General features: G+C 55.4%; 57 protein-coding genes and 1 pseudogene (2 of these 58 only partly in view). 28 read left to right on the plus strand and 30 right to left on the minus strand.

Annotated features, from left to right (window positions below; all coding sequences use genetic code 11):
• Together ACWHYZ_RS03370 and ACWHYZ_RS03375 are read left to right on the plus strand one after the other, a co-directional pair.
• Nucleotides 1-45 carry the 3' end of a hypothetical protein gene (locus ACWHYZ_RS03370; RefSeq protein WP_447985880.1) on the plus strand. It extends 291 nt beyond the left edge of the window, so only the last 45 of its 336 coding nucleotides appear in the window; the start codon falls outside the window, past its left edge; the stop codon is at nt 43-45.
• Between the two features lie 3 nt (nt 46-48).
• The gene (locus ACWHYZ_RS03375) at nt 49-516 is read left to right on the plus strand and encodes a phage holin family protein (RefSeq protein ID WP_447985881.1); all 468 of its coding nucleotides are present in this window, start codon (nt 49-51) and stop codon (nt 514-516) included.
• Between the two features lie 360 nt (nt 517-876).
• Here the strand turns inward: ACWHYZ_RS03375 and ACWHYZ_RS03380 are convergent, their stop codons facing one another.
• Both ACWHYZ_RS03380 and ACWHYZ_RS03385 read right to left on the minus strand, forming a co-directional pair.
• Nucleotides 877-1413, minus strand: coding sequence for a hemerythrin domain-containing protein (locus ACWHYZ_RS03380; RefSeq protein ID WP_447985882.1), 537 nt, complete (start codon nt 1411-1413; stop codon nt 877-879).
• Between the two features lie 151 nt (nt 1414-1564).
• On the minus strand, nt 1565-3178 hold the full coding sequence (locus tag ACWHYZ_RS03385) for a DUF748 domain-containing protein (protein ID WP_447985883.1): 1614 nt from the start codon (nt 3176-3178) through the stop codon (nt 1565-1567).
• Nucleotides 3179-3702: 524 nt separating this feature from the next.
• On the opposite strand from ACWHYZ_RS03385, the gene ACWHYZ_RS03390 reads away from it, so the two are divergent.
• Nucleotides 3703-3909 carry an acyl carrier protein gene (locus ACWHYZ_RS03390; protein WP_447985884.1) on the plus strand — a complete coding sequence of 69 codons (207 nt, stop codon included), beginning with the start codon at nt 3703-3705 and terminating at the stop codon, nt 3907-3909.
• Between the two features lie 434 nt (nt 3910-4343).
• Complete coding sequence (locus ACWHYZ_RS03395; protein ID WP_447985885.1) at nt 4344-5312, plus strand: YihY/virulence factor BrkB family protein; 969 nt, start codon at nt 4344-4346, stop codon at nt 5310-5312.
• Between the two features lie 347 nt (nt 5313-5659).
• Here ACWHYZ_RS03395 and ACWHYZ_RS03400 read toward each other — a convergent pair whose 3' ends face one another.
• Nucleotides 5660-5956 (minus strand): response regulator transcription factor, encoded by a 297-nt coding sequence (locus tag ACWHYZ_RS03400; RefSeq protein WP_447985886.1) that lies wholly within the window; start codon nt 5954-5956, stop codon nt 5660-5662.
• Between the two features lie 317 nt (nt 5957-6273).
• Between ACWHYZ_RS03400 and ACWHYZ_RS03405 the strand changes: the two genes are divergently transcribed.
• Both ACWHYZ_RS03405 and ACWHYZ_RS03410 read left to right on the plus strand, forming a co-directional pair.
• Nucleotides 6274-6450 carry a hypothetical protein gene (locus tag ACWHYZ_RS03405; RefSeq protein ID WP_447985887.1) on the plus strand — a complete coding sequence of 59 codons (177 nt, stop codon included), beginning with the start codon at nt 6274-6276 and terminating at the stop codon, nt 6448-6450.
• A 515-nt stretch (nt 6451-6965) separates the two neighbouring features.
• Nucleotides 6966-7310 (plus strand): DUF6717 family protein, encoded by a 345-nt coding sequence (locus ACWHYZ_RS03410; RefSeq protein ID WP_447985888.1) that lies wholly within the window; start codon nt 6966-6968, stop codon nt 7308-7310.
• Here the strand turns inward: ACWHYZ_RS03410 and ACWHYZ_RS03415 are convergent.
• Together ACWHYZ_RS03415 and ACWHYZ_RS03420 are read right to left on the minus strand one after the other, a co-directional pair.
• Complete coding sequence (locus ACWHYZ_RS03415) at nt 7255-8196, minus strand: FAD-dependent oxidoreductase (RefSeq protein WP_447985889.1); 942 nt, start codon at nt 8194-8196, stop codon at nt 7255-7257. The genes ACWHYZ_RS03410 and ACWHYZ_RS03415 overlap by 56 nt on opposite strands.
• Nucleotides 8197-8236: 40 nt before the next feature.
• Nucleotides 8237-8719: an FAD-dependent oxidoreductase gene (locus ACWHYZ_RS03420; RefSeq protein ID WP_447985890.1), complete on the minus strand. Its 483-nt coding sequence runs from the start codon at nt 8717-8719 to the stop codon at nt 8237-8239.
• Nucleotides 8720-9202: 483 nt separating this feature from the next.
• Here ACWHYZ_RS03420 and ACWHYZ_RS03425 point away from each other — a divergent pair, with 483 nt between their 5' ends.
• Nucleotides 9203-9541 (plus strand): hypothetical protein, encoded by a 339-nt coding sequence (locus ACWHYZ_RS03425; RefSeq protein ID WP_447985891.1) that lies wholly within the window; start codon nt 9203-9205, stop codon nt 9539-9541.
• A 287-nt stretch (nt 9542-9828) separates the two neighbouring features.
• On the plus strand, nt 9829-10503 hold the full coding sequence (locus tag ACWHYZ_RS03430) for an alpha/beta fold hydrolase (RefSeq protein WP_447985892.1): 675 nt from the start codon (nt 9829-9831) through the stop codon (nt 10501-10503).
• Nucleotides 10504-10736: 233 nt separating this feature from the next.
• Here ACWHYZ_RS03430 and ACWHYZ_RS03435 read toward each other — a convergent pair whose 3' ends face one another.
• Nucleotides 10737-11174, minus strand: coding sequence for a DUF4383 domain-containing protein (locus tag ACWHYZ_RS03435; protein ID WP_447985893.1), 438 nt, complete (start codon nt 11172-11174; stop codon nt 10737-10739).
• A gap of 653 nt (nt 11175-11827) precedes the next feature.
• Here ACWHYZ_RS03435 and ACWHYZ_RS03440 point away from each other — a divergent pair.
• From ACWHYZ_RS03440 to ACWHYZ_RS03450, 3 genes are all read left to right on the plus strand, one after another.
• The gene (locus tag ACWHYZ_RS03440) at nt 11828-12361 is read left to right on the plus strand and encodes a DUF4142 domain-containing protein (protein ID WP_447985894.1); all 534 of its coding nucleotides are present in this window, start codon (nt 11828-11830) and stop codon (nt 12359-12361) included.
• A gap of 640 nt (nt 12362-13001) precedes the next feature.
• The gene (locus ACWHYZ_RS03445; protein ID WP_447985895.1) at nt 13002-13262 is read left to right on the plus strand and encodes a hypothetical protein; all 261 of its coding nucleotides are present in this window, start codon (nt 13002-13004) and stop codon (nt 13260-13262) included.
• A 500-nt stretch (nt 13263-13762) separates the two neighbouring features.
• Nucleotides 13763-14491 carry a hypothetical protein gene (locus ACWHYZ_RS03450; RefSeq protein ID WP_447985896.1) on the plus strand — a complete coding sequence of 243 codons (729 nt, stop codon included), beginning with the start codon at nt 13763-13765 and terminating at the stop codon, nt 14489-14491.
• A gap of 475 nt (nt 14492-14966) precedes the next feature.
• Here ACWHYZ_RS03450 and ACWHYZ_RS03455 read toward each other — a convergent pair whose 3' ends face one another.
• Nucleotides 14967-15434: a response regulator gene (locus ACWHYZ_RS03455; protein WP_447985897.1), complete on the minus strand. Its 468-nt coding sequence runs from the start codon at nt 15432-15434 to the stop codon at nt 14967-14969.
• Between the two features lie 241 nt (nt 15435-15675).
• Here ACWHYZ_RS03455 and ACWHYZ_RS03460 point away from each other — a divergent pair, with 241 nt between their 5' ends.
• The 3 genes from ACWHYZ_RS03460 (at nt 15676) to ACWHYZ_RS03470 (ending at nt 18557) form a co-directional block, all read left to right on the plus strand.
• Nucleotides 15676-15993 carry a hypothetical protein gene (locus ACWHYZ_RS03460; RefSeq protein WP_447985898.1) on the plus strand — a complete coding sequence of 106 codons (318 nt, stop codon included), beginning with the start codon at nt 15676-15678 and terminating at the stop codon, nt 15991-15993.
• 489 nt (nt 15994-16482) lie between these two features.
• Complete coding sequence (locus tag ACWHYZ_RS03465; RefSeq protein WP_447985899.1) at nt 16483-17940, plus strand: ATPase domain-containing protein; 1458 nt, start codon at nt 16483-16485, stop codon at nt 17938-17940.
• Nucleotides 17941-17945: 5 nt separating this feature from the next.
• Nucleotides 17946-18557: a hypothetical protein gene (locus tag ACWHYZ_RS03470; protein ID WP_447985900.1), complete on the plus strand. Its 612-nt coding sequence runs from the start codon at nt 17946-17948 to the stop codon at nt 18555-18557.
• Nucleotides 18558-18901: 344 nt separating this feature from the next.
• On the opposite strand, the gene ACWHYZ_RS03475 is transcribed toward ACWHYZ_RS03470, so the two are convergent.
• The 3 genes from ACWHYZ_RS03475 to ACWHYZ_RS03485 all read right to left on the minus strand — a co-directional run bounded on the left by ACWHYZ_RS03475 (nt 18902) and on the right by ACWHYZ_RS03485 (nt 20904).
• Nucleotides 18902-19870 carry a hypothetical protein gene (locus ACWHYZ_RS03475; RefSeq protein ID WP_447985901.1) on the minus strand — a complete coding sequence of 323 codons (969 nt, stop codon included), beginning with the start codon at nt 19868-19870 and terminating at the stop codon, nt 18902-18904.
• Nucleotides 19871-20121: 251 nt separating this feature from the next.
• Nucleotides 20122-20622 (minus strand): CoA-binding protein, encoded by a 501-nt coding sequence (locus ACWHYZ_RS03480; protein ID WP_447985902.1) that lies wholly within the window; start codon nt 20620-20622, stop codon nt 20122-20124.
• A 90-nt stretch (nt 20623-20712) separates the two neighbouring features.
• On the minus strand, nt 20713-20904 hold the full coding sequence (locus ACWHYZ_RS03485; protein ID WP_447985903.1) for a hypothetical protein: 192 nt from the start codon (nt 20902-20904) through the stop codon (nt 20713-20715).
• Nucleotides 20905-21261: 357 nt separating this feature from the next.
• Between ACWHYZ_RS03485 and ACWHYZ_RS03490 the strand changes: the two genes are divergently transcribed.
• Together ACWHYZ_RS03490 and ACWHYZ_RS03495 are read left to right on the plus strand one after the other, a co-directional pair.
• Nucleotides 21262-21624, plus strand: coding sequence for a DUF1499 domain-containing protein (locus tag ACWHYZ_RS03490; RefSeq protein WP_447985904.1), 363 nt, complete (start codon nt 21262-21264; stop codon nt 21622-21624).
• A gap of 213 nt (nt 21625-21837) precedes the next feature.
• Nucleotides 21838-22320 (plus strand): hypothetical protein, encoded by a 483-nt coding sequence (locus ACWHYZ_RS03495; protein WP_447985905.1) that lies wholly within the window; start codon nt 21838-21840, stop codon nt 22318-22320.
• 84 nt (nt 22321-22404) lie between these two features.
• Here the strand turns inward: ACWHYZ_RS03495 and ACWHYZ_RS03500 are convergent, their stop codons facing one another.
• The 6 genes from ACWHYZ_RS03500 to ACWHYZ_RS03525 form a co-directional block, all read right to left on the minus strand.
• Nucleotides 22405-22662, minus strand: coding sequence for a hypothetical protein (locus tag ACWHYZ_RS03500; protein ID WP_447985906.1), 258 nt, complete (start codon nt 22660-22662; stop codon nt 22405-22407).
• Nucleotides 22663-23320: 658 nt separating this feature from the next.
• Nucleotides 23321-25204 carry a potassium transporter Kup gene (locus ACWHYZ_RS03505; RefSeq protein ID WP_447985907.1) on the minus strand — a complete coding sequence of 628 codons (1884 nt, stop codon included), beginning with the start codon at nt 25202-25204 and terminating at the stop codon, nt 23321-23323.
• 401 nt (nt 25205-25605) lie between these two features.
• Nucleotides 25606-26691: an AI-2E family transporter gene (locus ACWHYZ_RS03510; protein ID WP_447985908.1), complete on the minus strand. Its 1086-nt coding sequence runs from the start codon at nt 26689-26691 to the stop codon at nt 25606-25608.
• A 13-nt stretch (nt 26692-26704) separates the two neighbouring features.
• A complete protein-coding gene (locus tag ACWHYZ_RS03515; protein WP_447985909.1) occupies nt 26705-26953 on the minus strand; it encodes an RNA recognition motif domain-containing protein in 249 nt (82 codons plus the stop codon).
• Between the two features lie 217 nt (nt 26954-27170).
• Entirely contained in the window at nt 27171-27461 is a 291-nt protein-coding gene (locus ACWHYZ_RS03520; protein WP_447985910.1) for a DUF5681 domain-containing protein, read from the minus strand.
• A gap of 28 nt (nt 27462-27489) precedes the next feature.
• Nucleotides 27490-27615 carry a hypothetical protein gene (locus ACWHYZ_RS03525; protein ID WP_447985911.1) on the minus strand — a complete coding sequence of 42 codons (126 nt, stop codon included), beginning with the start codon at nt 27613-27615 and terminating at the stop codon, nt 27490-27492.
• A gap of 289 nt (nt 27616-27904) precedes the next feature.
• On the opposite strand from ACWHYZ_RS03525, the gene ACWHYZ_RS03530 reads away from it, so the two are divergent.
• The gene (locus tag ACWHYZ_RS03530) at nt 27905-28288 is read left to right on the plus strand and encodes a response regulator (RefSeq protein ID WP_447985912.1); all 384 of its coding nucleotides are present in this window, start codon (nt 27905-27907) and stop codon (nt 28286-28288) included.
• Nucleotides 28289-28329: 41 nt separating this feature from the next.
• Nucleotides 28330-29472, plus strand: coding sequence for a PAS domain-containing sensor histidine kinase (locus ACWHYZ_RS03535; protein ID WP_447985913.1), 1143 nt, complete (start codon nt 28330-28332; stop codon nt 29470-29472).
• A gap of 88 nt (nt 29473-29560) precedes the next feature.
• Here the strand turns inward: ACWHYZ_RS03535 and ACWHYZ_RS03540 are convergent, their stop codons facing one another.
• Nucleotides 29561-29941, minus strand: coding sequence for a DUF5681 domain-containing protein (locus ACWHYZ_RS03540; protein WP_447985914.1), 381 nt, complete (start codon nt 29939-29941; stop codon nt 29561-29563).
• A 762-nt stretch (nt 29942-30703) separates the two neighbouring features.
• Here ACWHYZ_RS03540 and ACWHYZ_RS03545 point away from each other — a divergent pair.
• Both ACWHYZ_RS03545 and ACWHYZ_RS03550 read left to right on the plus strand, forming a co-directional pair.
• Nucleotides 30704-31624: a hypothetical protein gene (locus ACWHYZ_RS03545; RefSeq protein WP_447985915.1), complete on the plus strand. Its 921-nt coding sequence runs from the start codon at nt 30704-30706 to the stop codon at nt 31622-31624.
• A 343-nt stretch (nt 31625-31967) separates the two neighbouring features.
• A complete protein-coding gene (locus ACWHYZ_RS03550; RefSeq protein ID WP_447985916.1) occupies nt 31968-32294 on the plus strand; it encodes a hypothetical protein in 327 nt (108 codons plus the stop codon).
• Between the two features lie 563 nt (nt 32295-32857).
• On the opposite strand, the gene ACWHYZ_RS03555 is transcribed toward ACWHYZ_RS03550, so the two are convergent.
• The 4 genes from ACWHYZ_RS03555 to ACWHYZ_RS03570 form a co-directional block, all read right to left on the minus strand.
• On the minus strand, nt 32858-33211 hold the full coding sequence (locus ACWHYZ_RS03555; protein WP_447985917.1) for a response regulator: 354 nt from the start codon (nt 33209-33211) through the stop codon (nt 32858-32860).
• 255 nt (nt 33212-33466) lie between these two features.
• The gene (locus ACWHYZ_RS03560; protein ID WP_447985918.1) at nt 33467-34090 is read right to left on the minus strand and encodes a response regulator; all 624 of its coding nucleotides are present in this window, start codon (nt 34088-34090) and stop codon (nt 33467-33469) included.
• Nucleotides 34091-34412: 322 nt separating this feature from the next.
• The gene (locus tag ACWHYZ_RS03565) at nt 34413-35129 is read right to left on the minus strand and encodes an MEDS domain-containing protein (RefSeq protein WP_447985919.1); all 717 of its coding nucleotides are present in this window, start codon (nt 35127-35129) and stop codon (nt 34413-34415) included.
• A gap of 581 nt (nt 35130-35710) precedes the next feature.
• Nucleotides 35711-36772: an SGNH/GDSL hydrolase family protein gene (locus ACWHYZ_RS03570; protein WP_447985920.1), complete on the minus strand. Its 1062-nt coding sequence runs from the start codon at nt 36770-36772 to the stop codon at nt 35711-35713.
• A gap of 740 nt (nt 36773-37512) precedes the next feature.
• On the opposite strand from ACWHYZ_RS03570, the gene ACWHYZ_RS03575 reads away from it, so the two are divergent.
• The 3 genes from ACWHYZ_RS03575 (at nt 37513) to ACWHYZ_RS03585 (ending at nt 38874) form a co-directional block, all read left to right on the plus strand.
• Nucleotides 37513-37965: an SRPBCC family protein gene (locus ACWHYZ_RS03575; RefSeq protein ID WP_447985921.1), complete on the plus strand. Its 453-nt coding sequence runs from the start codon at nt 37513-37515 to the stop codon at nt 37963-37965.
• Between the two features lie 328 nt (nt 37966-38293).
• The gene (locus ACWHYZ_RS03580; protein ID WP_447985922.1) at nt 38294-38440 is read left to right on the plus strand and encodes a hypothetical protein; all 147 of its coding nucleotides are present in this window, start codon (nt 38294-38296) and stop codon (nt 38438-38440) included.
• 254 nt (nt 38441-38694) lie between these two features.
• The gene (locus ACWHYZ_RS03585; RefSeq protein WP_447985923.1) at nt 38695-38874 is read left to right on the plus strand and encodes a hypothetical protein; all 180 of its coding nucleotides are present in this window, start codon (nt 38695-38697) and stop codon (nt 38872-38874) included.
• Between the two features lie 57 nt (nt 38875-38931).
• Here ACWHYZ_RS03585 and ACWHYZ_RS03590 read toward each other — a convergent pair whose 3' ends face one another.
• The gene (locus ACWHYZ_RS03590) at nt 38932-40437 is read right to left on the minus strand and encodes a response regulator (protein ID WP_447985924.1); all 1506 of its coding nucleotides are present in this window, start codon (nt 40435-40437) and stop codon (nt 38932-38934) included.
• Nucleotides 40371-41216, minus strand: coding sequence for a cache domain-containing protein (locus ACWHYZ_RS03595; protein WP_447985925.1), 846 nt, complete (start codon nt 41214-41216; stop codon nt 40371-40373). The genes ACWHYZ_RS03590 and ACWHYZ_RS03595 overlap by 67 nt, the downstream gene beginning before the upstream one ends.
• Nucleotides 41217-41713: 497 nt before the next feature.
• Between ACWHYZ_RS03595 and ACWHYZ_RS03600 the strand changes: the two genes are divergently transcribed.
• The 5 genes and pseudogenes from ACWHYZ_RS03600 to ACWHYZ_RS03620 all read left to right on the plus strand — a co-directional run.
• Nucleotides 41714-43699: an ATP-binding response regulator gene (locus tag ACWHYZ_RS03600; protein ID WP_447985926.1), complete on the plus strand. Its 1986-nt coding sequence runs from the start codon at nt 41714-41716 to the stop codon at nt 43697-43699.
• 579 nt (nt 43700-44278) lie between these two features.
• Nucleotides 44279-44494: a response regulator gene (locus ACWHYZ_RS03605; protein ID WP_447985927.1), complete on the plus strand. Its 216-nt coding sequence runs from the start codon at nt 44279-44281 to the stop codon at nt 44492-44494.
• Nucleotides 44495-45725: 1231 nt separating this feature from the next.
• Nucleotides 45726-46550, plus strand: coding sequence for a PEP-CTERM sorting domain-containing protein (locus ACWHYZ_RS03610; protein ID WP_447985928.1), 825 nt, complete (start codon nt 45726-45728; stop codon nt 46548-46550).
• 409 nt (nt 46551-46959) lie between these two features.
• Entirely contained in the window at nt 46960-47157 is a 198-nt protein-coding gene (locus ACWHYZ_RS03615; protein WP_447985929.1) for a TOBE domain-containing protein, read from the plus strand.
• 246 nt (nt 47158-47403) lie between these two features.
• A pseudogene (locus ACWHYZ_RS03620) lies at nt 47404-47708 on the plus strand (BPTD_3080 family restriction endonuclease); the annotation flags it as partial.
• Nucleotides 47709-47898: 190 nt separating this feature from the next.
• Here the strand turns inward: ACWHYZ_RS03620 and ACWHYZ_RS03625 are convergent.
• The 7 genes from ACWHYZ_RS03625 to galK form a co-directional block, all read right to left on the minus strand.
• Complete coding sequence (locus tag ACWHYZ_RS03625; RefSeq protein ID WP_447985930.1) at nt 47899-49770, minus strand: ABC transporter ATP-binding protein; 1872 nt, start codon at nt 49768-49770, stop codon at nt 47899-47901.
• 751 nt (nt 49771-50521) lie between these two features.
• On the minus strand, nt 50522-50638 hold the full coding sequence (locus tag ACWHYZ_RS03630; protein WP_447985931.1) for an LPXTG cell wall anchor domain-containing protein: 117 nt from the start codon (nt 50636-50638) through the stop codon (nt 50522-50524).
• 15 nt (nt 50639-50653) lie between these two features.
• Complete coding sequence (gene galE, locus ACWHYZ_RS03635) at nt 50654-51658, minus strand: UDP-glucose 4-epimerase GalE (RefSeq protein WP_447985932.1); 1005 nt, start codon at nt 51656-51658, stop codon at nt 50654-50656.
• Nucleotides 51659-51668: 10 nt separating this feature from the next.
• On the minus strand, nt 51669-53930 hold the full coding sequence (locus ACWHYZ_RS03640; RefSeq protein ID WP_447985933.1) for a family 1 glycosylhydrolase: 2262 nt from the start codon (nt 53928-53930) through the stop codon (nt 51669-51671).
• The gene (gene glf, locus ACWHYZ_RS03645) at nt 53908-55104 is read right to left on the minus strand and encodes a UDP-galactopyranose mutase (protein ID WP_447985934.1); all 1197 of its coding nucleotides are present in this window, start codon (nt 55102-55104) and stop codon (nt 53908-53910) included. The genes ACWHYZ_RS03640 and glf overlap by 23 nt, the downstream gene beginning before the upstream one ends.
• Nucleotides 55105-55106: 2 nt before the next feature.
• Entirely contained in the window at nt 55107-56252 is a 1146-nt protein-coding gene (locus ACWHYZ_RS03650) for a glycosyltransferase family 1 protein (RefSeq protein ID WP_447985935.1), read from the minus strand.
• Nucleotides 56249-56660, minus strand: the final stretch of a protein-coding gene (galK, locus tag ACWHYZ_RS03655; RefSeq protein WP_447985936.1) for a galactokinase. Its footprint extends 740 nt past the window's final position; only the last 412 of its 1152 coding nucleotides appear in the window; its start codon lies off the right edge, out of view; it ends in the stop codon at nt 56249-56251. The genes ACWHYZ_RS03650 and galK overlap by 4 nt, the downstream gene beginning before the upstream one ends.

Consider the following 56660-nt stretch of genomic DNA (forward strand, 5'->3'; position numbering starts at 1 on the left):
GGGGCAGGACTCGGGTATCTCTTGTCCCGTCTTCACAGGAAGTAAACCATGCACGATTCGACGACTCGTTCGACTCAGACCAGTCTGGCACGATTAGCGGTAGGATTGCTGTCGGACCTAAAGAGGCTGGCCGTGCAGGAATTCCGATTGGCATCGGATGAATATAAAGAGGAACTCGGGAAAGCCAAGACGGCCGGGACGTCACTCGGCGTCGGCCTCGGGTTGGTGGCGATCGGTGGCCTGTTGCTCATCTTAATGCTCGTGCACCTACTCGCAGCCCTGGGGTTGCCCTTGTGGGCCAGCTTTGGGTTGGTTGGTGCCCTTCTCGTGGGGTCTGCTGTCTATCTGCTGAAGCAAGCGATTACAACCGCCCGCGAGATTCATCTGGTCCCGGTGCGATCCATCCAGACGGTGAAGGAGGACCTGGCATGGATGAAGAAAGAAGTGACCTCAGCCAGGAAATCTCTGGCACTCTCACTCGACCGGGCCAAGGAAGGTTCCGGTGGGTCGTCGTGACTCTCGGCCAGGGGCCACTGGTCCCTTCGCCGGATGCCAGCCGCGGGAAGCCGGATGTCTAGATTAGGAGAGAAGGAGTGAAAGCGCCCGTTTCGCCTACCGAGCCGCACAGAGATCCTTGATACGCCCGCCGACGGATCCTTCGATGACATTGTGAGAATTGTACGGGATATCTGCGAGAGCCAATTGCAAAACTCGGGGAACGCCCGACACTATTCAGTCTCAGTACCTTGGTTTCCTCAGAGGTTCTGTATTTTGGCAAGGCCTTCCGGCACCGCCGGAAATGCGACCCTTTACACCGCAAGGACTACTTTGATGAGTTGACAGCAGAGAATAACTCGGCACCGTGCCTTGGTACACTCACCGTCGCCTCGTTAAGAACGCGAATAGTCCTACCCCGATGATGACAAGGCCAATCACGATAAGCCCTGATGGCGGGCGCACCCGGGCCATGAGTTGCATGCGACGGAGATCCATCCGCCTTGCTAACTCACCGAGAGAGAGTTGCTTCTCTGCGAGAGGAAAGATTCGCTCCTCCCGTTCAGCGTGCCGTAGTACCGCTTCTTCCAAGGCTTCAAGCCGTGTGCGAAAACCCGTTTCCAGTACACCGGTTTGTTGCAGTTCGTTCAGACGATGCTTGATGCCGTCATGCTCGCGCATCGCCTCCTCCACGAATCGGGAACCTTCGTCTCCGCCGGCGCCCTTGAGGGCTGGATAGAACAGTTCTTCTTCCAACGTGGCATGAATGAGCAGGTTATCGGCAAGTTCCTGCAGGAGAAGGCGTTGCGCCACGGCGGAATCCGCCGCCAGGCATTTCTTGAAGAGACCTTTAACATACAGGTGATCTGATGCCAGCATGTCTAGTGGATTGCTCAGTTTCTGTCTCAGCGTCGCCATACCTACCCCCTTACACTGCTATGGTAATCCGGTTCCGTCACTTCAATACCCTACGTCGGGCTGACGATACTCAACCCGGCTGTAACACAACATCGGTGAGCTTTTCATCAGTAACGTCTGACTCGCCTCTTAGGGATTACCGATTCTATGGTCACTCAATCGTTAACTGGGCCGTGTTCCCGGGCCGGACCGGGCGCTCGAAGCGGGGAATAATGATCTGAAAGAACGCGTTTTGGACCAACCGCATCGCAGCCTGCCAGGCGTCGAGCTGTGCGTTCTGTATTGTGCCTGTCACTTGCACCTTGGTGGCGGCCTCCTCAGTCTCAGTGTTCTGAAGAAGCTCCGTCGCACCCCCGACCACCGCCTCGTAGGCTTTGTGGATCACGCCCTTCCCGCGTTCCTGATCGGTGTCGTACACGTCGAGGTCCCGAATAATCGGCTTCACATAGCCCGCAATCTTCCCGTGCTGCACCTTGAGCTGCGAGTACACGGAGAAGTCACCGCCAGCGACATCGATCTTCCCATGGGCCATGAGGAGATCATTGAGCATCTTCACTTGCGACCGTACCAGACGCACACTGAGGTCAAAGTCGGGGTCCTTGGGGTCGGGTCGAAACAAGCCTCGGATGTTGAGGTCGCCAGTAGCCATGAAGCGGCCCTGCGCCGTCAGTTCGGCAGCCTTGTCCTTCAGGCGCGTGCTGAAGTTGCTCAGATCGGCCGACAGATCGGTCACGAAGACCCGATACGGCGGATCGACGCCCGCATGGACGACGCCCAGTTCGCACTTGGTGAGCTTCGTGCGATCAATCCGAATCTCCGCCGCCGGTTCCTGAGCGGCCTCGACGGCCTTCTGCCCGCCTTTCTTGGCCGCCTCCTTTTCGGGCTTCGGGGCGGCAGGCTCGTACACATAGTTGGCGACCAGGTTCTCAAGAGCCAGGTCTCGTAGTGCATACTGTTTGCGCCACGGTGCGTATTCGACGTGTCCGTCGAGGGTTAGGATGCCGCCATGTAGCTTGGTGTGATAGCGGTCGGCCACCGGGGCAAGGGGTTCTAAATCAACATGTCCGAGGTGGACATCCACGGCCCCGGCGGCATGTGGTTTCGCCAAGACGTCTACCGCGCCATCCACCTTCAACTCACCCCCGTGTGGTAGGTGCGCACGCAGCGTCACTGGTGCAGGGTAGTCGCCCTGCTGGGCTTTGGTGTTGTCGAGTGGCCCGACGTCGAGCCGCACGTCGTCTAACTCCAAGACCGGTTGGCCCTGGGACTCAAAATAGGCGACCCTGCCGTTTCGGACAGCGAGCGTCAGCCCGACCCGCGGCAACGCGACGACCTTGTCTTGCCACACCTCCAGCTCGTCAGCGGTTGGTGCGTGCTCGCGCACATTTTCCTGCACCGGACCACTTTGTGGCCTGGTCACCTGGATAGTTGGCCCGTCCACGAGGAGATCACCCATCACTCGCGCCCGGAGTAAGCTACTCCACCGCACCCCCGCTGTGGCCCGCTGGACGGTTATGATCGGTGGGTCGGGATGGCCTTTTTGGGCCACCAGCACATCATGCAGGTCCATAGAGAGACGCAGTGGATGCAGTGTTAATCCTTTGATCTGGATGACGTAGTCGGTAGCCCGGCGATTCGCTTCTTGCTCGACGTAGGCTCTGAGGCGATCTTCGAGCAGCGAGGCGGCGATGAGGGCGGTCACGACAAGGATGGCGATGAGTCCCAGGAGTACCCACAGCGTCTTTTTGAGTACATGTCTCGCCATAATGCTCCTGGGCACCAGAGGCAACTGCTCGGCAGACCCAACGGGATTCAGGGAAGCCGTTACGCGGCAAGGGCATTCTCGTTAGAGATAGCCATATCGTTGGCTAGGCCCATGTTTGTTCTGCTCCAGACAGCACAATCGTATTTCAGGGGCCGAACTACTGACTGTCACAAACAAACATCTCCTATGGAATGCTAAGTATATAGCAAAATGCAGACCGTCGGGAACGATCGTGATGCTTGAAAACGCCGCATCTTTTGCACGGGCAGCGAGGCGAAGCGTTCTAGCAAAGACAAATGGTGCCGGATCACGATAACAGCAGAGAGAGGGCGCATCTCATTGCCCGCTAATCCGTTGTAGGTACCGAATAAAAGGAGACTTGCCTACGTGTTATAGACGGAGACGGAGTACTCTTACATAGCCAGCCGGACGCATGGTGCCTTCTCCTTGGAGACCGGGATCTCCATATAGAGCTTCTCGAGGAGAAGGGTCTCAGTGGCTGAATAGATGCGCGCCAAGTTGACTTGGTCCAAAGTGGCCTTCTGGACTCACTCGGGTTCGTAGAAGTGAGGGCTCAATTGGAAGAGACGTTTGGCATCACCATTCCAATGGAAAAACTACACATCGACAACTTTCGATCAATTGCGGCAATCGCCGACTTTGTTATCGCCCAACAGAGAAGTCAGGCCTCGAAGGAAGGAATTAAATCCCCGACCCGCAAAGAGGAGTGAGGGATGGCTGTAGGAAAGTTATCGAGATGATGGGTAAGAAATAAAAAAGCCGACCTCATGCGAAGATCGGCTTTTCTTGGCCTCACCAGTTGGTAGGTGGAGACCACTCAGCGCCAAGGAGTAATGCCACAGTACGCCAGGAGAGCGGAGGGAGCAAGCCCCAAGATGTTGGACTGCCCTAAGGGGGCGTTCGTATAACTAGCGGTTCTGCGGAGAGCGTTCATGGGCGCGTCATAGTTCCGGCGTGCCCTGCGAGCTCCCCTTACTGTATGTGCAAACGCAATGTATAGCGTATGGCGTATGGCGCGACGCCTGTCTCTATGCTGGCCGCTGGCGTAAGCCTGTGCGTCGCTTAGCGCGATTCGGAGGGGGGGTTCGGGATGGGGCTGGCGGCCTGCCTCTTGCACTCCCAGTGCTAGGAACGGAGGAACGCCATGAACCCTGAACTCGCAAAAATTATTGGTGCGAAGAATACCAAGGCTACGGTATCACAGACGGCCAATGCGGGGTCCGCAGACGCGATTAAGTGGAACGATGTGAAGAAATGGTGGGCCCTCCTCAAAGAAGCAGCCCAGAAATGGAGTGCCGATAAGGCACCACGGCTCGGCGCTGCCCTGTCGTACTATACGGTGTTTTCGCTGGTCCCCCTGTTAGTCCTGTCGATTGCGATCGCCGGACTCGTGTTCGGAAAGGACGCCGCGCAACAGGCCATGATGGAGCAAATTGAGAGCCTCGTGGGACCCCAAAGCGCGGCGGCCATTCAACAGATGCTAGACATCGCTCAGAAGCCATCCAGCGGAGTGGTCGCGACTCTCGTCGCCATCGCCACCTTGCTGCTCGGCGCGTCGGGTGTCTTCGCCCAGCTTCAAGACGCCCTGAATACGGTGTGGGGCGTTGAGCCGAAAACGAGCCGGGGCATCTGGGGCACGATCAAAGATCGATTCTTTTCATTGGTGGCCGTGCTGGGCACGGGGTTTTTGCTCTTAGTGTCCTTGGTCCTGAGCGCCGTGCTTGCCGCTATGGGAAAGATGTTCGCGAGCTGGCTGCCCGGACAAGAAGCGGTGCTCCATGTGGCGGACTTGGGCCTTTCGTTCGGCGTGATTACGTTGCTGTTCGCGATGATGTTTAAGCTCCTTCCAGACGCCAAGGTCGCGTGGCGTGACGTCTGGATTGGAGCGGGGCTCACGAGCCTGCTGTTCACGGTCGGAAAGTTTCTGATTGGGCTCTATCTCGGAAAAGCCGATGTTGGATCCGCCTATGGGGCGGCGGGATCTTTGGTCATCCTGCTGGTGTGGATGTATTACTCGAGCCAGATCCTCCTCTTTGGGGCGGAATTCACGTCGGTCTATGCCAACCGTTATGGATCGCATATTGTCGCTGGGACCAACTCTGCGGCCGCCTGAGGTGATTCGAACGCGGTGTACAACGACGGAAGGAGTGGGCAGGCGCCTTTTTTCTGATGAGGCGGCCAGACAGTTGTCCTGGCGCCTGCTACGACCCACACGGGCTATCGCTGACGTTCTATTGACACCCGGACGCCCGATGGAGATTGGAAGATTGTCTCATGCGAGCCGACTTCGTCGGGATGTGACAGTGAGGCGCCGTCATCATGCGCTCTTGTTTTCGGCACGGCGCGAAAAGCAGTCCCATGCCTGTTGGCGACTTAATAATGGGCGGGGGCCCCAATGCGCAGTGCTTGAATGATATGGTCCAACAACTCCTCTCGCTCAATCGGCTTGTGCAGTATGGCCTAAGCACCATTGGCCTTGGCGGACCTCACCATATCGCCATCGTGCTGCCCGGTCAGCAGAATGATGGGCACCCGAGGAGACGCTTCCTTCGCCACTTTTAGGAACGTGATCCCATCCATCCCTGGCATCCGCCAGTCAGCAATGATCAAATGATACCCGTCGGCTCGGACTAGCCGCAGCGCCTCATGTCCCGAAAAAGAGGTATCAATGACTCCCTCCGGCACCTTCCGACTCAAGAACCCTTCCATAGCCTGCAGAAAGGCTTCATCATCATCAACAATCAGCATTTTTGGCATACTGCAGCGTAACCGATACTAGCGGCTTCGGGGTAGACGATAGTTTTAACGGCGGCCTTCAGTAAGAAGGGATGTGACGCACTCCGTACGTCTTACATTCGTCATCGGCCTCAGGCAAAGCTGCAAAGGATCATGTGCGCTCGATGTGCTTTGACACGGGAATATATGATGCTACTGATTAGACAGTATGTCTCTAAAGTCATCTCTTCCCGGGTACAAATCTTACGCACACCGTCAATTCAGCACCTTAGCGCGGTGGCACAATGGCCCATGGCTTGCTTCTCCCTCTCTGGAGCCTTTAATCAACGAGGTGTCGGATGAAAGTCAAAGAAGTCGGAATTTCAGTCTCCCCCCTCGCAACGGTCACAGTTTGGGAATGCGAGCAATGCCATCGTCGGTGGTCTGATACCGGCCGACAGGCGTGCCCGTATTGCACGGGCTGGGAGGCAGAGCATCGCTGGGACGATGTGAATGAGTCCTGGAAGGGGAAATAGTGTGTAGTTAGAAGCACGGTGGTTCCCCCAACACTACGATCGACCTGTATAGAGATTAAGGCGGAGGCTTACGCATCTATGATACGTAAACGAGCACAACAATCTGTGAGTCAGGAAGCAGAGCTGGAAGACCGACGTGACCTCCTGCGGAAGGCTCGCCTGGGCGACAGGCACGCACAAAGTCAACTCATGGCTCTGTATGGGGTTCGGCTGTACTCTGAAAGTGAACGAAAAAAAACAAGAGTTGAGGCATCGTCTGGAGCAGGGAAAACAAAAAGTCGGGCCCATCAGAGGCGTCACGTATCGCGATGACGGAAGAATGATGATGGGATCCCGACAGATGTTGCTACATGGAGCTGTCCCGATCAAACCGTAGACTGCAACTTGAAAACTGGCCTATCCATGGTCCCGCGGTTGGTGGAGTGATAGCCCAACCCATGAGTTCTCCCGCCTGCCGGATGTTCATTTGCGTCTTGATGCTCATGCTCCTAAGTTGTAGTAGAAGTGGGGAAGAAGTGCCCAACGACATTTATGTCATCATGCCCTATCGCCATGCCGCCACGTGGGTATTCGACGATCCGACTGTTGGACTGCAGGCTGAGCCCTTTGTCTCGGGCATACCGGAGATGATCAATGTCCTGATTCAAAGCATACCGAAAGCCGAGAAGGGTTTCCGATTGTTGTTTTCGGCACGGGCCTTTCCGGGTCATCAGGTGGAGTTAACACGCTTGCGAACAGAAGATGGCGGCATGTGGTATGAGTGGTCCGTCGCTCATCTAGAAGGGTGGCTCTGTCCCGCCCTCTTCAAATATTTCCCTGAGGCGCCCGAGAAACTTTACGCGCGGGCCGAACCGCTCTAAACAGTCCTCCAGTCGTTCCTCCTACGGGTAACCGGAGACCGTTTAGGGACTTGCCGCTCCTCGCGGTGAGAAGAACCGAGGCGGCTCTTTGACCGGATACGACGGCGCCCTCCATGGTTTGGAGGTACGGCTGCTTGGTGTAATCACCAGCGAGGGTAAGACCCGGGATGGATGTCCGTTGCCGTGGGCGCTTGTGTTCGGTCCCCGGTTCAAAGGAGTAGAAATCAGCCGGATGCCGGATGACCCGGTAGTCCCGCAGGCAGCTCTTGAGGTCGAGGCCGAGACGGGCGCCCTCTTGTTGTGTGAGGTGTAGTAGGTGCTCATCAGAAGACCCCATGAGTTCGTCCGGGGCAGCCAAAATGGTGGAGAGCCGTCCAGGGACATGCCGAAAGGTCGTCCGCGACTGCTCCGAAAAGGTGGCGAGCGCGGTCCCGGGGCCAAAGGTCGTTCGGTCCTGCGCGGTTGCAGGTCGGTCCAGCTCACATTGCACCGTGAGGGCCGGCATGGAGGGCAAGGCGAAGAAGTGCGCCAAGTCGGGATAGGCCGCGAACTCCCGTTTGAGGATCTTCTGCGGGACGGTTAGAGAGGTCGCCAGGACCACCTCCTCGGCCGCCAGTCGTTCTCCCGACGCCAGTTCCACGCCACAGACCCGATCATTCTCAACTCGCAAACGGGATACCTCTGCCGTGGTCCGTACGCGGCCACCGCGTTGCTCAATGGCCTGCGCTAATGGCTGGCACATGACCTCTGTCATCCCCCCTAAAAAGCCGCCAACACGGAATTGCAACAGCCGACCAAGGAATGGGCCGAGATGCCCAAAGAAGGCATACGCCGAATACCGATCAGGCGGAAGGAAAAAGAGACCCGCCGTCAAAGCCGTGAGCACGGTGTCGATCAGGCGCTCCGGTACCCCATAGGCGCGTGCATTACTCGGTCACGGTGGTCTCGTCAAGTTGCAGCGGCCTCCGAAAATAGTCCTGCAGGCCAGCCGCGACGAAACGCGCGAACCGGAGTTTACTGAGCGGTGGTATCAAGTCGTTGTTTCCCGAGATCCCAGCGAGGGTCCGAAACGGCTTATGAAGCGGCGCGGCGCCAAAGAGCGCATGCGGCCCACCGTCCGGCACGCGAATCTCCAATTCGTCTTCCCAGAGCACGATGGCATTGAGGTCTATCCCGGCCCGTTGGAGGACGGCTGGCAAGGCACGGTAAAACCCTAAGACGCGATGGAGACCGGATTCCACCCACATGCCATCCTCGCGCCATGAGGCGGTACGGCCCCCGACGACGTCTTTTGCCTCCAGGAGCAAGGGGCGCCAGCCGCGTTCGACCAGCTCAAATCCGCAGGTCAAGCCGGCTAAGCCTGTTCCGACGATGATGCAATCCCAGCTCGGCCTTTCAAGAGGTCTCAATTGTCATCTCGGATCGAACTGGTTAGGGTGTGGATAACGCTAAGCCCAATCTCTGATACACCTGCTTTAACGCGATGCTGGATCCCGCATGGGACGCACCCTGATCTGGACATTATCTTGAACCCGGCCTGGCGTGTATCGGCGCATAGTGGGACGGCGGTCAGGAACGGGAGGACAGGACCGTGATCGTTAACGGTACATCTTATTCCTGTACAGGAGGGTATGTGTGACCCCCTTGCCCGATCAATTACACGGCGGTTTCCACGCCTCTGGAGGAATCTCTTGTGCGCCTGTCCGTGCTACGAAACCCCCACATAAGCAGAAGTGACGGACATGCGGTATAGGCGCGGACTGATGCCCCGATCGGCGCCCAATTGGTACATTCAGTCAGTCGTCACGCCGCTGCTCAGAAGAGCCAGAATGAGACCCTATGGTAAAAGGGGGCGTGGTGCACAAAAACTTTAGCCTGTACAGGAGGTCGTCGTGAACGTCATCGCTCTAGCATCCTCGATCCTCTTTGTCGCTGTTTCCATCAGTACATCCGGCATCAGTTGGGCTGATAGAGTTGACGATAGTGCTCTGACCAAACAGCGAGAGGAGACTCCGAGCACAAGTACGGACAAGCATCCTACGGGCCAAGAGCAGCGACTGCCTGAACCTAAAGACTGCAAAGACATTGAAGCCGGGACAGGTTTTGGGGGTAACACGACACAACAAGCTGCCGAACGGGATTGCGAACGGTCCCGAGCCCTTGGAAGCGGAACAGGAGTAAGTTCAGGAACCGGCAGTGGAAAAATGGGATCAGGACAAGGGCCACGATGATGTTGGCCGTCACACTGTAGGTCATCCCATGCGATCCAGACGGAGCAATGATTCTAGCTCACGAATCGATACTGCAAGCTAGGACCGGAGTAAACAGGGGTATACACACTCGGTGGCTAGCGTATGGCCTCCTCATAGCAGGCATCCTGACATGGCGGGCGGCAGTACTCTCTCGTGAGCGGCGGAATCTCTTGCGCCGGCGAGAGCTCCATCCGTTGCATGACCTGTGGGTGAATGTGAACGGGCATCGTCTGTACGCCCGTATCTCGAAATTGGACAGCCGGCGGATGTCTGCACCAGTAGTGCTTGTTCATGGTTGGGGAGTGTCAGGTTCCTATTTTATCCCACTGGCTGAACGTCTCGCCGGATCCTTTGATGTCTATCTTCCAGACCTTCCCGGCCATGGAATGAGCGAAACACCTCCCAAGCCACTCGATGTAGATGATCTTGCTGGGGAACTGATCGATTGGATGGATGCTATCGGCATTGCACGCGCCTCACTTGTGGGACATTCCATGGGGTGTCAGCTCGCGGTTCAGATCGCGATTCGGCAGCCGGCGCGAGTGGATGGACTGATCCTTATTGGGATTACTCCAGATCCTGGTGCACGTGGGACCCTGCAACAGGTGCGCAGGTTTGTTATCGGGGGCGCATACGAGCGTTTCTCACTCAACTACCACTTGGTGAAGGACTATGTTCGGATGGGCGCACGACTCATGCCCGAGTTCCGGTCCATGGTGAATGATCCGATAGAACAGAAATTGAGAGCGGTCACAGTGCCTACGATGTTGATACGTGGTTCCAAGGATCCGATGGTTCCCCAAGGCTGGTTTGATAAAGTTACAGAGCTGGTTGATCCGAGCCGGGTTGCAGTCATCCCAGGGTGGGGCCATGCCGTTCAATACAGTGCACCTGCTCTCGTCAGTGAAAGAATTCAAGAGTTCCTCCGTGCAGCCGTTTGACGATGGGGGCGCCCGAAAACCGGTTCGCTTCCAGCGAAGGAAATCTTACGAAACCCTCGGCGAACGCGTGGCACGATTCACCGAGAGAGAGTTGCTTCTCTGCAACCGCCCGACATTCCCCCGGATTCATTGTTTGAACCCGCGTGGTACGTCTACGAATAGCATCAGCAGTGTTGATCGGTCCCATCGGTGCGCTGTTCATCAGTACTTCTGACTGTACGACAACAATTTCTTCAGGATGCGCGTCGGGTCATCCGCTCAATAGGCAGCCCCTCGGATCGCACAAAGCCAAAATACGCGGCTGCAGCTGCGCTAACGGCATGGAGCCAAATATCATGACCGAAAATAGGAATGAGTCCAAAGGTCGTGTTCAACCCAGGAATGAACCCCATGATCGTCAATGCGCCATAAAACATCGCCAGTCCACGCGCGAAAGCTACTGAGCCCGACATGCTCCGATATGCGCTGACCCCCCATAGCCCCACACCAAGATGCACCAGATTGTGCATGATATTGATCGGGAAAAGTCCAAAGAGATATCCATATCCGGTATCAAGATTTATGTGTGGACTGTCCGGCGACGGTGGGCTGACCAGCCCGGGAAAGAAGCCCAATAGTCCAACAAGCAGGTAAAGCAGACCCATCACCATCGCGAACTGTTTCGTGGTCATAACTCTCTCCTTCTTAATCAGAATGATAAATCATGTGGTGACATCCGGTATGAGGATCCGGCTCTCGATAGAGCGACGGTGAGGGACACTCTTGGTTTCCCGTCGTAAGGCTTGATCCGTGATGGCCAAGGCGCAAACGGTGCAGCGCCAGAAGCACCCTGTATGTATGAGGCTCGTGCGATAGCATTCTGGGCACATGCGAATAGCCTAACGCTTATATAGATCGTGGGCCATCAGCCGTGGATGGAATTAGCCGTGAACGAATCTCGGGAAGCGACATCAGAGGTGAGCCTACGGCTCAGCCAACCGGACAGCGGCCGGAAGAAACGAGCACAGTGTGCTGCGACTCACGTATACATAGATAAGCCCTATCACCTCTAACTCGTCAGTGATGAGGCATTTGACAGACAGAAGCACTGGAAGCCTCTGCTTATTCATTCCCGAAGCCGCCATGCCGTTGCCAATGATCTCTCGCCCGTGGTCCCGATAGAGTATGCCGAGGCAAGGACGGGAACGGTCATGACAATTGCGATGGGGCCGGCGGGACAACGGTCAGCGGGTCGGAGCTGTTATGTAGCCGTTGTCTGATAGTGATTGAGCTACTGGGTTCGGTAACATTCGGGTGTCACCTGAATGTATGTATGGAGGACGCTATGGGACGGTACCGGTCGTTAATAATATTGCTGCTGTTCGGAGCCGTGCCCTTGATGGCCTCCTGTGCGGCCATGTCAGAACACAAGGCGGCCGGTAACCCTGATGCGATGTTTATGTTATCAACGGCTCGCGCTTCCAACGCCGAGATTCAGTTGAGTGACCTCGCGGCTCAACGCTCACAAGACCCGGCTATCAAATCGTTGGCGCGCCAATTCTCCGAAGACCACAACCGCATGAACAGGGAACTGGCACAATTGGCCTCTCGCCAGGAACTAAGCCTCCCGACCGATCCTGATGAGCTCCACAAGAAGACCGCCGCTCACCTGTCACAATTGAGTGGACAGGAGTTCGATAAAGAGTACATTACCGAGATGGTCGCCGATCATGCCATGATGCTGGCGAAGTTTCAGAATAAGGCAAAACTCGCTACAGACCGCCAGATACGGCAATGGGCAGCGAGCCAGGTCCCACTGTTTCGAGATCACTATGAAGCTGCACAGTCCATCAATTCAAAGGTGCTGGCATCCCGATAACGAGGTATGCACTCGTATTGGATATGCGACCCCAGGCCGTGCTGCATCCCGAAATGAAATGCACCGTCATCATCCGCACTTATTCTTGGCGCGGCTCTACGAACACCAACATGCCATCCCCTGCGGACGGCCCTCAGTGAATACAGCCGGAGGCGGGATACGCCTGTGGCCGGTCTTTAGAACCCGGTGTCGAAGCGGCATTCTCCCATGATAAAAGCCGCACGACACGTCAATTGGCTTCAGAGTGACCGATGAGCGAAGGGTACTGTGGGATCGAATAATCCTCCTCCCGTTTCGGTGGCGTCACAAAGGCGATTCGGATCACGATCTGCTTAGGTATGGCTTCCTGTCCCTTGCATCGGGCGGCTATATCCCCGATCGAGTAAGGCTCTCGCTGCGCGGACGGCTACTCCCTCATTCTTCGAATGCATCAGCTCCACGAGGCGTTCAATCGCCTCCCGGCCGTGATCTCCACCAAGGGCCTGGATTTCTGCGACCACCTTCGGCCGAGCGCCTGGATTTCCGCTTTGACCGAGTTTCCAGGCGGACGGGAGGTTCGGGATCCTCCTTCTTTTCGTTTCTCCTCACGAGTTCAGAGGTCGCGGGTCATTGTCCACAAATGTCTTGGGTATGATGAAACATGGGCATCGTGCCCATTCATCGAATTGATGCCGATGACGTAATTACCTATCTGGACGACGGATTCCGTCGACAGGCGGAAGAAGCGGGAGTACCGAATTTGCCTGCTCAAACCCTGGGAGACAATCTTTTCCATTTTATGGCTGGGGAACCTACACGCACCTGGTACCACTGGCTGCTGGTCAGGGTTCGGCAATTGGGCCCGATCCGGTTTCCATTTCGATGCGATACGCGCTTTTACGTCGAGAGCTTGAGATGGTGATGCATCGTCTGGAGCAGCATGGCGTGGAATTCGAGTCCCGGCCCGTACTCGAGGTGCCAACACCGTTCACGCCCTTATTGGATCCTCGCGTGGCTCGCAGTCCTCAAGTCGTGACGATGTGTTCTTGGTGTAAGCGGAGCCAGACGCTCATCGGATGGCTGGACATCCGAAGAAGTCGCACAGACGCTACAGGCCCTTACGAGTCCGTTGCTACCCAACATAAAGTACGATTGTGTCCCGATGATGAAAACCGGTTTAGAACTATTGTGAGGGTAGGAATAAGGGAACATAACCGAGGTGCCACGTCATCCTTGCAATGCAGCCGGTACTCTCGCTGACCTTCAAGAACATCATCGGCCCTATTCCGAATCACCTGATTTGGAGAACGCGTGTGCACCTTTCATTCCAATGGCGGCCGCGCTCCGTCACGTTACCTCCTAAAAGACTAGCCCGATGTTCTTCTTCGCCGGTACCCTCACGCCTTATCAAGGAGGGATTCTATGAAAACTGCTCTTGTTCTCATCTTGACGCTCGCTACGAGCCCGGCCTTCGCGCTTCCATGGGTCGGCTCGTGGCAGGTCACCATCCAAGACCCGAACGCCAGCTATTGTGCGGGAACGACCGGGTCACGGGATTTCGCTATTTGTGGGGTCACAAGACAATTTTCAGATCGACCACGAAACGCCGTACCGGAGCCTCCCTCCTCATCCCCGTTGGAGACGGAGACGCCGCACGCCTATATGGCGAATACGGCCGCTGTACGGGGCACGTATCTATCCGGGGGAATCACATTCAGTCGTGACTTCATGCTTGAAACGCCGGGATTGCTAACGATCACCGGCACGCTGACCGGTTCCGATTTTCTCTTCAAGGGTCCACTTAGTTCTGCGTTCCTCCGCTATGAGGTGACGGCGACGGTAGATGGCACCATCCTCCTGGAACAGGGCGGCAGGTGGAGAGGGACTCAGACCCAGCATATCTACGCCGAGACGCTTCAAAATTCAATGGGCTTAGGCGCTGGAATTCACACCGTGACCGGCTCTGTTACTGCCAGCATGGTGACGACCTGGGTAGCCGGGGAGTGGGGAGGGGCGGCCTATGACTGGGGACTGTCCTTTGCCACACTGCCAAGCGGTGCCTCAAGGCCGATGGTGTCAAACCCGGAGCCGGCAACCATGACACTGCTCATAACGGGACTGTTTGGCTACTGGTTGGTGAGGCGCCAATAGGGGAGGCGGACGATTCTCTGGCCCCGGGCTTTGATCGACGTCAAAAACACCATAGGCTGAAGCGTGCCTACCGCTGCATGAGAGCGTTCTCTCTGGTACAGTCGGCGCCTCGCTTCACCAACACTACTGTGACCTTCGTCGCAAGGGGAATCGCTTGTTTGTCGATCAGCTCCATACCTGGCATCGGGGCGCCCGTATCCTCGGTCCACTCGGCTGCTCAGCTTGCCACGCTTTAATTCTTGAGTGCATCAGCCCGACGTGGAAGGTTCTAATTTCTGCCACCACCTCTGGCGGAATTGCCGCACACCATGGATACGCCTGCGCTTTTGAGTTTAGGGGCGCTGTACGACACGTTCTCGGCCCCAACATTCGCTGGAAGCCATAGTAGGGGTTTGTACCAAGGCTGGCATGACGAATTGATGAGGAACCACAGCATCACAGCCACCATGCTAGGCGCTTTATGTCCCCCGGGTTGTCATCGATTGTTCCTTGATTGTCGTGTTTCTCTGTTATGGTCTTTTTTCGCTTCACGAATAGAATTGTTGAAAATACCATTGGCACTTCTGCGACGCTCTATTGTCGGCGCTGCTTTTGTCAGAGCACGTTCAATGACACTCATCAATGCCCGTGGTGCAATTGGCTTGTGTAAAACGGCATAGGCCCCCACCCGGATTGCCCTGTCTTCCAATTCACGATCGCCATGGGCTGAAATGAGCAGGAATGGCGCCCGTGAGTGTAGGCAGTAAGTCGCCACCAGTAAACCAAGACCATCTAGCCCGGGCAACTTAAAATCAGAGAGAATCACATCGTAGGCCATTTCCGAAAGGCACAGTAACGCACGCTGTGCAGAGAATACGGTGTCGATAGCGATGTCTGGTCGTTGCAAGGCCAGCAGCGATTCATAAGCGAGCGCAGTCCTTCGGTCATCCTCGACAAGCAGCATCCTATACATGTAAGGATTGTACGACCGAGCGATAAAACCGCGCTGTCGGACACCAAAACGCAGTGTTGTCAGAGGCCTAGGCGCTCGATCGCCTGTGAGCGCGGAGTCTTACCTCAGTGGGCCACTACACGATCTTCCTACGTCACCCGTGGTTTGTGGAGTAGAGACCGTGGTAAACGGAGAGGAGCATACAAAAGGACCGGTGAAGGTCCTCACACACATAAACAGAAGGAGGGTGTTAATGGGAAGGTCTATACGAAGTGGCATCGTAGTGCTCGTAATCGGGCTTAGTGGCGCAATCGCCGGCTATGCGGCGGATCAATCCAATAAAAACGACACGCCAATGCAGAACAAAATGCAAAAGAACGAGCCAAGCACACAGACACCAGCTCAGCAAAAGGGACGCGAAGCGGACCTTGGTAGCACGCGTCCCACGCCGGACGATGGCATGAAAAGTAAAGCCACTCGGAAGGGGGACAAGGGACAAACGGATCCCTTGGAACAGGGAGGACGTAGTCCGTCAACGAGCCGAGACAGCTCAGCGGGAGCGGGCCAGTAGGCACACATGCCCGATGCTCTAACGACGGATAGAAGTAGTCACGGACGCATGGGTGTCTGTGGTGAGGCTATCCAACTCTCTGAACGACTTGGAGACATAGAACGACGAGCCAGATTACCACCAATACGAGGGGTAATACCCCTCGTATTGCCGAACACGGGCCATGAAGACAAGGTAGTCAGCAGACCGAGGATAGCTGCAATCAGTCCGGCCATTGGGATGATCCAAAACAAGTCGTCTTGCTGCAATTGAAAAAGCGGCATTCTTGGCCTGCCCCAGCCCCGTAATGATGGTTCCAAAGGCGCCAGCGAAAAACGCTGATGTATGGATCCGTCTACAGTCACATCACTACCGTAGATAGACGCCATAATCAGTCGGTTCGATCGTTTATACTGAATAAGTTTGGGCACGCCTTCGACAGCTTGTCTCCGTATGATCTTTGTAATATATTGCGCCGGCTAACAGGCGATTCGTCGGGAGCATGGAAGAATGAATGACAATATCTGTTCAACCGGTGTCAGCGAATTGGATAGCTTCCTCCATGGCGGTCTCCCTCGTAAACGTCTGTACCTGGTGCACGGGGAACCCGGTGCTGGCAAAACCACCCTGGCGTTACAGTTCCTCATGGAGGGTGTCCGCCTGCAGGAACGCTGTCTGTACATTGCGCTATCTGAAACCAAAGACGAATTAACAGAAGTGATGAATTCTCACGGCTGGACAATGGAGCGTATTGCCGTCTTGGACCTCGCGGATGTCCGGGATCTTGTCGCCCCGGAGGAACAGAGCACCATCTTTCATCCAAGTGAAGTTGATCTACAAGCCACCACCAAGGTGATCTTAAAAGAAGTCCAACGGCTCAAGCCCCAGCGCATCGTCCTCGATTCTCTCACCGAGATGCGGCTGCTGTCTGAATCGCCCTTGCGGTTTCGGCGCCAAATGTTAGCCCTTAAACAGCTTTTTGCGGGTATAGGCTGCACCAGTCTCGTTCTCGATGAGATGAAAGGAGCGGCACCCGACGTGCAAGTCGAGAGTATCGCACACGGTGTGATTCGTTTGGACGCGCTGCCGGATAGTTACGGCAAAACACGCCGGCAACTGCGAGTGACCAAGATGCGTGGAATTGATTTTCGTCAGGGGAGCCATGACTATGTCATCGCGAAAGGCGGCCTCAATCTTTTTCCACGCCTCGTGGCCGCGGAACATCACCGTGATTACAACCGGGAGCTCATTGCGACCGGCATGGCTGATCTCGATCGTCTGCTCGGTGGCGGCCTACAGCGCGGGACGAGCACACTGGTGGCAGGTCCAGCCGGTGCGGGAAAGACCACGCTGTGCTTTCAATTGGCCTCGGCCTTGGCACAACAAGGGCGTCGCGTCGTCGGGTATATCTTTGATGAGAACGTCGATGTCCTGTTAGCACGAGGCGGCACCCTCGGACATGCCATCCAGGAGTACCACGGGTCGGGGCGGCTTCGTCTCGAGCAAATCGATCCCGCCGAGATTTCTCCTGGTGAATTCGCCGCGCGGATTCGCCGGGCGGTGGAAAAAGACGGGGCGACGGTTATCATACTCGACAGTTTAAACGGCTATCTCAAAGCTATGCCGGATGAAGATCATCTCGCGCTTCAGCTTCACGAGTTACGCACGTATCTGGGTCAACAAGGCATCATTACCCTTCTTGTTCTGTCCCAATCAGGGGGCGTCGGACACGTCACTTCCCCGGTGGACGTGAGTTACCTGGCGGATGGGGTCATTGTGCTCCGGTTTTATGAAACGAGTGGCGAAATAAAAAAAGCTATTTCCATGTTAAAAAAACGCACAGGAGCACACGACACGACGATTCGGGATTTTCAGATTGATAGCGATGGCATTAAGATCGGGCCGCCGTTAAGCCACATACAAGGTGTGTTGACAGACACCCCCACGCAACCGTCTGAATCACCGTAGAAGCCGTGGACGAGATTATCGTAGACCCAGAGCATCTGCGGGTCCTCATCCTCGCGCCGACCGGCCAGGATGCGCCACTCATTCAACGCGTGCTCAGCGAGGCCGGCATTTCAAGTGTGACGTGTCGGAGTCTGCCTCACGTGACTGACGCGTTGCGGACCGGTGCAGGCGCGGTGCTCCTCGCTCAGGAGGCGCTACAGCCCAAGGAACTCCAGGCATTCGTCGCTGCCCTTGAAGTACAACCCGCTTGGTCTGACCTTCCGATTACGGTATTGACCCTCTGTGGCTCAACTCAGTGGGCCCTTCAGAAGGTATCGGAGCAGTTTGCAAAAGTCGGCAACCTGACTGTCCTCGAGCGTCCGTTGCAGGCAGTGACCTTGACCAGTGTACTGCGCGTGGCCCTCCGCTCCCGCGCGCGCCAATACCAAGTGCGAGACTTAGTGGAGCGTCTCACCGCTTCACGAATCGAATTGCAGGAGAAAATATGCGATTTGGAGCAGTTTCAAGATGTCGTCGTCGGCCGCGAATTGAAGATGATCGAATTGGAGAAACAGCTTGAAGAATTGAAACACCGTCAGACGGCTCACAAAGACGGCCCTCCCGATGTTCAGCGATAATGAGCGACATTACGATTGTGCTATGTCCATGGCGTGTCCCCCGTGGTTCTATACACCGCTTCCGAAGAAAGAATCCAACCGAACCGCGACATTCTCATTCTTGGAATTTATAGTGCGACGAGTTGCTCGATAGACTGTGCGCCGTGATGCTCAGCAAGGATTCTGATCTCTGCTGTCGCCTTCGGGCGTCCACCGGGATTGCCGCTTTGACGGCCAACGGCTACTTTTGATGGACCGAGGAGTAGGGGTCTATGGTGGAGACGTTGATTAGGTTGATTCTTTCGTACCTCCGCCCCCCTTGTTTTAGAACAAGGCTATTCCCCCCCTCGAACAGGGGGCGCAACTTATCGTCTAAGATCATTCAACACACCGCTTTGCTTCATACGCCAAAGGGATAGCGCCATGAGGCCACTGCCAAGTATTAACCAGGCGGACGGTTCGGCGACTTGGGCGGCGACAAATCCATGTTGGCCTGTTGCGTCGCTGTAAATTCCCACGATCTCTCCTTTGTCATTGATACCTAGTGCTTCCGTAACACGGACGCCAGGGAAAGGCACATCGATGGGCGTGAAAAGTCCGCTTGTATTCACATAGCCGTGAGTGCCGCGCATGTCGGAGTATTCGCCCACAAAGTCTCCCTGAAGATTGATACTGCGAACATACGTCGCGTTCGCGCCTTGAAATGGAACATCGATACTTCTAAAGCGACCTTCCGAGAAAAGAAAACCATGAGTCCCATTAGGATCAAAATATGTCCCTACAATGTCCCCCCGACCGTTTATGCCCTCAGGGATTGTCTCTCTAGCACCAACAAACGGAACATCCAAAGGCACGAAACTGGTTCCATTCCCCACAAAGCCATGCTGGGGAAGGAAGTATATCCCTACTATTTCACCAAAGTCGTTGATGCCATTGGCCGCGGTGCTAGCTCGTCCCGCAAAGAGAGGAACAATGGATGTAAAACCGGAGGTGGTCAGTGCGAAGCCAGTCCATGCTCGATCTGCGCCTGAATACATGCCAACAACCTCACCGCGGTTATTTATGTCGTTGGCGCTGGCGTATTGTGTGCCGGGCCGCACGTCAATTGTGCGGAACATTCCTTGGGTTGCTATGTAGGCATGCGATGCGAGTCCATTGGCGACATAGTAGGTGCCCACGATTTCGCCATTATTGTTAATGCCAGCGGCATAAGTGCCAATGGCTCCGGGGACGTTAAGTGATGTGAACGTATACTGCGTGGCGTATCCACTGGAAGGAGGAGACCACAAGGCTAAAAGAAGTGTGAACAGCACGAACACTCTGGATTCTGGCATCTATCGTGTCCCCCTCATTTAAGTATTCAAGGACAGCGACGTTACGGCGCTCGATGTAAGGTTTCTTGCTTTTGCAAAGCATGGGCCATTCCGTTTGGTTAAGGCCTTGAGTGCAAAAGTAACAATACCAATACAAGGAATCATAGGAGCGAGGTCAGAACAGGTAAACAGCGAAGATAACTCAGTCAGGACTATGCGGATCACCTCCCCCTGAGAACTCGGTATTTCAGGTGAGGAGGTCGGGCGTGGGGTTACTGCTGATCCGTTCGCCTGGCTTCACGAACATGACTCTGATCTGCGCAATATCTACGGTGATCCACCATGAGGCAGCGGTCCTGGACGACCTTGATGCCAGCACGGGCGAGCGTTTCTGCAACCTCGTCATTCCTTATTCCCGATTGAAACCAGACGACTCTAGGCCTTTTGGCAAGCATGTCGTCGAGATGGGACGGGATGTCCTCTGAGCGACGGAACACGTCAACTAAATCTAACTCCCCGGGTATGTCCATGAGCCGGCTACAGACCTTCTGGCCCAGGATCTCCTCTACGTGCAGATCGTACACCGGCACCGGAATCACTTGTAGCCCAGCCGACGCCAGATACTCCGGTACATAGAATGCCGGTCGAGGCCTGTGTTGTTCGCTTCGGATGCCGAGCACTGCTATTCGTTTGGTAGCCGCGAGCACTTGTCTCACCCCCTCCAAATCTTCGATGAGATTGTTCCTCCAGCCACAGTCTTCAGTTTCCGACATATTGAGTTTCCCCCCAGCGAACGGCCAATTCCATACCTGCGCCGAACTGCAGCGACCATTGCGCGTGTGGCACTGTTGCAGAAACCGCTGTCATGGTGACTTCTTTGCAGCACCTCCCTGACTTTCATCCAGAACGCCCTGCTCCTTTGCTTCCTCGATAGGGAACTTCTCGCATGGCTTATGCGCCCCATGGCCGCCTCGGCTTACTTCATCCCGATAGCGTTCCTCTTCCATTGCTCGCTGCCGGTTAGCTTCGTCTAAATCGGTATGATCGTCCACCATCTCTACATCTCCTTTGATAACTCCCCTTGATTTCGATGGTCCCCGCCCATGCCATCATTCATCATACTTATAGATGGGCTTTGAAAGCTGTAGGCATGCAGGTGACATCTCCGATGTAACGCGACTCTCACAGTCAAGGGCAAGCATGGCTGATGTTTTGTTATAGCTGTTAGGTCATACGATACTAAAAAAGGAGGGGCCCAGATTTTTCTCACATAACTTGGCCTATCTGCCCTGCTTGTATTTGTAAATATTCGCCGGTGTCTTGGCTTGGTCAACGGGTGCCGCCCATTCACGACATCACGACGGACGGTGACAATCCTCCTCATTTCGTTGACATTCTGTCAGTGAGAAAATATGCCTCCATTCTGCCGACTATGGTGGTTCGGAGATTGCCGCGCAGCAATACGCAGCCTATCAGACATTCAACCGGTTACGCTGGGTCTGCCGCGTCAGCAGGCGTTCACACACGCGCTCAGGGCAGTCGATGCGGAAGGACGGATTGAAGCAACCGATACCACGCGGTGGTTCGGGTTCAAAGGCGATATTGTCATTCGAATCGAGCGCGAAGCGATGAAAGCCGGGTCGATGTTCGATCTGTCTCGCGGCTTGGGAAAAGTGATGTGGGCACAACTGCCAAACGCATCCGCGCCTATGGACGGAGGTTACAAGGAGCCGGATCGGCATTCTGACCTTGACCACCCAGCAGAGCCTACATAAGTAAGCCGCAGAACGGCATGGTTATGTGCTGGGCTAGAGGGTGCTGTAGTAGTACCGTTGAGAGTTCCATGGATCATGCTGAGAGGGATGATCGCGTGAGCAAAACTAAAGGCGATCGCCACCACGTGGAAGAAAGGAAACCGTATGAGGCCTGCAAGATATGCATCCTACCAACCGGGAGCAACTTTCGTCCTGATGTTTTTAGGAAGTACCATGGGCTGCGCCACTCAAGGAGACCTTGCGGCGGTACAACAAGACGTTCGCAATGGTCTTGCGTCGGTGCGGGGCCAGGAGCAAACTCTCGCCGAACTGCGGCGAGAACTAAAAAGTCTCGAGCAAGGCAAATATCAAGCACTTCACGATGGGCAGATGCGGCTGACCCAAACCGTAAGAGAGATCCAGCAACAGCTTGAGGTCCTGACGCTCTCACAGTCGCGTGTGAAAGAGGCACTCCAGCAAATGGAGGCCAGCGGACTCAATAAGGAACGGATCAAGGAACTGTATCGGGAGAAAGCGCGACTGGAAGGTATCCTCCATGCCATGCATGTCACCTTAGTGGACGGTCTCAAAACTGAGAAGGCCGAGTTGAAGGATCGACTCCAAGTGCTTGATGAGGCCTTAACTGCTCTCCAGCAGTCAGCCGACGCTAGCCAGACGCAGCGTTCCACTGTGCCGGAAGAGCAGCGCCCGCGTTGACACGATCACTAAGCGATGTGCACAAGTACTGCGGATTCGGACGCTTATGTCACCTTAGAGGTGGAACAGTGAATGTATATACGTCTAATTCTCCTGAACTCTCACAAACTCACGTGCGCTGGCTAGGTCTTCTCGTGAACAGAGTTGCTTCTCGAGCAGGAGATGCTCGAGGGCAGCTATCCGGGCCGTCATCTCCGGCACGATGATGTCAATCTGCTCGACCAAGTCATTCAGACGACGGCTTACCTCGGCATTCTGCCTCTTCGCAGGTCCTTCTTTCGGCATCGGAGCCACGGTCTGACGTGATTTCGGTTTCTGCAAAGCCTTTTTCTTCGTCGGCATAGTTGAATTCTCGCTGTTCAGTTGGAGGACGAGGTATGGACTGGCCTTGGAGGCTCCCCCAAAGGGTAAATTTGCGTGATGGTCTGAGTCAAGCGCAACAGACGGGAAGGCTTGATACGCGCGAACGACCGATATGAGTGACTAGGCTGGCAACCTTCTAGCGTACGCATTTGCGTGGATATTTGGCTATTCAGTTTGGCTCGTTGGCAGGTAGGCCGGAAAAAATAACGATCTGAAGATAAAGGCAAAATATATCTCTAATATACAATGGATTACCCGTGCCTTATGGCTGGTGAAGTGAGACGGAATAGTTCTCATCCCGTTTCGGTGGCGTCACAAAGGTTACTGTAATGGCCTGGGGAATGGGGTTTCGTTCTTCTCCATGCAGCTCCATGCCTGGCAGGGGGCAACCGTAGCCGCGATCCAGCAGCGGCGCTGCGCGGCGCGAACCGCGACGCTTTCGTTCTGAAATCTGTTAGTGCAACCGGGCGTTCGATGGCGTTCGCGCCGTGCTCGCGTGCATTCCCGCCATTCAATTTCCAAAGCATCCTCGATCGTGGCCTGTGGAATGTGGAATGGCGCAGGACTCGCAGTGATCTAGAGATATTCTGCAGTTGTTGTTGTTCCTTGATAGTTTGTGCTCCTGCGGAGATCATAATCAAATCTCAATAATCCAGCCGATCTCTATGACTTGTTCCGATGGAATTCGAAAGTACGAGCTGGCCCGCGTGGAGTTACGGGCCAGGAAGACGAAGAGTCGCTCTCGCCACAGTGCCATGCCGGGCTTCGGTGTCGCGAGGAAGGTCAGCCTACTGAAGAAAAAAGTAGCCTGTTGCACTGGGACCAGGATCTGCTCGTTTTGGCATTCCGTGAGAATCGCTGGAATGTCTGGGATCTCCATGAAGCCGTGCCGAATAAACATTCGATGATACCCGGGTCCGAGATGTTCAATATGGACTTGCTGATCGCAATGGACATAGGGAGTTCGGTCGGTAAAGACGGTGAGGAACACGACCTGCTCATGGACACACTGATTGTGCCGTACGTTTTGCATGAGCGCGGGCGGGGTCGCATCGGGTTCCTGTGTCATAAAGACAGCATACCCCGGCACTCGGGCGAGCGAGGCAGACCGAAGCCCTTTGATGAATTGACGTAAGGAAGGGCAGGTGCTCCTGATATGCCGGGCAACAAGGTTGCGTCCCTGCCACCAGGTCGTCATGAGCGTGAAGAAGAAGGCGCCGAGCGCAAGGGGGAGCCATCCTCCCTGCGGAACTTTGATGGCATTGGCGCTGAAGAAGCCGACATCGGCCAGCAGGAACATCGAGAAGACCGCGAGCGTTGCAGGCCATGTCCACTTCCAGAGGTCTCTCGACACGACGGAGGTGAGGACGGTATTGATCACCATCGTACCGGACACCGCAATCCCATAGGCTGCCGCTAGACTGCTGGATGACTTAAAGATGAGTACGAGGACAATGGAGCCGGTCAGCATAGCCCAGTTTAGAAACGGAAGGTAGATTTGGCCCCTCTGTGCCGGGGAGGTGTGCGTGATGGAGAGTCTCGGAAGATAGCCCAATTGGATGGCTTGCTGGGTCAGCGAAAACGCCCCGCTCAACATCGCTTGGGACGCAATGACGGTTGCCATCGTGGCAAGCCCGATGAGCGGATACAGAAACCAGGACGGGGCCAGGAGGTAAAACGGATTCGCAACGGCCTCTGGGCTCCGCAGTAGCAGAGCACCCTGTCCCAGATATTGGAGGAGGAGCCCGGGTAGGACCACGGCGAACCAGCCGAGTCGAATCGGACTCTTCCCAAAGTGGCCCATGTCCGCATAAAGCGCCTCTGCACCGGTAAGGACCAAGAAGACGCTCCCGAGCACGCTAAAGGCTTGACCCACATGCATAGAGAGGAAAGACAGGGCAAACAGCGGATTGACAGCCAGAACCACCTGCGGTGTGTTGACGATGCTCATCAGGCCCAGCACGGCGAGAACTAAGAACCAGATGAGAATCACTGGTCCAAACAGTCTGCCGATACCGCCGGACCCCTGGCCCTGGAAGGCAAACAAGGCCCCCAGTACGAGCGCGGCGATGATTAGGACATAAGGCCGAAAGAAGGGGGCGGCGACTTCCAGGCCCTCAACGGCGCCTAGGACTGAGATGGCGGGCGTGATAATCCCATCGCCGTACACGAAGGACGCGCCTAAAAGTCCCAGGACAACGAGGACGGCCGTATTCGGGGACGATGCGGTGTCTCGGTCTCGAATGGTCAACGCCATCAACGCCAAGATCCCGCCTTCGCCTTGGTTGTCCGCTCTGAGGACGAGGATGAGATATTTGATCGTGACAATCAGAAGCAAGGACCAAATGATCAGCGAGAGAACCCCAAGCACCGTCTGATGATTGACGGAGACGCCATGCGAGGGGTGAAAACATTCCCGAAGCGCATATAACGGACTCGTGCCGATGTCGCCGTAGACAATGCCGAGCGCGGCGAGAGTGAGAGCTTCTCTGCTTGGTTTGGTCTCAACGCTAGCCGACATAGAAATACCCGCGCTAATGATGACACACCTTCTGGTCCAGCGCCCCGAAATAGAGGCCCGCCTGTCTATAACACTGGACACCACACCTTACCTCGAACCTCGCTCACGTTGTATCGGAGGATCGTTGAAGCGTGGTAAGGAGGAGGGACAACACGGTAGGAATAGGGACAGTATCCCTAAAGGCGGGTATCGCATACATCCTGAATGGTCCGCCCATGATGCCGACGAAGGTCGTGCGGCAACCTTGAGCGAACCGTGGAATGCCGTTTTGACGCCACAACTGCTAACTTTGATGCTTCTTGTGGAGTAGGAGCGGGTGCCAGTCAGCCACGATCCCAACCGACAGGGGGGCTCTGAATTGGCTGGAAGGTAACTGTCTATGGCAGGGATCGCTGAATGGACTACGAATTCTGTACGACACGGGTATCTTCGTCTAAGTGGAATATTTCCTCGTACACGTGTAGCGCCTCTACCATAATAGAGAGCAGAAGTGGACCGATAAACAAGCCGATGAAGCCGAAGTACCACGTGCCTCCGAGACTCGCGAAGAATAAAAACAACATGGGCAGGCGAGTGCGCTGTCCGACCAGAAAAGGCCAGAGGAGATTGTCCATGAGTCCGATCAACACCACACCGGTTAGGACGAGGAAGAGTGCGCGGATGAGCTCCCCCTGCGCCAGTAGATGGATGGTGAGAGGGCCCCACACGAAGGCGGTTCCGCCGACCGGAAGCAAGGCGAGAAGGCCACTTAGGGCACCGAGAAAGACCGGGTAGGAAATCCCGAGAAGCCAATATGCCAGGCCAGCGACGATGCCCTGGGCCAAGGCAGTAAGCAACGTGCCGCGGACCACGGCGGTCATGGTCCGGTCGAGCCGGCCGAAAAGTTTTTCCTTGTGATCTTGCTCCAGGGGGATCATGCGATATAGACGGCGCTGCAGGTCATCGCCGTCGCGATAAAGAAAAAAGAGGGTGAAGAGCATGATTAAAAAATCCAAGGCAAATAGCACCGCGTTTTTCGCGAGATCAGGACCTTGCTCGGCAATAAACGCGCTCATCGCCTGGCCAACTTCCAGGACCGAGGTCTGGATGCCGCTGTGGGAGACGACAAAGCGTCCGATCGTCTCTTGCAGCAAATGCCCCACCCCGGGGATCTCGGAAACGGCCTTCCCCACTTCCGCAAAGTGTCCTCCTTTGATCGCCTCGCTCAACCATGCCATCAGTTCAGCCGTTTCCTGAATTCCTACTATCAGGATTGACATGGCGGGCACCACCGCCGTCACGGTAATGAGCACGGTGGAGATGGTTGCAGCCAGCGGGGCGCGATGGCGGGTCCAGTGCAAGATCCCCCGGTGCAGCGGATAGGTGCTGCTGGCGAGGATCACCGCCCAAGCAATTGGTGCGAAAAACGGCCGGAAGATAAGGATCAACTGCACCAGGAGGAGCAATAGGAGGGCAAGAAAGATCGCACGGAAAATGTGCCTGCGCACTGTTTTTAGCGTCTCATTTAGAGAGTGGCATGGAACGATGGACGATCAGGATATGTCCTCCAACCACGGTACCGTGCAGGGTCTTCACCGCTTGGCGTGCTTGATCGCGGTCGTTCATTTCCCCATAGCCAATCAGGAAGGACGAATGCTCGGGCGGAGATAGATGGACCGACTGCACCGCTCCAAACCCGCTGAGCAATTCGCGCAACGCCTCAGTGGTGAAGGTCGGTGGCAGTCCATATAGAATTACCGCACGTTGCACGATAATCCCTTGCGTTAGGCCACGACCCAGAGAGTGTTACCTTCTGGGGTACAATCTCGTATACATTGATTGTCGCTAGGCAAACCATAGGTAAGTCACGTAAGCATACGTCGGAACGGGCAGCATTCGCCGCAGGAGTCATGGACCCTGATTCAGCGCACCAACGGCTAGGATTGGAGTCGTGTGGGAAAGCCTCCTGCCTTCGTTGAAAACTTGGTCACGTGTAGGGCCTCCGCATTCTCGCATGGTAAGAGCCCCACGACGGGATGCAAGAGTGTTCATCCCTTTTCGGTGGCTCGACAAAAGTGACTCGGATCGCTGTCTGCTTAGGGGCCGCTTCCTGTCCACTCAGTTCCGTTCCTTGCATGGGCCGGCCATATCCTCGATCTAGCAATGCTTCAGCGGCCCGAACGGCGACGCTCTCATTCTTGGAATCCATGAATGCAACCAGGCGTTCGATGGCCTGTGCGCCGTGATCGCGAGCAAGGTTGCGTATTTCGGCCGCCACCTTTGGTCGGCCGCCGGGATTGCCACTGCTACCTGGTTTCCAGACCGATGTTGCCTACCATTCCAACAATCAAGAGCATCAGGGGATCGACGGAGTTATTGACGAACCGGAGCAACGCAGAGGCATTTAGAAACCAATCCTTTTCAACGTCCATGGTTATTCAAGCCTCGTGTACGCATCTCTCCGTATCCAAGAGGATACCACCGATTATCCATTTCGATAACGGACTCTGTTTTGTTGAATACAGGTATTGAGCCACAGCCCTTTGGTGTCCGATAGTTGCATCGGATGTGGCCCATGGGTGGCAAATTTCCTTTGGTATCGCTATTGCGGCAACGTCATGCCATATCTTCCGGCGTGCTGGCAAAGACTGCTGCTTTGCCACAATCGGCATGTTTCTCGGGCTTAATTCTGTGCGAAATGCTTCCCGATGGAGGAACGATATGGCAGTGCCAATACAACGTAGACACTTGCTCGTCGTCGAGGATGATTTCGATCAACGCAAAGTCCTCCAGGATCGCTTACAACTGTACGGCTACACCGTAGCCTGCGTAGCGGATGGCCGGACCGCGATGGACAGGTTGGAGAGCGACTGGTTTGATGGACTGTTGCTTGATCTTAATTTGCCTGTGCTGCATGGAAACGAGGTGCTCGCCCAAGCACGCCAAAAATTTCCAGACCTTCCCGTGCTAATCATGTCCGCATCCCAGTCACGGATTCGTGCCGCAAAGGCGTCGCAGGCGAAAGCGTGCGGGTACCTCTTGAAACCATTTAATGCAGCGGATTTTAAGAGTGCCTTGCATTGTTGCTTTGGGTCTGCCACATAGGTTCTCAAGGTCGCTTGCCTGGCACCGTTTAGGATTAGTGTATGGATGAAGCACAAATAAACGAGATGAAATTGCGAGACTATGAGCAGAACTTTCGACTGCTCGTCGAAGCCGTGAGGGACTATGCCATCTTCATGATGGATGTTGACGGGACAATCGTCAGTTGGAATACCGGAGCCCAACTCCTGAAAGGCTATCGCGCCGAGGAGATCATTGGCCAATCTTTTTCCCAGTTCTATACAGAGGCGGATCGTCACGCCGGTCGACCCAGCAGCCTCCTGAAGATGGCCGCCCGCCTCGGACGGGTGGAGGACGAAGGCCTCCGTGTCCGAAAGGATGGCACCACGTTTTGGGCCAATGTCATTATCACCGCGCTGTACGATGATAGAGGTCACGTGCGCGGCTATGCCAAGATTACCAGAGACTTGACGGAGAAGAAGCGAATTGAAGAAGAGCTTCGCAACAGCATTCAACGTCTAGAAGACGCCAAAGAGCAATTGCAGGAACTGAATGAAGTCAAATCCTATTCCATCTCCATCGCATCCCACGAGGTCCGGTCGCCACTGACCGCGATCAGAGGCTACGTTGATAACTTACTCGAAGGCGTGGCCGGCGAGTTGCCTGAGTCCGTCCGATGCTATTTGACACGCATTGGCTACAACACGGACCACGTGGTCCGGTTGACCAGTGTTTTACTGGATTTGTCCCGCATTGAAACCGGGGAGATGCCCTTAGACTTGGATGTGCTGTCAATTCGCCATGTCGTCACTGACGTGATTAAAGATTTGGAACCCATCGCCAAGGAGAAGGCGATCCATCTGCAGGCGCATAATATTACGGATGTGCCGGTGCGAGCCGATCGCGACAAACTGGAGCAAGTGCTGCGCAATCTCATTGAGAACGCGCTAAAATTTACCTCTGAGGGCCAGGTGGTCGTGCAGTCCGAGATCAGAGAAGCGGAACGGATTACCATTACGGTCATGGATACCGGCTCTGGGATTCCGCCTGATCACCAACAGAAAATCTTTAACGTCTTTCACCGGGCGCCTTCCGGCGTACTCAAAGGGGCCGGTCTCGGCCTGGCCATCGCCAAAGGTCTCGTGGAACTCCAGGGCGGCCAGATTTCGTTCCAAAGCGAGCCTGGACGCGGCAGCCGATTTTCCTTTACACTGCCCGTCGCGTAAAACATCGGAGCCAGGCCGTCATCGCAAATGTCCATCCAGAACATTCGACCTTTCGCCCTGGACGTGGAACAATAGACGCACGATGCGATCACTTTGCTTCAGAGTAACCGATGACGGATGGGCGCCGTGGAATTGAACCATGTTCATCCCTTTTCGGTGGCTCCACAAAAGTGACTCGGATCGCTGTCTGCTTGGGCGCCGCTTCCTGTCCACTGAGCTCTTGCACGGGGCGCCCATATCCCCGATCGAGTAACGCCTCTGCTGCCCGAACGGCGACGCTCTCGTTCTTCGAACCCATCAGCGCAACAAGTCGCTCAATGGCCTCTCGACCATGATCGCGAGCAACGGCCTGGATTTCTGCCGCAACCTTTGGACGACCGCCGGGGTTGCCGCTTTGACCGGGCTTCCAGACCGATGAGGGAGTCTTTCGCCGTACTGCCTGTTTTTGCCTGTTCTCAGACCCCATCATAAATGCCTCCCATAACCGGTAACGGGCGAACCGCGACGACTGCCCTGCCTTTTGATCACTGTGAGAACGCCGGCGTATCTCCCTACCATGTCGGAGAATGCCTCTTGAGCAATGTCCCGCAGCGGTAAACCTCGATAGCCCGCGAGCATGCGCAGATCATGTATCAAACCGCCATCAATCCACAGATCCAATCGGGAACAGTCCTCAGTTCGCCGCTTATCTCGGTGCTTTCGGACACGGTCCTTTGCGCTCATGCGACTCCTCACAGACGTAACCGGTAAGCTGGTCATCATCCGATTGACCTTCGGCCGTTTGCTGTTAACATCCCCCATGTGATGGGGATGCCAGCCCGCATTCCCTATGCTGTCCTATATAGGACACGTACTTGTAAGTCGTTGTAAATCCATGTAGGCGATTGGACAGGCGTGTTTCGCAACTCATTGATCTTCCTCATCATCGTCTGCCCTCTCAAGGCCCAAACATCGTAACTTGTTAAGCCGCCATCGCTCGAACGTCTTATGTTGAAGCTGAAAGGATTGGTTCCCCCTGCAAACATCCAATCCATTAGCATTTGGTTTTCAAGATCTTTGGCCAGCCCAATCTTGAATCATGCGGTTCTGTCCACAGACCAGCGACCACGGTTTCCGTTTACTTTAATCTATGACGGCTCCGCTCTCGATCCTCTCCTCCTTCAGCAGCATGGCAACGCCTACAGAATGTGTTGCGTAGCAATCGTGCAGGAAGGAGCCGTATGCTGAAGGTATGAGAAGCTGGGCGGAACCGAAAGCGCGTGAGCACCGACAATCGGGCAGCCCCTTGACCACCCAGCACGGCACTACACGTTGGATTTCCACACTCGTCATGAGCTTTGTTCTCGTGCCGATCGTCAGTTCCGCTTGGGGATCGGCGTACAGGTTTGACGAAGTTATTCACTCTCGGTCAGTGACCGAGAGGCTAAAGCAGACGGAGGCCGGTTCTCCCGAAGGCCAACGGGTGCTGTTCGGAGAAGTTATCATCGAAAATAATAGCGCGGAGGTTGCGTGGGTTGCGGTGGGGCCGTCCATTATGGTGCTCGGCATAAATAGCCAAGTTGGGATTGAGGGGCCAGGTGCAGTTGGGCCAGTGTTTGGGGGCACTGCCCGATCGGCTGCGTTGAGATTGATCGAGTTTGGCGCACAGGGACTCGTTGTCAGCGATGGGGGGAACATCAATGGTCGGGTTGGTTGGCATTGTCCCTGTGTGACCCCAGGCCACCGGGTATGCCAGAGCACTCCGGCAAAATCTTCAGCTTCCCTTCAAGAGCTTGATCGTGTACTGGCTTTTGCGGATCGCGGCAAGGCGTATGAAGAGTTTGAAGGGTTCGAATTCCGCGGGCGTTTTATTGACCGAGAGCACATTCTGCCAACACAGATTAACAAGCTCGGCCAGGTCGTATTCATTGATCCACTTGGGCAGGTACCCAACGCCGTATACTTGGCAACGCCGCTGCTATTCGGCAAAAAAGAAGGGCTCAGCATGCTGGATGGCGCGATGCCAGAAATCTGCCTCGCCTTTGTGTGCCTCGTTTCAGCTATAGTCCTAACTTCCTCCTGCGGAGGCCCGACTCGGCCCAGACTATGTGGGCCACTACGTAATCGTGCCGGCGGATCATCAGAGGGGCCGGGCGGGAGCGGTATTCTATAGATCGTTGAATGGAGGTCGAACTGAGGCGTCGGCTCTTCAAACCTAATCAGAAGAGTCACAGCTACTCACACACCTTGAGATTTCTGCCAGGTTGCTCCCCACTCACGTTGGGCCATCTAGAGCGTTGTCGCTCATCATTAGCCGTTCACTCCCGCACCATTTGTCGTGTCTCTCCCGTAACAATTTAATATGGTTACATGGAGAACTAGCACACTACATGCTAGCTTTTCGGTAAATGACCAGCATACAGCCGTAAGCTGAGCATCCGCCCTGAGCTTTCAGGGGTAAGCATGAACAGCGAGAGCTCCACGCAGACGATATCCCCAGCCCGATTTATCCTGGCATGAAAATCGCCATTCTGCCACTCTTCGCCCTTGTCTTCTTGTTGGACTGTGCGACTCCGCCCGGAATTGTGGTCCCGATGCTCTACGCGATTCCTCTACTGATTACATCCTTTCATCTGAGCATTGAATGGGCTTTTGCTAGCGCCGTGCTAGCCACCGTCTTAACGTACATCGGGTATGTGTTGTCACCCCCAGGCGGAAATGCGGAAGAAGCACTGGTCAACCGCTTAATTGCTGCGGTTCTGATTTGGGCTTGTGTTCTTCTAGGCTGGTTCTTGAGTTTCACTCGCAAGGCGATCCAGGGAGTCTATGAGAAACACAAATGAAGTCCAATACCGTGTCCAATAACATCGCGGTCAACCCGCCCCGACACTGAGTGACCGCTACCTATTCGCTATGAGCCTGTAAGACAGCTTCTGGTAATTCCTCTCCAACCTCCCCACTTCCACGTATGGTCTTAGAGGCTTTAGCATTATTTCCAATCCGCCAATGAAGCACTGTGGGTCCTGGAACAAGAAGCTTGCACACGACAAAAGCAGATGCCTGAAACGCTCGGGGAGTGATCGCGCTGGCTGCTTTACCCGGCTCCAACGAGTCGAACACTGTCCCATTTGATCACCGATCTGCTGCTGCCTCAAGGCTTCTCGATCACCATTCCAAGGAACTCTCACTGCCGTTGCATAACTCTGTTGCGATGAGTCTAACGGGAGTTTTCTGGAATGGTCGCTTAATGTTGGCCCTTCAGTCTCCGCAAAGAGCGCTGCCGTAACTGCTGGCGAAGAGTCCCAACTTTCTCCAACGCATTCCGGCGGCGCCCGTCAAGCCTGACCGCTATCGATTGCAGGCGGGATAGTTCCAAGCCATGTCGCAGCGTTTGCACAAGATCCTCTCATTCAAACGGTTTGGGAATGAAATCAGCCGCCCCTCCTTGAAATGCTTGCGCCATCATTGTTGGGTTCGGATGCGCCGATATCATGAAGACCGGTGTCTCTGGTTGTACTAGTTTCACCTCGGCTAAGAATTGCAACCCATCCATGTTTGGCATATTTACATCGACGATAGTCGTACTTCTGACGCTTGGCCAGGTCCAATGCTGTCGCACCAGAATCGCAAGTATCGAGACTGAAATGGCCGAACCGGACCTCCAGGGACCCGGAGAGGCATCAAGTAAAGCGGCGTCGTCGTCGACCAGGAGCGAGTGTGAAACGCCGTGAACGGAACGTCGTCGTGCTGGCTCCGTCACACCAAGTCAGTCTTCCGTTGCGGGCTCGAGCGTTCCGGGACATCTGGCGACTCGGTCTGGCCGCCCAACTACCGTCAATTGGTAGGCACCTTTAGAGTTGCGGCAGGATGAAGGAACAGGGTTTCTGAAAGACCATGATGTGACGCCTTGCCCTTGTGTTGTGCTCGCAAGGCATAGCTCATGCTTGTGGGAATGGCTCAGGGATCAGAGCCACGTGGTTCTTAACAGGCCGCGGGAAGCGAGACGGGTGCGAAGTTACACCAATCCTTGTTGCATGACGTAACGTGTGAGGTCGGCGTTATTCTTCATTCTCATCTTTTCGAGAATCCGGGCGCGGTAGGTACTAATCGTCGTCACACTGAGATTGACCTCATCGGCGATCTCGGTGACAGTTTTCCCAGAGCCGATCATACACAATAACTGATATTCGCGATCCGAAAGTTCTTCGTGCGGCATGCCCTCAAGACCTTTCACCTTCATCGCTAATTGTTCACCTAATACAGAGCTGACGTACCGGCCTCCGGCCATGACCGTTTTAATGGCGCGGACCAGTTCGCTCGGGGTACTGGCTTTAGACAGATAGCCATTCGCTCCAGCTTTAATCATGCGGATTGCATACTGATCTTCAGGGTGCACACTCAATACAAGTACTGGAAGGCGTGCATACGCTGCCTTGATCGTTTTAAGCACTTCCGGTCCCATTCGGCCTGGCATACTAATGTCCATGACAACGAGGTCCCATCTCTTGCACCGAATCAACTCCAGCATTTCTATCGCGTCTCCGGCTTCTCCAATGTTGAGCGGTTTCACCGCCTCAGTAAGGATCTCTTTCACTCCGCGACGGAACGACGGATGATCATCGGCGATGAGTATATTCACGGGGGAACTCCAAGGCAGCACATGGATTAAAGAAAAAACAATGTTTCTGCGAGTGATTGAGCTGGAACCGGAGTTGTAGTGATCGGTAAGTTTGGTTTGTAGCAGAATCGGGCGGGTATTTACTATCCCAAATTCGTTGACGCATCTGCCCACGCCGAACGAGAACGAGGCCGGCTAAGCTTTCTAGCCATGTCCTGAGTCGAGACACTCCCGTCATGCCGGACAATCACGAACTCACTAGAGCCTTGGCCATGTCTCATCCTTTCACACTTAGGTCGACGCGTGAGGCTATCAGGAGGAAAGATAATTCACGGGTTCAAGCTTAAACGGCCCTGGGCTCAGACCCGGCACGCTGACCTGTTTTTGGTCGGTAGGGCCCGCTAATCGTAGAGAGTATCGTGTCCAAACTGTCACTATCCTGAATCGCCAACACCTCGTGTGCAGGCCGGCAAAGGGAATTAGGACAGATCTCTTCCCCAAGGATCACGACTGGATGAACCTGAACCGCCTTGACAATCAGAGGGGAGGGAAGCAAGTGCCGATTGTACTGGCAAATGAACGAAATTTTGCTGCCGGGAAATGAAATCGTGTTAATGAAGTCTTCCCACCGGACGAGATCATCGTCATGAATGTCGTTGTTGACGGTCCAGGTCATTTCGACCGCCAGTCGGATACCCGTATGTCCATCTACCTGCGCCTGATGTAAGGTTCGGGTGACGAAGTTCAACATCGTGTTGAGGTCAAAGAGCCCCGGCTGCCGATACTCGTGTCGCGTCCAAAACAGCAGGCGGCCGATGTTCATTTCATGGTCGGCATCGACGCCCCAAAATTTGAGCGCCTGCACAATTGTTCCTTGACTATGCTGATCCGCGACATAAATACACCGTTCGCCATTGCGAAGCCCCGCCTTGAGATAAGGTACAGCCTGAGTTAACAGCTCTCCCGTGTCCCCGTACACTGAACAGAGATGCTCGCCCTGTTTTAACAAGGCCATCCGGTGCGAGAAATTTTTCGGTGTGGGAGACAAGGCCTGACTCATAGTCGTTTTTTCCTATCGGTTTTGGTCAAAAGAAAAGAAACATTACCGTATAACGTGAGGGTGGCTCAAAAAAGCTGTCTTTGTCTTGTTTTATCGTAAGAGAGTTCCTACAAAGGGGGCGGATAGAGTAGCGCGCGTTGCAGAGAACCTGCGATTGTTGACCTGGGTCATCTCCTCTTGGAGACGTGCTTACCGAGCGCTGATGGACCCTCCCGCGGTCCACACATCACGCCAGGCGACCTTGGCAAACGTGTGTCGTGCAGCGTGGAGGCAGTAGTAATTCACCTCCGACTTCTTCAGCAACGGTCTTCACACGCGATCTCGGAAATTGTTCCATCGAATGACTTCGCCCTGCAGCGCCCAGTGCTCTATAGGCCAAAGATTGCGGTGCCAGGACTTGCAGAAGCTATTGCTTTAGGCACATCTCGGCGCACTGCTTCACCATCTGATCGTCTCCTGCCACTCGCTCGCAGTCCTCGGCGCATAGCCGACACATCTCGGAACATAGGCCGCACTTCGATCGTGAAGCGATGACATCCGAAGCATGTAATCGGCACTCGTCGCGTAAATCTGCGCCCAGTCTACCAATAAGCGGATGTGGTCGGACGGCGTTGATTGGAAGCTGGAACACGTAGCCCTTGCACTTCTCGTGATGGAGATGTGTGATGGCATACCGTAAGGCGTGCACTGATCAGAATCGCAATACCCGTGAGCAAGAGAATCGCCGTCTCCGGCTCTGGAACAACCGAGGCGGTGACGAAATCCCCAAAGAGCCGGTGCGGAACGCTTGAGGGATGAATGCCATCCCAGAACAGAAAGGAAGCCGGATTCTCGCACACCGATCCACCACTGGTAAACGTGAGATCATCCCCTCTGTAGCAACGAGCCGTAACATTCGTGAGACCAAACATCTCAGGATTGGCCGCCAGGCTGTTAAAGAATCCAAACGAGTCCACGCGGATCAGGTGCGCGCCGGTGTGAGTATTGAGCATGGTATCAAAGGCTTCGTTAAAGGATTGCGTGACGGATCTCGCCAGCGCTCCTACATTTGGGCCTGGCTCGTTAAACCGTGGCGTGAGGCCGAGATTTGGGGCATTAGGCACGACAATGGTACGGGCACCGATGGCGGTGAGTTGATCGAGCATTGTGGACAGATCGCCCACTGTCTGTTGGATAGCCGCATGTATCAGCGTCGCTGCATTCGAGGGATCTGCAGCGGCTCTCGGGATGACGTCCTGCAAGTTATTCGCACCCCCAAAGAGAACGAAGAGAGCCTGTGGATCGGCTGCGGGGGTATGATCGACATACGCTTGGACTTGATTGAGAATGCTAAAGGCGGGGCTGAACGACTGTCTATTGGTTCTCGCGCCGCCGAAGGCAGTATTGGTTCCGCCCGCTAGTGAGGGCGTGCTCGGAAGGCCAAGATTGTGCGCCAGTTGATCAAGATAGGTAGGCCCGTTAGAAAACCGCCCTTGATAATATGGAGAGGCGGGAATCGCCCCTCGTGAGGCGATGAAATCATTGCCAGTATCAGACAAACTATCGCCAAACACGATGAGACTACTATAAGGGGCTCCGAGCGCAGGGGCGAACCAAAGCGTTATCATTAAGACGGGAACGAGAACGAGCTGCTTCCACATCATAAATAGCCCCCTTTAGAAACGATCGGCCCGTTATACGGTAAGTCCCTAGCTTCCCGCCATAAGCTAAATCCTTACGGTAATCACCCGGGTTATAGTGTTGGCTTCGGAGGTAAGGCGCAAGCGCAAACATTGCCCAAACCCGTCACCGGGGAGTTGCGGCACTAATCACCAGGTGCCGGGTCGTAGTTGTGCGTGCGCGTCTCCCGCCGGAATGAAGGACATATCGAGCTGCTCGGCTCCTTATGCAATCAAGAGAGAAGAAGAAACTTAGGGCTATCTTTCCACGAAGCTCTAGTGCGTGGAGTGGAGTGCGAGGGGGTCACTGCCAATACCCACGAGACGTTTCAGCCAACATGGGCTGCATGTAAACACGCTTTATTACAGCCGGGTCAGTAGAGTACTGAGGCAGGCGTGCTGAGTTATTGGCAGCGGACTTGCAACTCGCTGTAAATAGCTGTCGGTCGTTGGCAGTCGGAGATTTCTAACCGCTTGACATGCCGTGGGCTTGCTGGCGCTTTAAAGGCGAGGGCCCTGGGTTCGAGTCCCAGCCGGCTCACCAATTAAAACAAGCCCTTCTGTGTCCTGTCACCTGACGGAATAAAACAGGTGGCAGTTCTGTTGGCAGAATTCCTCCGATTTCGAACAAAGCCACTGACAGCTCTAAAGGTAGATGGCATGTATTCTAGCCATTGCTAACCGGCGGACGGCAAATGCGTTAGCTGATCTTAGCTGGGCTGACCATGTTCGAAATCCGTACGGAAGTTGACATAGACGCAACGCCAGAGCGTGTCTGGGATGTCCTTGTCGATTTTAGAGCGTACCCCAGCTGGAACCCGTTTCTACGCTATGTTCGAGGCACTCCTAAGGTTGGGCACAGACTAGAGGTGCGGGCTCGGCCCTCTCGGGGACGTGGCATGAGATTTCGCGCTACCGTGCTGACTGCCGAGCGTCCCAGGCAACTGCGATGGGTTGGCCGTCTCTTCATACCCGCCATCCTAGAGTTGGACCACAGATTTGTGATTGAGCCGCTCTCAAAAGGCAGGGCTCGGCTGCACCAAAGCGAACGTTTTAGAGGTATTTTGGCTCGACTGCTTCGCCGTGCCCTTGAACGGGGCACTAGGCGGGGTTTCACTGAAATGAACGCAGAGTTGAAGCGCCTGGCAGAAGGAAAGGGAAGGACTTGGTCGTCCTAAATGAAGGGTATTTCCTTCCCAACGCCTAGTCCAGGGCTAAACGAGGCCGAAGGACCGCTGACTTTGCAGATGTGAGCCACTTCTCGTTGGTCATCCTCTCGAGCGGTCCATGATTTAGCCAAGAAGGAACAATCAAAGAATTAAAGGCCACGGTTCGCACACTCCTCGATGAACTGGATGAACAAAAACTCCTACTCGTCGAAAAATAGTCAGAGCGATTGCGCGATAAGATCTGACTAAGTCGACACGTGACGGATTAAATGTTGACTGTCCTTCAGAATCAACCGACCCGGCCTTCTTCTCTACGTCCATCGGAAGGAGGATGCCGATGATGAGTCACGAGCATTTCCTGATCGTGCTGGCCATTACGCTGGCGATTGACATTCTGGGCATTGTGTTCGGGATCTACTTTGCGGCGCAGGCGTTTAAGGCATTTACCGAAATGCACCGCGTCCAATGCTCATTGCCAAGTTGATTACGCATGAAACGGACAAGGTGGAGGCGTTGGTGAAAGGAGAACGGGCATGATGCCGCCACGCCCGCGGTACCTCATTGGCTCAACCCCGTTCCGCGACGAGTGGACCGTGTATGAAGCCTCCGACGACTTCCTGGGCGCCGGTGTCCCGTCTATATCGCGCTCATGAAGCATTGCACGCAATCCAGCGCGGAGCAGTTTATTGGCACATTGAATGGCGATGACCGAACTCAGACAGAGAGGAGGACCGCGTCATGATCGATGTCCAGGCCGCCTTCGAACGAGCGATTGGAGAAACGCTGGAGGGGATTGTGCAAAAGATGGTGCTGGATCTGCTGGCGAATCATCCGACCCTGCAGCAGAAGCTCTCGACGTATGTTGAGCGGGAACTAGAGCAGGTGGTCCGCGAACTGACGAAGCAGGAGCCGTCATGACGCTGAACCAGATCAAGTTTTTTCACTGCAAGGGCACGCCGTTACGGCCGGCGAAAGTCAGAGTGTTTTCATGCGTGATCCATTCATTCCTGGCCGCCTATTAACGCATGTATCTGGTCGAAACTTTCCCATGCTGCTTCGGATGGTGCTACAGAGCACCTCAAACGAGCCGCCTTTTGAGAGATAGGCCGACACTCCGGCTTCCTGCATCGCTGTGGCCATTTGCTGATCCCCGTGCATGGAGAGACCAATGACCGTGATCTGTGGAAATTCAGCCTTGATCTGCCGCGTGGCCTCCAATCCATTCATCCTCGGCATGTTCACATCCATGATCACGACATCGGGTTGGAATTGACGTGCCGCTGCGACCGCCATTTCACCATCTGCAGCCTCTGCCACAACTTCCAAATCAGCTTGTTCCTCGATAATGCTCCGCAACCCTTCGCGGATGATCTGATGGTCATCGACTAGTAATATGCGAACCTTCGAGCCCGCCACTCGCGCGGGAGCCTCACCCCTCTGCCCAGCAAGAGGTGCGGACGGTGCCTCCTGTATCGCGCCTGGGGAACCGATCGCAGAACTGTCGGCTTTGAGCGGTGCAATGAGTTTCGCAGACGTCCCATGTCCGGGACGAGAGTCGATGTCAAGGCGACCACCGAGCGGCTCGATGCGTTCGCGAATGCTCAATAGACCGAATGCCCCTTCCTCTGACGAGGGTCGCGTAGCCGACATCTCGAAGCCCACCCCGCGGTCCATGACGACCGCTTCAAGATAGTCACCCGACCGCCGCAGGGACAGGGTGGCTTCCATTGTTTGTGCATGTTTCAGGACATTCCACAGCAATTCCTGAATGGATTGGTACGTGATCGTGAGCAACTCTTCATCGAGTACCTTCGGCGCCCCATCGTCTTGCACCGTGACGATCATCCCGTGCCGCTGCATTTTCTGAACGACCCAAGAGATCGCAATGGAGAGATCGTGTTCATCTCCGAGGAGCATGGGGCGCAGGTCGAGCATGAGGGTCCGGGTATAGGCAATCGCCTCGCCGAGGTGGTCCTTGAGTTCGGTGAGCACCGTGGGTAATCGATCCCCCGGCTCAGAGAGAGCAGCGCCCACCTTCATTTTGCAGAAGGCCAGTGTCTGAGCAAGATTGTCGTGTAGCTCGGTCGCCAGTCGCTTGCGCTCGCGCGCCTCTGTTCGACTCAGTTCAATCGCCAACGACCGCAAGGCTGCCGTGCGGTCCTTCACCTGCCCTTCAAGTGTGGCATTCAGCGTCTGCAGCTCGGCTTCACTCTGTCGCAGCTCCTGAGTGCGGGCCTCAACCCGCTCTTCTAACTCGGCCTGGGCATCACGCAATTGATCCTCAGTGAGCCGGAGCCGATTCACCATCCACAGCGCGAGACCAAACATCGGGAGGAAGACCACAAGTCCAGCCATGGCGACAGATCCGGTCACCTTGGCAATCGGCGCGAGCACGGATTCTCGCGGGACTCGGACTAACACCCCCCAGCCGAATCCGGGGAATTCTTGAAAACCCCGCATGCGGGCGTAGCCCGTGACCATGTGCGCCTGCGCCGTGGCGAGTCTTCTTCTACATAACCGGGTGCGTCCGACGCGCTCACCCGCTCAACTGACGGAAGGCCCTTCAGATTGACCTGCCCTCCCTGCCGGAGGAGAGAATCCAAGATGACATCCCCGTGACGCGTCACGACGAGATACTCGAATGCCGCCGCGCCCAGCTGAGCTTGCAGCCTGCTTTCCATTCGTTCAATAATCTCTCCAAAAACAGGTAGACTGACAAGGGCAGCGACCACACCTTTAAATTGGCCGGAGCCATCCATAATAGGGCTGGCAAAGGATATGGCCAAGGCTCCTCCTATTTCCACACGTGGCTTCACGTCCTCGCTGATGACTTGGCCTTCCCCTTTTGCGGCCTGAAACCAACTTGACGTCGCGTGATCTTGGCCCACAGTGACCGCATCAGTTGCGGCAATGATGTGGCCCGTTGGATCGGTCACACCGAGCCAGCGATACACGTGATACGTCTGCTGCATCCGGTGCAGGGACATCGTGACATCGGCGTGGTTGTCCATCTGCGGCCCAAAGGCGTGGGCCAACGTGTCGATGTCGCCATACCGCTCAAAGAGGATGCGGTCTAACTTACCGGAGACACTGACCGCCGCAAGCGTCAGACTTTCTCCGGCGCGCCCAATTAAATCGTCTCGTAGAGACTTGAGCGCCATGATTCCGACGAGCACGGCCGCCACGACCAAACCGATGATGAGCAGCATCAAACGACGATGGGGACCAATCAGGAAGGCGGTGGGGCGTGGATGGATCATGACGCCCGGCGGCGCGTCATTCGGTCAGTTAGGCATGCCAATCGATGTCCCAGCCTAGGTCAAGCGTGCGGGAAATGCAAGAACCACGAACGCTCGGCAGAGACAATCCGACGCCGAGTAGAGTTTATCGCTCTACACGCAATCGCAGTCCATCCGGACCCCGATGCAAAGAAGAGGAGCCCCATGAGAAGTGGCAAAATCGGCGATGCAACCAAATCAGCCATACGGCTTGCTCAATATATGGGCCCGATCCTGCAGGAGTTTGGGTGTTATGCGAATACGCTTGAAGTGGTGCACCAGTCATTTATACCTAGAGGCTAGGTGCATAATGCTTTGTTCTATAGTAGCGTAGGTTTTGACTAGGTGATCATGCCAACATACAGCCATGCTTGTTAAGGTCAATATTGATCTTGCATCTATGCAGCAGCTAATATTTCGCGATGCTAATCCATAATTTCTTTGCGCGTCTGCTGGCAGGGATAGTTTTGGTTGTGGGGATGGCGGTAGTAGCGGGTTGGGCCCTGCACGTGCCTGAACTGCGATCATTGTGCTTCTCCTGGCCACCCGTCAAGCCCAACACCGCTCTCGCCCTGATGGCCGGCGCTTTGAGTGTTTGGCTGCTGACCTTACGCTCTTCATATCACTCCCTGCTGCCCGTGTACCTATCTCGGGCATTCTCGGGTCTTATGGCCGTCATCGGTGTGCTCACCCTCCTTGAGTACGAGTTTCAATGGGATCTTGGTATTGATACATGGATCTTTTCCCAGGCCGTCCTGTCGTATGATGCTGCCAATCCTGGTCGGATGGCGCGTATTACCGCCACAAGCCTCATGCTGCTCGGTACTAGTGTAGCCGTTCTGACCTGGAAACGCATCTGGCTCTCACAAGGGCTAGCCGTACTGACCCTGCTCCTAGCGAACATTGCCCTCCTCGGCACGGTGTATCAAATCTCCACACGGGACTATTGGTCACCCTATAGGCCAATGGCGGTCGGCACTGCCTTGGCCCTGGGACTGCTCTCTCTCAGCACCTTATTAATAGAAGCCAAAAGCGGGCTCATGGCCAGCGTGACCAACGAGACAGCCGGGGGCGCGACGGCCCGACGCTTATTGCTGGTTGCCCTCTTGGCACCATTACAGATTGGGTGGATCAGTCTGTGGGGACAACACCAGGGATACTATGGACCAGGTTTCAGTGTCGTCTTATCGACGGCTCTGTGCATGGTGACGTTAACTGCCATGATTTGGTGGAATGCCTCGATGCTGTACCGGTCCGAAGCAGCGCGCTTGCGAACACAGGCGGATCTTGCGCGCGCCAATGAAGAACTGGAAGAGCGCGTCAAGGCACGGACTCAGGCTCTGGTGCTCTACCAGGAGCAGCTCCGGTCGCTGAGCAGCGAACTACGGCGCACGGAAGCGCGCGAGCGCCAGCGACTCGCGACAGCACTGCACGATGATTTGGCCCAAACGCTGGCCTTTTGTAAACTCAAATTGGCAGTCCTGCAAAGCCGATCTTCGGAGCCCGCCCTCGGCGACATCGTCGCCAGCGTGGAAGAGGCCCTAGCCTACACCCGAGGGTTGATGTCCGATCTTCACCCCATGATCCTAGGCGATAAAGACGATCTTGCGGCGGCGGTCCAGTGGGTCGTGGCGAAGGTGCAGCGGCATGGGTTGCACGTGACGGTGCATGACGATGGCATGCCGAAGCCTCTTGAAAAAGAGTCGTTGACGATTACCTATCAAATCCTTCATGAGTTGCTCGTCAACGTGTTGAAGCATGCGCAGACGCCCGCGGCCACGGTTCGAATTCGGCGATCCGCCCGGATACTGCACCTCTGGGTCAGAGATCGTGGGCGTGGTTTTACCCCCTTGCCGCACCCAACGCCAACGAATGATGGAGGGTTCGGCCTCTTTAATCTGCGTGAACAGATCGACCAGCTAGGAGGGACGGTGACGATTCGATCCCGGCCTCAACATGGGACCCTTGTGAAGATCCGTGTGCCACTCCTGCTCTCTGGGTCACCTAAATTCTCTAATCCATCACTAGAGTCAGTAACATCGAACCACACAGAGCAATCACCTGGGAGGGCCAATGTCCAGGGAAGGCCGCCAAAACTTGAGGTCTTGCTTGTGGATGATCATCAGATATTGCGGGAAGGGCTGCGGAGCATCATCGACCAGCAAGAGGATTTCACAGTGATCGCGGAAGCGTCCAATGGTGCGATGGCCATCGAGCTGGCACGGGATCTTCACCCCGATGTGGTGATCATGGATGTCAACATGCCGACGATGAATGGCGTAGAAGCCACCCGCCACATCCGGGCCATCCTTCCGAATGTCACTCTGATCGGCCTATCGGTTCAGGAAGAGCAGCAGATGGTAGAGTTGATGGCACAAGCTGGTGCGGATGCGTATCTTTCGAAAGCGGACGCCTTTGACGCATTATCAGCCACCATTCGGACGTGCCAAGCTTTGCGACGATAAGAAAATGTCTGAGCCGGGCGCCGGAGGATTCGGTGGGACACCCTACGTCGAAACTTTCTTCGGCACGCCCAAACGTACGCTCCTCTATCATCCTCAGTTTCGAACACGGGCAAGGAAGTAATCGGAAACGTCCCACTCGCTTCCGCAATGTAGAAAAAGCGTGTCCATCAAGTCGTTGTTGTCGAGCCAAGTAATGATACTTCCCTCCAACCGTCTCTTCAGATGGTTATCCGAATGCCATCCGGCCCCCTGTAGCCATTTGCCCCAGCCACAATGCCGCGTCGAAAGCATGTGGGCCTCGCAAACGCCCAGAGTCCTGATCCAAAAGTTTTCTCGGTGGTTATACCTCGGCAACCACCGCGATATCTAAGCCTCCTATGATACACATCCGAAATATACGGTTGCCTCCTCGTGTTCCCTTTATGATGTTTTTATAGGTAGCACGCCGATTGGATATCGTATCTTTACGAGCGAAGAGCTAGCGTTTACTCGCGGCGGGTCCAGCAGTTCACAGAGCTCCTTCTTCGGCCAAACGCGCTGTGTTGTCCGTCAAAAGTTACTGATGTCGGAGACATGGGTATGAGCGACAAAATGTCACGCATTCTCGTTGTCGACGATGATGTCGTGCTACTGCACGCCCTCTCTCAAACATTGTTGCACCGTCTCGAACCTCTCATCGTTGAATTCGTTACGTCCGGCTCCGCGGCATTGGCTCTCCTGCACGAGCGCCCGTATGACCTCGTCTTGTCCGATATCAAGATGCCTCACATGGACGGTTTGACGTTGGCTTCGTGACGTGAAAGGGATCGATGGGAACCTTCCAGTCGTGTTGATGACCGGCAGGTTCATAGCGCTCTGGCGGTTGAAGCGGCGAACCTCGGGGCCGCCGAGGTGTTTTCTAAGCCGCTTGATCGTGCAAGGTTGATCGTCACCTTACAGCGGCTGCTCAGGTGCCGTGTTATAGAGGGCGTGCCACAATCCAGCATTGGACTGCGAAGTGTCGTACCGCTATGACCGCTGCCTCCGATCCTCAGAGCCCAGCTGGCTGTCCGGCGAGTGCGGTGGTGTTTTTGTTACCGGCACTCGTAAAATCTCACTTTGAAATGGCAGCCATCGAGCTCGGCGGGTTATGCTCATTGGTGGGAATTGGGGGGTTGCTCCGCTCCTTCTGGCTCTCGAGTCTCATGCAGCGACATTTCTGTGGAAGTTTACGCTTACGTCAATCAATTCGGAACCACACATTGAGGATTCATCAAGGTGTCTTTGAACCCCGGATACTTCCAATCCCACGGGGTTCAATATGTCCTTCGCACTCCGGTAGTCCTGCTTTAACCAATAACATGTGAACCTAGATTAAAGACCTACCGCGTAGGAGGGATGCCAAGCCTTTCGCGGTTTATCCGCTTCGCACGAGTGTACTTCCACCGACCTGGACGTCTGGCTTCTCGCCTTTGAAACAGATCGTCTCAGCAAGGATCGCCTGTGACGCACTTGGGATACTCTTCCTGACGATGGCGGAACTCCCTCTCTCAATCGATTACCTGGGAACCGGCTGGCGTCATAGCTGCGCTTGAAGGACGTGACCGAGGCACAGGGAATGCGTTCCGTTGGTTCAAGACTCTCATCAAGGGAAACAAAGGACCCCCTAGGCTAAGACCTACTTCTCGCCTTGCAATAACTTGCCGATCTTCTCCTTCCTCTTACAGAGCTTCTTTTCTTCGTGCCACTCAGACCTCGGCTTAATCCTAAAGTACGAGACGGGAAATTTAACACCGAAAGCGGGCTTCCACTACGATCGCAACTTCAATAACGACAGGCCTTTCTTCAGCTTCATACGCTAAGAGCCAGCATCCGTACCGACTTCAATGTCAGGAAAGTCTTACATGTTGGACTACGCATCTCATACGGGCACGCTCTAACAGTGTACAAACATCTAGTTGATACTGCGGTTTAGCCCACTACTCGCAACGCGGCCTATGTATTGCGTACTGTTAATTAGTTATATTTTAATGGGGAGGAAGAACGTATGAAACCGAAGGCATCATTGTCGCTCTGGCTCTTATGGATCGCATTTGTTCTGCATGGCGGTAGCACTTACGCGAGTACGGTTAACGTCCTCTGGTATTCGGGCGGACTGGCAAGTACGCCGAACTACCAGACGACCATTGACGGGCTGATTGGACAGGCAGCCGGCGTTACTGATCACAATATGTGGACGATCACCTATTGGGATGCCGGCCCTAAACCAGCCGGATCATTTAACGCGTTGGTCGTCGCTTCCAATATTGGTCCCTGGGATGCCCCCCCAACCTATGTCGCTCTCTTAGCAGGGGTCACCACAAGTAGCTTTGGCGACCGCGTGATGGTCACCGGGCAGGATGGAGATTTTCACTACATGCATTTTCCAGGCTCCACTTCCTTTGACGGACCACAGGGCTTTCTGATCAATGCGATCAACTGGGCAGGGTCTGGAACCGGAATCGGCGCAGTGTTTTTAGCCGCGGATTCGGTTCCTGGCGTCCTGTTTTCCGGACTGGGAACGCAGACGACCAATTTTGGGGATCAAGTGACAATCCCTGGCAGCTATGCGAGCTATCCCATCAATCAGGATTTGACCCCCTCGGGCCTCAGTAATTGGGATGAATCCCATCATTATGTCTGGAACGGCTATGACGCCGCGAACTGGACGGCGATCAATACCACCAGTGACGGGGAACGCGGAGCGGTGACCCTTGTGACCGCGGCAACGGCAGCAGGAGGGATGAGCGTTCCCGAGCCTGCGACCATTCTCCTCGTGGGTCCCGGCTTAGCGGGTCTTGCCTTGCGCCGGTGGATGGCGAACGGCTCATAATAGTCATAGTGAGAACCTGGCGTCCAGGGTGACCGTAATGGACGCCTCGAATCATCTGGTAGTAATCCGACCGCTTAAGTAGAGGAGCTGACCGAGCAAATAGAGGTGCTGGCTGAGACATGCGGCTCCTTGAATATTGGTTGTCTATGCGACTGCATACACGGGTCCTGCACACTATCTTGAACCCCGGTGTCGGTTGTATCGTCGGATAGTGGGAGAGCGGTCAGGAACAGGGGGACAGCACCGTGATGGTTAACGGTCGATCTTTCCTGTTCAAAACGGTATGTGAGATTGCAGCCTTATCCATTATGTGGCCGCTTGCTTCCCTAGATATTTAACCAGGGTGGTGATCGTGTTGCATCACTTGGCTGCAGACCAACCTTTGGCTATTGCGGTTAGGTGGACTGGTATGGAAGAAAATCGACTCGCCGGGCAGGTCACGTCGGTTCAGAAAGGCAATGCAATAGCGTACGTGACGTTGAAGGCTGGAGAGTTACAGCTCGGTGCCTCAATAACTACGGAAGCGTTGGACGAGATGCAAATCAACAACGGTGATCGAATTACCGCCATCATCAAGGCAACTGAAGTCATGTTGCACGAGGCATAGCTGGCATCGACCGCCTAGTGGACACAACTTTTCCGCTAGGCGGTGGGCTTACCCATTCCCACTGGTTCCTTGTGAGGCGCCCCTTGATTCTGTCACGAGTCACCGGGTGACGGTGGGCGACGCAAGCCTCAGGGTTCCTATTGCGAGTCTACTAGTTCAGGCCCTTAGTACGCAGTGATTGGCTTAATGAAAAAGGGTATCATCGACAGGAATAGTTATGTCATTGTAAGTACATCCTGGCCACACGAACAACAGTATGATATCACCGCTATCATTAATGGGGTGCGGGACCAGGTAGAAGCATGGCGCAAGTTGCACAACTCGAACGACGGGCAGATCACAACTGAAACCGCTCGATTACTACATCATTGGCGTCATCACAAATTCAGCAATACTCGACCAATCTTTTGCCAAGTCGAGGCAGTCGAACCGCCATTTGGCTACCGCAGATCGCTCCGCACACCAAGACAGGCAAAGGCTTCCTTGCACACCTCATCAACGCCAATCAGGACGCCGATCCAGAACTGATGCGAGTGGCCTTGAAGCTGGCCGGCAGAGACACGCGATCGGGGGATGGTGCGACCGAAGATGGGCCAGAGCCCGTTTGCCGCGTAGCACGGACTAGTGACAAAAGATCTTTACACATTGGAGCTCCTTGGGGAATCCATGCGTTCATGGGTGACCCTCGGTATACCTGATGGAAGGGGGAATCAGGCTTGGAGAAAGTTAACGAAACGTTAATTATTGAGAAATAAGAGAGGTGGCGAGCGAAGGTATGGCCGCTACGAAGTCTTCGTTCTGATATGCCAATGGCTCGGTGTGTTGCACTGTAATGGATCCCTGTGAAAGAGTAAGGACAATATTGCAATGCTTTAAGGTGGTGAGCCGATGAGCGATCAGAAATGTCGTACGATTTCGCATCACATTTTCCATCGCTTGAACAATGACGGCTTCGGTGCTGATATCTAGGGCACTAGTAGGCTCGTCCAAAACAAGAATAGGGCTATTCTTTAAGAATGCTCTTGCGAGCGCGATTCGCTGACGTTCTCCCCCAGATAGCCTAACCCCATGTTCTCCGATGGCAGTCTGATACCCATCCGGGAGACGCATAATAAAATCATGGGCGTGTGCGGCTTTGGCCGCGAAGATCACTTCCTCGATCGTGGCGCCAGGTCGGCTATAGGCAATATTTTGGGCGATAGAGTTGGAAAACAAATAGGTGTCTTGTTGAACGGTGGCGAATTGTTGCCGTAAGTCGCTGAGATTGTATTCTCTGAGATCCTTTCCATCCAACAGCACCTGGCCACTGATTGGCTCATAGAAACGCATAAGCAAACTCATCAGAGTGCTTTTGCCACCGCCTGTAAAGCCGATGATGCCGACGCGCGATCCAGATGGAATATCGAAGGAAATATTGTCAAGAATTGGTCGTCTCGAGTCATAGGCAAAGCTCACGTTCCGGAAACTGACCGCGCCATTGGATTTCGCTAAGGACTGTCCATTGGGGTGAGTCATCTTCTCTTTGGGTTGGTCCAAGAGACCAAAGGCTCGTTCGACGCTGCTCAGGGCAGATTGGAGTTCAGCGGCCTTTTTGGTAGCTACTTCAAGAGGTGCATACATCTGAGCGAGATAAGCCATCGCGATGAGAAACTCTCCGATGGTGAGAGAGCCGGCTTGAATGTGATGTATTCCAATAAGCATGACCGTGGCGGTGCCGCAGGCCATGATTAAGCTCGTCCAGAAATCGAACCGGCTTCCAAGGCGGGCAAGCCCGATATGTCCGGATGCATACGCCGCCGCATGTCCCACGAAGCGATGAGCCTCCTGCTCCTCGGTGTGGAAGGTCTTGACCAGGCGATATGCTGCTAACGCCTCTTGCATGACCGTTGCGTTTTCAGAGTCGATTTTTTTGACTTCCGTCCATTTAGCCCGGAGCTGCTTACTGTAATACCGAGTAAGAATGAGCAAAGGAGGTGTGACGACGATTCCTACGATGGCTAATTGCCAGTCAATAAGAAATGTGGCCGCCACCATTCCGATAAACATGCAGCATGAGTTGAGAAATGGGATCACGCCGTCTATGGGAACATGCTTGATCGCCATTGCATCTTGGTACACACGGTAGAGCGTTTGGGTGGTGTTGGTTTTATCGTGGTATTCAAGCGGGAGATGGTGTGCATGAGCATAGAGATCGATGCGCAAGCGTAGAATCATGTCTTCGCCGGTCTTAGCTGAGAGCATCCAAATAGCAAGAGCTCTTGCATGCGAAACAATAGCCAAGGCGATATACAAAACAACCACGAGTATGATGACCGTGGATGGGTTGGATACGATACCCGAGGTGACCAGAAGATGTAATGCTCTTGGCAAGGGTTCGCTCCCAAGAGCGCTGTCTATGGCGATCTTTAATGGGATGGGGAGCAGGATGGCAATGGGAATAGAGAGAGCGCTGAGGGTGAAAATCAAACCAAGATTGAACCAATGAGGCTTGAAATATTCGCAAAGTCGTCGGTAGACAGACGTGCTGGCCGTGTTGCAAGAATGGGAACTGATGCGTGTAATGAGAAGCTCGCTCTCGTGTCCAGTATGTAAAAAGAGTAGTAAGCACACCACGAAATGTCAAATAAGGCATGTTCTTACTTCTTATCAATTAAGAACCCGGTTGTCATCCCAGGCTCCGGGAACAATCCCCAGAGCGCGGGTGAACACGATTAACGATTGCCGGCGAATGACCGTCGCTGAAAGTTAAGATTGCGTTTAAAAGGTAGGCATGGAGCGTTTACTCTTGCGATAGTTCTCGTGGTTGTGCAATGGAAAAACGAGGGGGAAATGCATGCCATTACCATTCTTCAGCCGCAATTTACGACTCGGCTCGGCGGGCTCGCGGCTATGATTTTCTCTCTTGGCAGTATTGCCTCTGCCGGCTCAAGCTTTTGCTGGACGTCCCCATGGGTCGTGAGCATCGAACCGCATTGTACTGGCAATCTCTTCCCTTTCCCCGGGCAATGTTTGGGCAGTCGAGGTTTTGTCGATAGTGCGCCTCCCGAAAGCATTCGGTGCACCGAAGACGAACATGCCGTGGCCTGGATGCAGAGCGGTGGCCGCCCTATGAAGCGTTTCGTATCGGTGTGTATGCGAATGGCAACGTCAGACTTGCTGTTGTTCGCGTTCCCACTCGCAGTGATTTTAGGCCCGACCCTTTATCGTGAACTATCCTTGCCGCTTCGATTGTCTCAATGAGCTCGTCCGGCAACACGGGCTTCTGAAGGACGGCATCCTGCCAGTCGTTTACATCATAATACAGCTGCAACTACCTGCGGTGCTCGAATTGAGTACGGGATAGTGGGTTGAATAAGTCTTGCCTTTACTGTCGCCTTCTCAGGACGAAAAGCAGGCCGAATCCGATGAGAAGAAGGCCGATCATCGCGAGGCCGGACGGCGGGCGCACTTGCGCCATAAGCTGGACGCGGCGAAGATCCATGAGGGATTGCTGAGATTAGCCGCGAGGAGCATCTGCGGGCACGCCGCGTTTGGAGTGTCTTGTCATCCAACCCCACGCAGACTCGATGATGTCCACTAAGTTTTGCCGAGCCGGATGCCACTTCAGCTCCGATGCAATCCTGTCGGAACTGGCGATCAGTGTCGCGGGATCGCCCGGCCGGCGCGGGGCCACGCGGACGGGAATCTTCTCGCCTGTCACGCTCCGTGCGGTGTCGATGACTTCCCGAACCGTATACCCCCCGCCACCACCAAGGTTATAGATGCGACTGGCTGCCTTCCCCGTCGACATAGATTCCAGCGCCAGCACATGGGCCTTGGCCAGATCTTCAACATGAATGTAGTCGCGCACGCAGGTCCCGTCGCGGGTGGGATAATCGTCGCCGAAGATCGATACGTCGGCACGTCGCCCGGCCGCTACGTCGAGCACGGACGGAATCAGATGTGTTTCTGGATCGTGGCGCTCACCGTTGTGTTGAGTGGCACCGGCTGCGTTGAAATATCGAAGGCTCGTGTAACGCAGGCCATGCGCGCGGTCATACCAGTACAACGCCCGTTCGAAGGCCAACTTTGTTTCGCCGTAGGGATTGGTCGGATGCGTCGGGTCCGCTTCCTGAATCGGCTGCCGCTCAGGTTCGCCATACACAGCGGCGGTAGAGGAAAAGACGATATTGGGCACGCCGCAATACCGCATCATGTCGAGTAACGACAGCCCGGCCTGGAGATTATTGCGGTAATACTTCGCCGGATCCGTCATCGATTCACCGACGAGCGAATCGGCCGCCATGTGCACGACCGCTTCGATACGATGGTCCGTCATGGCGTGTCGCAATGTCGCTACGTCGAGGAGATCTGCCTCAACCAACAAGGCAGGAGCCACGACCGCATCCCGATGGCCCTTGCACAGGTTGTCGTACACCACCACCATGTGACCCTGTCGTAACAATTCTTCAGTCACGACACTCCCGATATATCCGGCTCCACCGGTCACCAATACTTGCATCGATCGGCTCCTATTCACGTTGCACAACGCACGCTGTACGGTTACCTCTCATTCTTGACCACTCGCCGGTCTGCCGCTTCCATTCCCCGATGTACCGCTCTAATGAATCCTCCAGTGGCGGCAGCAAGGAGCCTCGCTCCGTGCCCAGCACGCTATAGGAGGGCCGAGGTGCAGCCAAACCGAGGTCTTTGACATCGCAGTCTTCCACGAGGTCGGCATCCATGGCTACCATCGCGGCGGTCTTTCTGGCGAGCTGGCCCCACGTGACCGTTCCCTCGTTGGCTAAATGCCATACGCCTCGCTCACCGTCAATCAGCAGGTCCAGGCTCGCATCGACGAGGTCCGGAACATAGGTTGGCGATACGACATTCCGGCTTGTGCGGACGGGGCGGCCAGCACTGAGGTGCCTGATCGTCGTCGTGATGAAATTATAGTCGTCCCAGGGACCGAAAAACGCGCTCGTGCGGATGACCAGCGCCGACGGCATGAGTCCCAAGACCTGCCGTTCGGCTTCCGCCTTGCTCCGTCCATAGACGTTGAGCGGGCCGGGTGCATGGCTCTCCATATACGGAGTTGCGCGCGTGCCGTCGAAGACCAGGTCCGAAGAAAATGTCAGCAGTTTCATGCCGAGGCGTCCGCAGGTGGCGGCCAGGGTGGCGGCTCCCGCCGTATTCACGCGAAGGCAAACATCACAATCGACTTCTGCCTCATCGACCCGCACATACCCGGCGGCATTCACGACGGCCCACGCGCCGCACGCCTCCAAGGTCGTCCGCACGGCCGGAGCATTGGTGATATCCAGTTCCTGGCGCGAGAAGGCACGACAGGCTAAGCCTCGCGTCTCGGCAATTTTAGTAAAGGCGCGTCCCAACGTGCCGCTCGCTCCTAGGATGACCAAGGGCCGGATATGACCACGTGGCTTGGTATGAATCGCCGCCGGAGTACTGAGGATGTAAAGGGAAGGGCCGTACGGCTCCTCTTGTTTCTCTGTTGTCCCTCCCACCGGCGGGTAGTGAAATCGGGACGGCAGCCGCCACCAGCCTTTCGTCTCAAGCACGGGATGGTCGAATCGCCCGCCTGTCGCCAGCGCTTGCATCATGGCTGCGATAGCGGTCGGGCGAGGCTCGGGCCCGCGAATATCGTACACGCCGGGCTCGTAAAACCCCTCCTCCTCTACGACGAGCCGGTTCCAGTCATACGCGCCCAGCAACGACCACACCGTCACCGCGCGAACATCGACCCCTTGGCGTCTCACCTCCCGGCAATCGTTCCATGCCTCCATCAGCCAGCGTAGCTGCTCCTCACGCGTACATCCGAGATGCACCTCCGTGATGGCGACCGAGCGTCGGTAGCGGTTCCATAGGGACGACAGGAGGTTCCCAAAACCGGCGATCCCGGGCTCCCATACCCGGACCGCTTCGATGTCGGCATACCGATCGCGTCCATTGTCGCCATGCGACCAAGCCGGGTAGCGCTCCGTGCGTTCATCCAACAGCCGATCGCTCGTCAGATAGTAATTCATTCCGATCACATCCGGCGTACAGGTATTGTCTAAGAACCATGTCACGTCCGCCTCCGGGATGCCGGCATGGATGATGCGGTTCCAGAGTGGATGCTGCTGATCGACTCGCCCCGACAAGAGATCTAAGCTCAGCAACCTTCGTTGGTTCTCAAATTCTGCCTGATACGCCAACCGTGGCGTGCTATAGGTCACACCGAAATCTTCCGTCTGAATAAGCTCGGCGTTTGGGTTCACGGTACGGATCGCCCGCATCGCGAGGACCACTGCCCGGCACTGGACGAGCAAGGCCTTTAAGAAGGTCGCGGTGTCCCGGCCATGCGGATACCAGTGCCCGTAGAGCCCGCTGAAGCGGGCCGTCGTCAAGGGTTCGTTGACCGGCGTATAGGTCGACACCCAGGGATAGCGGGTTGCGACCGCGAGCGCATACTCCGCGAGACGCTCAGGAAGAGCGGGATCTACCAGACTCGTGCTCGGCGGACCACTGCCATGGTGGAGCAGCCCGACGATCGGCCGTATGCCCAGCATGCGGAGTCGCGCGAGCCGTTCATCAGGCCACTCCCAGCGTGCGGAACCCAGGCCGTTCGGCGCGGTCCGTTCCCACAGGATGGGATATCGAATAGCCTTGATCCCGAGACCGGCGAAACGATTGAGATCCTCCACGCGCTTATCGTGTCCGTTTCTAACCGATTGATCGAAATACCGATCGCCGACGCGATTAACGGTACACTCAACGCCTGCCCATAGCTCCATTGTGATCTCCATCTCCATTCGGCGTGAACACAGCATTGCCGAGCCTCTCGGCGGACGAAACGGTCTGCACAAGTGTCTGACGGCGGATGCCCGTCAGGGTCGTACAGAGGGATAAGGCCTGGGCCACGACTTGATCCATGTTGTAATACTTATAGGTGGCGAGCCGCCCCACGAAATGCACGCCGTCGGTTTCGTCGGCCAGCGCTTGATATTGTCGGTACAGCTCGGCATTCTCTGGACGCGGAATTGGATAATACGGGTCGCCTTCGGCCTGCGGGTATTCATAGACGATGCTTGTCCAGGGATGGTGTTGCCCAGTCAGATACTTGAACTCGGTGGATCTTGTGTACGAGTACTCGTTGGGATAGTTCACGACCGCCACCGGTTGATGTACGGATTTTGGGAGCGATTCGAAGCGGAACTCCAGCGATCGGTACGGCAGCTTGCCATAGCGGTAATCGAAAAACTCGTCGATCGGGCCGGTGTAGATCATCTCACCATACGGAATCACGTCTTTGATTTCCTGATAATCCGTATTCAGCATGAGTTTGATATTCGGGTGAGAGAGCATGCGTTCGAACATGCGGGTATACCCGTGCAACGGCATTGCCTGATACGTATCGGAGAAATACCGATCGTCGCGATTCGTCCGGACCGGGACGCGGGCCGTCACTTGGGCATCGAGCTGCGAGGGATCCAAAGCCCATTGTTTACGCGTATAGCCCCGAAAGAACTTTTCATAGAGTTCCCGCCCGACCTTACTCACGATGACGTCCTCCGACGTCCGGATCGTGGCGACAGGCTCGGCCACTGAGGCGAAGAATGTTTGCAACTCGAATGACGTCAGGTTCATGCCGTACAAGCGGTTGATCGTGTCGAGATTGATAGGCATTGGAAGCAGCTGCCCATCGACGCTGGCCATAACACGATGCTGGTAGGGCCGCCACATCGTGAAGCGGGAGAGGTACTCGAACACTTCACGGGAGTTCGTATGAAAAATGTGTGGCCCGTACTTATGCACAAGAATCCCGTGCTCATCGTAATGATCGTAGGCATTGCCCGCAATGTGCGGGCGCTTGTCGATGATCAACACGCGTTTGTCGAACCCGGCGGCCAGGCGCTCCGCCAACACGCTGCCGGCGAATCCGGCTCCCACTATCAAATAGTCGAACATGGTCACCTCAAAGCGGCTCTCGCCGTGGTCTCGGCCATGAGCGCTTCAATGCGACTCCACGTTTTGTCCCACGACTGATCCTTCAAATGTTCATCGATGCGCATGATGCGCGCTGCGGAGTTGTCCTGCATACTGAGTTCCACCGCGGACACAAATGTGTCCACAGTATCGGCGATGCGGACGAGGCCGCATTCGCCATAGGACCGAACGACATCCCGAATGGATGTCGACACGACCGGTTTCCCGGCGGCGAGATACTCCGGTGTCTTCGTCGGACTGATGAAACGGGTCGCCTCATTGCGCGCGAACGGCATCATGGCGACATCCCACCCGGCCACATAGGTCGGTAAGTCCTCATAGCGTTTGGCACCCAAATAATGGATGTTCCTCGCGCGAGGCAGGATCGTCGCATCGACCTTGATTACCGGGCCGACGAGTACGATCTGCCAATCCGGCCGTGCCCTTGCCAACCCGTCGATGAGCGCAAGATCGAGCCGTTCGTCAATGACGCCGTAATAGCCGATACGCGGAGCGGCGATCCCGCGCTGATCCTCGGGTTGCACGGGGCACGTGCGCGCCGCGGCGAAATGGTGGACATCGACCGCACTCGGGAAGGCATGGACATTGTGGTGCGCGTCACGTTTGGCCTCATAGAGGCTATGGCCGCCGGTCAATACGAGGTCGCAGCGAGCCAGGAGTTCGGCTTCCAACGTGCTGAGCCCGAGAGGGGCGCCTGCAAAGGCCGACAGTTGGTCCATGCAATCGTAGATCGCGGAGACAGGGGACAAGTGTCTAGTAAACGGCAAGGCCATCGGGGTGTAATACCAGAGGGTGTACTCGCTGATGCCTTGCTGGCGGAGCAAGAGGTCCACGAGCGTCCGTTGCGCCTCCTGCAGCGCGTCGCCCTGGATGTGTTCGGGAATCCGAGGGACAACGACCCAGACATTGGCCGCCGGAGTGGTGATCTCCAAGGCCGCCTCGCTCCCGGACCGGACTGGTTCCTCGACGACGAACACTCGTCGCGCTCGTGCGGCGCGCGTCATCAAATGTTGCGGCCGCTGGAACACCCAGTTCCACCGCAAATGTGTCAGGCACACGACATCCGCGCATGAACGGTCCTGCGGCAAATCCTCATCGCCTACTATCATGTATTCACCTTTCTTAGGCTGTTGCGTTCACGTTGGTGCACATTCGTGGGCAGCAGGACGGTCGGAACGCGGCCACAGCGTTCGCGGTACGCGCGTGCAATGCGTGGAGCGATTCCGCTTGCTGTGTCTGCACGAGCCGCCATCACCACCGATCCCCCAAATCCGCCGCCTGTCAGGCGTGCCCCATACACGTCCGGCTCCGCGCGAGCCAGATCCACCAGCGCATCGATTTCGTCTGTAGAGACTTCGTAGTCGCGGCGCAATGACTCATGTGAGGCATACATGAGCTGACCGAACTTCTCCGCGTCTCGCGCCTCTAAGCACCGAACTCCTATCAGAACCCGATCATTTTCTGTGACCACGTGACGGGCTCGGCGGCCCAGCCGCTCTGGCAGCGATTCGATTCGC

It is taken from the genome of Nitrospira sp. Nam74, assembly GCF_965152615.1.

Bases quoted from the DNA above. Each gene is read 5' to 3' on its own strand.
- ACWHYZ_RS03375 (WP_447985881.1), top strand. From the start codon at position 49: ATGCACGATTCGACGACTCGTTCGACTCAGACCAGTCTGGCACGATTA.
- ACWHYZ_RS03380 (WP_447985882.1), bottom strand. From the start codon at position 1,413: ATGGCGACGCTGAGACAGAAACTGAGCAATCCACTAGACATGCTGGCA.
- ACWHYZ_RS03385 (WP_447985883.1), bottom strand. From the start codon at position 3,178: ATGGCGAGACATGTACTCAAAAAGACGCTGTGGGTACTCCTGGGACTC.
- ACWHYZ_RS03395 (WP_447985885.1), top strand. From the start codon at position 4,344: ATGAACCCTGAACTCGCAAAAATTATTGGTGCGAAGAATACCAAGGCT.
- ACWHYZ_RS03400 (WP_447985886.1), bottom strand. From the start codon at position 5,956: ATGCCAAAAATGCTGATTGTTGATGATGATGAAGCCTTTCTGCAGGCT.
- ACWHYZ_RS03405 (WP_447985887.1), top strand. From the start codon at position 6,274: ATGAAAGTCAAAGAAGTCGGAATTTCAGTCTCCCCCCTCGCAACGGTC.
- ACWHYZ_RS03430 (WP_447985892.1), top strand. From the start codon at position 9,829: ATGTCTGCACCAGTAGTGCTTGTTCATGGTTGGGGAGTGTCAGGTTCC.
- ACWHYZ_RS03435 (WP_447985893.1), bottom strand. From the start codon at position 11,174: ATGACCACGAAACAGTTCGCGATGGTGATGGGTCTGCTTTACCTGCTT.
- ACWHYZ_RS03440 (WP_447985894.1), top strand. From the start codon at position 11,828: ATGGGACGGTACCGGTCGTTAATAATATTGCTGCTGTTCGGAGCCGTG.
- ACWHYZ_RS03445 (WP_447985895.1), top strand. From the start codon at position 13,002: ATGGGCATCGTGCCCATTCATCGAATTGATGCCGATGACGTAATTACC.
- ACWHYZ_RS03450 (WP_447985896.1), top strand. From the start codon at position 13,763: ATGAAAACTGCTCTTGTTCTCATCTTGACGCTCGCTACGAGCCCGGCC.
- ACWHYZ_RS03455 (WP_447985897.1), bottom strand. From the start codon at position 15,434: ATGCTGCTTGTCGAGGATGACCGAAGGACTGCGCTCGCTTATGAATCG.
- ACWHYZ_RS03460 (WP_447985898.1), top strand. From the start codon at position 15,676: ATGGGAAGGTCTATACGAAGTGGCATCGTAGTGCTCGTAATCGGGCTT.
- ACWHYZ_RS03465 (WP_447985899.1), top strand. From the start codon at position 16,483: ATGAATGACAATATCTGTTCAACCGGTGTCAGCGAATTGGATAGCTTC.
- ACWHYZ_RS03475 (WP_447985901.1), bottom strand. From the start codon at position 19,870: ATGCCAGAATCCAGAGTGTTCGTGCTGTTCACACTTCTTTTAGCCTTG.
- ACWHYZ_RS03480 (WP_447985902.1), bottom strand. From the start codon at position 20,622: ATGTCGGAAACTGAAGACTGTGGCTGGAGGAACAATCTCATCGAAGAT.
- ACWHYZ_RS03485 (WP_447985903.1), bottom strand. From the start codon at position 20,904: ATGGTGGACGATCATACCGATTTAGACGAAGCTAACCGGCAGCGAGCA.
- ACWHYZ_RS03490 (WP_447985904.1), top strand. From the start codon at position 21,262: ATGCCTCCATTCTGCCGACTATGGTGGTTCGGAGATTGCCGCGCAGCA.
- ACWHYZ_RS03495 (WP_447985905.1), top strand. From the start codon at position 21,838: ATGGGCTGCGCCACTCAAGGAGACCTTGCGGCGGTACAACAAGACGTT.
- ACWHYZ_RS03500 (WP_447985906.1), bottom strand. From the start codon at position 22,662: ATGCCGACGAAGAAAAAGGCTTTGCAGAAACCGAAATCACGTCAGACC.
- ACWHYZ_RS03505 (WP_447985907.1), bottom strand. From the start codon at position 25,204: ATGTCGGCTAGCGTTGAGACCAAACCAAGCAGAGAAGCTCTCACTCTC.
- ACWHYZ_RS03525 (WP_447985911.1), bottom strand. From the start codon at position 27,615: ATGGACGTTGAAAAGGATTGGTTTCTAAATGCCTCTGCGTTGCTCCGG.
- ACWHYZ_RS03530 (WP_447985912.1), top strand. From the start codon at position 27,905: ATGGCAGTGCCAATACAACGTAGACACTTGCTCGTCGTCGAGGATGAT.
- ACWHYZ_RS03535 (WP_447985913.1), top strand. From the start codon at position 28,330: ATGGATGAAGCACAAATAAACGAGATGAAATTGCGAGACTATGAGCAG.
- ACWHYZ_RS03540 (WP_447985914.1), bottom strand. From the start codon at position 29,941: ATGATGGGGTCTGAGAACAGGCAAAAACAGGCAGTACGGCGAAAGACT.
- ACWHYZ_RS03545 (WP_447985915.1), top strand. From the start codon at position 30,704: ATGAGAAGCTGGGCGGAACCGAAAGCGCGTGAGCACCGACAATCGGGC.
- ACWHYZ_RS03550 (WP_447985916.1), top strand. From the start codon at position 31,968: ATGAAAATCGCCATTCTGCCACTCTTCGCCCTTGTCTTCTTGTTGGAC.
- ACWHYZ_RS03565 (WP_447985919.1), bottom strand. From the start codon at position 35,129: ATGAGTCAGGCCTTGTCTCCCACACCGAAAAATTTCTCGCACCGGATG.
- ACWHYZ_RS03570 (WP_447985920.1), bottom strand. From the start codon at position 36,772: ATGATGTGGAAGCAGCTCGTTCTCGTTCCCGTCTTAATGATAACGCTT.
- ACWHYZ_RS03575 (WP_447985921.1), top strand. From the start codon at position 37,513: ATGTTCGAAATCCGTACGGAAGTTGACATAGACGCAACGCCAGAGCGT.
- ACWHYZ_RS03580 (WP_447985922.1), top strand. From the start codon at position 38,294: ATGATGAGTCACGAGCATTTCCTGATCGTGCTGGCCATTACGCTGGCG.
- ACWHYZ_RS03585 (WP_447985923.1), top strand. From the start codon at position 38,695: ATGATCGATGTCCAGGCCGCCTTCGAACGAGCGATTGGAGAAACGCTG.
- ACWHYZ_RS03590 (WP_447985924.1), bottom strand. From the start codon at position 40,437: ATGGTCACGGGCTACGCCCGCATGCGGGGTTTTCAAGAATTCCCCGGA.
- ACWHYZ_RS03595 (WP_447985925.1), bottom strand. From the start codon at position 41,216: ATGATCCATCCACGCCCCACCGCCTTCCTGATTGGTCCCCATCGTCGT.
- ACWHYZ_RS03600 (WP_447985926.1), top strand. From the start codon at position 41,714: ATGGCGGTAGTAGCGGGTTGGGCCCTGCACGTGCCTGAACTGCGATCA.
- ACWHYZ_RS03605 (WP_447985927.1), top strand. From the start codon at position 44,279: ATGAGCGACAAAATGTCACGCATTCTCGTTGTCGACGATGATGTCGTG.
- ACWHYZ_RS03610 (WP_447985928.1), top strand. From the start codon at position 45,726: ATGAAACCGAAGGCATCATTGTCGCTCTGGCTCTTATGGATCGCATTT.
- ACWHYZ_RS03615 (WP_447985929.1), top strand. From the start codon at position 46,960: ATGGAAGAAAATCGACTCGCCGGGCAGGTCACGTCGGTTCAGAAAGGC.
- ACWHYZ_RS03630 (WP_447985931.1), bottom strand. From the start codon at position 50,638: ATGGATCTTCGCCGCGTCCAGCTTATGGCGCAAGTGCGCCCGCCGTCC.
- galE (WP_447985932.1), bottom strand. From the start codon at position 51,658: ATGCAAGTATTGGTGACCGGTGGAGCCGGATATATCGGGAGTGTCGTG.
- ACWHYZ_RS03640 (WP_447985933.1), bottom strand. From the start codon at position 53,930: ATGGAGCTATGGGCAGGCGTTGAGTGTACCGTTAATCGCGTCGGCGAT.
- glf (WP_447985934.1), bottom strand. From the start codon at position 55,104: ATGTTCGACTATTTGATAGTGGGAGCCGGATTCGCCGGCAGCGTGTTG.
- ACWHYZ_RS03650 (WP_447985935.1), bottom strand. From the start codon at position 56,252: ATGATAGTAGGCGATGAGGATTTGCCGCAGGACCGTTCATGCGCGGAT.